Here is a 57,671-nt window from a genome sequence, read left to right as displayed (position 1 = left end):
AGGGAATAATTGCCGTTACAGTATCTAACCAGTTTTTCCATAATAAAGTTCCGTCCGGGTTGAATTGTTTCCACATCAATCCTTGTGTGAATCCTGAGATATACATCGGAACCGCATAGAAAATGATCCCTAATGTTCCCAGCCAGAAGTGCCAGTTGGCCATTTTTTTAGACCATAGTGGTGTTCTCCACATGATCGGTACCAGATAATAGACCACTCCGAATGCCATGAAGCCATTCCATCCCAGAGCACCCAGGTGTACGTGCCCAATTACCCAGTCGGTATAGTGCCCGATTTTATTTAATGATTTTGTTGCTAATAAAGGTCCTTCAAAAGTTGCCATACCATAGCAGGTAACAGCCACCACAAAGAATTTTAGGATAGGATTTTCTCTTACTTTATCCCATGCTCCTCTCAGAGTAAGAAGACCATTCAGCATTCCTCCCCATGACGGGGCGATCAGCATAATGGAGAATCCTGTTCCCACAGCCTGTGCCCATGCCGGTAATGCTGTATATTGCAGGTGGTGAGGCCCGGCCCATAGGTATACAAAGATCAGCGACCAGAAGTGAATAATGGATAATTTGTATGAGAATACCGGTCGCTGAGCTGCTTTTGGCATAAAGTAATACATCAGGCCTAGTACCGGAGTGGTTAATACGAATGCTACCGCATTGTGCCCATACCACCATTGTACCAGTGCATCTTTTACCCCTGAATATACAGAATAAGATTTCCAGCTTGTGAAAGATAACGGAACTTCCAGGTTATTGAAGATGTGAAGCATCGCTACGGCAATCCATGTGGCCATATAGAACCAGATTGCTACATATAAATGCCGTACCCTTCTTTTGGCAATCGTTCCGAACATATTGATTCCGAAGATGACCCATGAGAATGTAATTAAAATATCAATAGGCCACTCATGTTCAGCATATTCTTTAGAAGTATTGATCCCCATCAGGAATGTAATCACTACGGCGATGATCATCAACTGCCATGACCAGAAGTGAATCCATGAAAGCATATCACTGTACATTCTTGTTTTCAGTAATCGCTGCATACTGTAATAAGCACCGCAGAAGAAGGAATTACAGACGAAAGCAAAAATTACGGCACTCGTATGAAGCATTCTGATCCTTCCGAAGCCCATGGCTCCCTGTGTATTGATCAGTCCCTGAATATTACCCGATGCTAAACTTTTAATTGTGGTATCGTCCGTCCCGAATAAAAATTCAGGCAATTCAGGATAAAAAAGCATCAGTGCGGCCGTAAGCCCGAGCAGAAATCCTACAAGTCCGAATGCGATAGTAGCATAGAGGAATGCTCTGACAATAGTATTGTCATAATTAAATTTTTGCGTCTCCATAAATTCCAATAGTGTTTACCGAAGTGATATTTTCTCTGAAAAGAGGCTTATTTTTTTAGCTTTTTCTATGATGAAAATAAATATCATGTAACGTGTATAATGTTTTGCCAAAGGTATTTATTAACTTTGTTAGAGGCTAATAGATAATCTTCTAAAATATACCGAAAACTACTAAAACAGAAACGATGAAAGTATGTGGACAAAATATCAGGAAAATCCGTAGGAGCAAAGATCTTACGCAGGAGTATATGGCTTTTGAAATGGGAATTTCCCAGAAAGCATACTCTGATATTGAGAATTCAAAGGTGAAGATCAACCTGGAGATCCTTACTAAAATTTCAGATATTTTAGACATCAGGCCTTCCGATATCTGCAGCATCTCTCATAAATGCGGGACAGATGATGATTACGAAGACAAATATCAGGGGCTTTTGGAGTACATGAAGAAGAATAATATTGCAGTCCCGAAAGAATTTTTATAAAAGAAAGGAGTTTTCGGTTTTTGGCAAGTCCGGATTACCAATTTGCCCTGTAGAATGTGAATTTCTCTGAAAAGTTTTTATATATTTAGCGACCGAATAATTCATTCAATGAGCAACGAAAAAAATACAGGAGAAAACGAGACTTTAGTTAGAGGATTAACAAATCGACACATCCAATTAATAGCCCTTGGGGGCGCCATAGGAACAGGCTTATTTCTGGGGATAGGGCCTGCCGCAGTACTAGCCGGGCCATCGGTTATTTTAGGGTATGCTTTAGCCGGGATCATCGCCTTTTTTATCATGCGTCAGCTGGGTGAGATGGTGGTACAGGAGCCGGTATCGGGAAGCTTTAGTCATTTTGCCTATAAATATTGGGGAAATTTTCCGGGTTTTGCCTCAGGATGGAATTATTGGATTCTTTATATTCTGGTAAGTATGGCCGAGCTTACGGCTATAGGGCACTATATTCACTTCTGGTGGCCGGAAATACCGCTCTGGGTGTCCAGTTTATTCTTTTTTGTAGTGATTACTGCGCTTAACCTTGCTTCTGTAAAAGTATATGGAGAAACCGAATTCTGGTTTTCCATTATCAAAGTTATAGCAATCATTGCTATGATTGTTTTCGGGGTTTATCTTTTGGTAAGCGGAACCGGAGGAGAAAAAGCAACCATTACCAATTTGTGGAACGATGGCGGATTTTTCCCGAAGGGATTATTCAATAAAACAGAAAACGGATTTTCCGGATTATTTGCAGCAATGGCAATGATTATGTTCTCGTTCGGAGGGCTGGAACTGATCGGGATTACTGCAGCTGAAGCTAAAAATCCGGAGAAAACGATTCCTCAGGCGACCAACCAGGTAATCTACAGGATCCTGATTTTCTATGTGGGTGCTTTGGTGATTTTATTTTCATTAAGTCCTTGGAGAGAGATCACAGAAGGTTCAAGCCCTTTTGTAATGGTTTTTCAGAATCTGAATGGCCTTGAATTCAGCCTTTTTGGTAAGGTGATCCAGTTCAATTCATTGATTGCCAATGTTCTGAATCTGATTGTATTGACTGCTGCTTTATCGGTTTATAACAGTAGTGTTTACAGCAACAGCCGCATGCTTTTCGGATTGGCTCAGCAGGGAAATGCCCCTAAATTCCTGAAAAAACTTAATAAAAATTCAGTTCCTACCAATGCGATTCTTATTTCTTCATGCTTTGCAGGAATCTGTATTATCATCAATAAACTGGTGCCGGAAAAAGCATTTCAATACCTGATGGCACTGGTAGTATCTACATTGATCATCAATTGGCTGATGATATGCTACACGCATCTTAAATTCAAAAAGGCAATTACCCGTGAAGGAATTCAATCCAAATTCCCATCCATATTCTATCCTGTATCCAACTATATCTGTATTGCTTTTCTGGTCCTGATCTTAGGATTAATGAGTATTACAGGAATGGAAATACAGGTGATCCTGATTCCGGTATGGTTAGGCTTCCTGTTTATCATGTATAAACTCTATAAAAAACCTGGATAATACTGTAAAACGACACGAAGATATTTTAAAAGGTGGGGATCATTTGATTCCCATTTTTTTGTGTTGTATTCTGTACATTAGGATTACAAATATTCCGGTATTTTTTACATTGTGTCACCCAGCAGCAGCCTGCAGGAGATCATTTGATATAAGCAGACAGGTAAAAACCGTTAATCTTTAAAGTATCTTATGGAAAGAATGATTCATGCTCATTATTTCTATGAGATACTTTTTATGTATGCCATTTAAATTTCGTTTTTTTTAATGCCTGTTTATGGGAGATTTTGGTGCTTTGATCTATTATTTTTCGTACCTTAGTAAAGGTTGTATTTCAAATTCAGGTGAAAATTATAACCTGTTTGGAATTCCTGCGGACAAGCCGAACACCGCTCTCCAAAGTAGGCAAGACTAAAAAAGACACCTATGGCTAATTTATTTCAGACGCTTACCAACACTGTAAAACATTGGTACATCCCTTTGATTTTCGGAATCCTTTTTCTGATGTGCGGTTTTTACGTATTCAGCGTACCTCTTGCTACCTACGTGACGCTTTCTGTTTTCTTTAGTGTTTCATTTTTATTCTCAGGAATCACAGAAATATTCTTTTCCCTGCAAAACAGCAAATCTTTACAGGGCTGGGGCTGGTTCCTTGTCAGTGGACTGCTGACTACGGCAATCGGGGTTTATCTTATCGCCAATCCTCAGATCTCCATGACCGTACTGCCGTTTGTCATAGGATTTACTTTACTGTTCCGTTCTTTTCAGTTGCTGGGCTTTGCTTTCGATCTGAAGAGTATGAAAATAATGAGCTGGGGAAATGTGGCCCTTGCGAGTGCAGGAGGGATCATTTTTTCTTTATTATTGATATTCAATCCGGTATTCACAGGGATTTCTTTAGTGACGTTGACAGGAGTTTCCTTTATCTTTATGGGAATTGCTTCAATCATGTTGGCTCTGGATCTGCGAAAAGTGAAAAAGATTCCCGGAAAAGTAAGTCAGGAATTAAGAGACAGGCTCAAGTCTATACAGGATGAGATCGACGATCTTAAAAAATAATCATCATTATATGGTAAAAAAGATCTCCGGTAGAGGTCTTTTTTTATTTTCCATGATTTTTGTTGAAGTATATTGTATTTTTATCCCATCATAAATAGGAAAACTGTAAAAGGGCTTTCAATCAAAAAACAATCAATTATGGAAGGTGAAGTTAGTTTAAAGAATATTCTGAAAAATTTAAATCCGTCGCTTAATGAAGGAAAATATGTTTATTGTACAGTCAGTGACATCGATGTAATTCCTATGTCTAAAATTCTTTTTCTGTTTAAAGAAACGGAAAGTGTAACCATTGTGCTTAAAAAAGAAGATGCAGAAGCTTTAAACTTAGTCTTCAGCTATGTCGCTTCATGGATTACTCTGGAGGTTCATTCCTCTTTGGCAGCTGTTGGTTTGACGGCAAAGTTTTCACAAGCTTTAAGTGAAGCAGGAATCAGTTGTAATGTAGTGGCGGCCTATTTTCATGACCATATTTTTGTGGATGAGAAGGATGCTGCAAAAGCTATTGAGGTATTGAATGCACTTAAAGGGTAAAAGGAAGGTATTGCGAAAAACCTGCTATAGAATTATGAAACATAAAATACAAAGATCTATAGAAGAATATAGCCTTAGCAGATGGATATATTCATACTTTATGAAGATGATGATGAAATTTATGATCAGTATGACCTGACAGTGGAACAGGTTCAGAAATTAAAACCTTTTCTTAAAAGCAGCCTCAATGAAGATTTTGATCAATATTTATATCAGTTAGCTTGTTATGATCAATCGGAAGGGGAGGATGAAATTAAGTGATCCTATTTAAATAATTCAATACCATCATGGAAAATAATAATCCGTTTTTAAAAGTTTCAGATATAAAAGACCTTATCAGACATCTGTCTGATGAATTGAATAAACGAGACGATGCAGAAGTGGTTGAATTTGAAGTTGATCTGTACTGGAACATCATGGATGAAGAATTATATAATCCTTATGATGAACCCGGAGGTTTTACAATGGGAAGCCTTACTGAAGATTGGGAGTTCTTACAAAAAGTGGTAATGGGTGAACGCCAGATGATCGATTATGATCTGTATAAGCTAGCATCTATTTTAAAATTTTTAGGAAAGAGCAATATTATTCAAAAAGAATAAAAAACAAAAACCACCCTTAAAAAGAGTGGTTTGTAGTCAAAAGCGAACAAATGGCGAACCCAATAGTTGACGAGCTTGTAGTTTTATCAAAGCTTACATCATAAAAATACATTCGTAATTATGGTATTATTCTAACTGATTTGCCATTATATTCGGTAGCATTTTGAGGTTTTTAAACATGTAAATTTTATAATTATTTATTTTGGTCCTAAGATCTGTATCATATTGTCAGGATCAGTCATTAATTTCCATTCGGGAAAAAGCTAATAAAATTTATCATCTTTTAATTCATTTCTTCTGTTTTTACCTCAATATCAATTTCTTCAAAATCATCAGGAGTTTCCTGAATGGGTTCTTGAAGTTTTATTCCATCAAGATAATAAGTCGTTCCCAAATAGATTTCATCGCCAAAAACAACTCCATCTGTTTTTCTTTTAAAGCATTTCCCAGGATCCGCTTTAATGATATTGTCTGTCTGTTTCATATTTTATTATTATGTTATCGGATAAATTTTTGTGGCAAAATAGCTCCAATTGGTTGCAGCCTTATAAGCAGAAACGCTTGCTGCAGGTACATGAATTTCTACTTTATCAATAATAACCCCGTCAGCAACAAGGTTAGATCCTATTAATATTGGAGGTGTTGTTGCCAAAACTTTTACTATTACTTTTGTAACGCTTGATTGACCTGCAGATGGATTCATAGGCATGCAGTAGTTTTCCAGGTAGTTAATGGAAGCCGGAAGAATAATAGTAACTTCGTTATCTCCCTTAAGAGGCCTTAAATTCAAGCCATACGAATCTATTCTTTCTAAGCTCGTACACCCGGATAAATCAACAAGATTGGAAACAAGCTCTTCAACAGTTTCAAAACCTACATTATTAGTAAGCATACCACTGAAAATTCTTGTGATATAAGGAAGAGTATATTTCCCCGCTCTCGGATACATGTACTGAAATGAATTTGCTGTATAAGTCTTAACATTCTTAAATAAATTAATATCTAAGTATTTTCCAAAAAATGGAGCTGCGCCAAGTTCCTCTAGCTTATCAAAATTTCCGACTACAACAGTATTATACTGAAAGTAAAATGCATTAGAACCTATCTTCTTTATATTGGGAGGAAAAATAATGCTTTCCAATTTATTTGAATTGAATGCTCTGTCTCCGATTGTCTCCACATTCGTGAAAAATCTAAACTCATCAAAACTGTAAGAAAGGTCTCTCGAGGCATTAACAGATGTGTTGAAAGTATCAGCAGGAATATTGATAACAGCTCTTGCTTCCGCAAAACTGAGTTCTCCATCACCGTTGGTATCAAAGACATTTAATAATGTAGCTTTCCTGGTCGCACTCGAAATTTGAATGAAAGTGGCAACATTTGAAAATGTAAATTTAAAGTCTGGCCAATTGGCTTCCATGAAATCTTTATCTTCCTGATATATGGTAGTAAACTTCCAGGTTCCTTCAACTACAGAATGAGGCGTTGTGTTACCCGAATCATCAATCCCCTTGGCATTGATAATTGGGAAAAATAGCTCACTCGAAGGACTACTTCCATTCAGATTATTAACCCTTAATCGACTTACATTTTTTAAATAAAAAACAATATTATTCACATTAATTAAAGGGCAATCTTTGATAACAAGTGTTTTAATTGAACCTGCTGTAAAAGTTAAGTTAGAATTGGTAATAAATTTTTGATTATCTAATATTAAAGTATTTGCTGTACTTGGCAAAATTAAGGAAGCAAGCAAACCGCCTTTTGGCAATAATACTGACGATATTCCTGTTCCTGCAGCAGAAACTCTTTTAATACTTGTACAAGCAGTAAGGTCTATTGACTGTTTTAGATTTGGACAATTCGTTACATCCAACTCTTCCAGAATTGTATTATTACCAATAAACAAGTTTCTCAAATTTTGATTTGAATAACCGGAAATCTGACTTCCGATTCGAAGCCTCGACAAATTCATTGCTTTTGAAACATCTAAAGTACCAAGATACTTTCCTGACAAATCTCCAAGATCTTTAATTGCAGATGCACCATAGATAATAGTTTCTGTGTCGTTAAAAGTAATAGCCGGAGCTTGAACCAAGGATGCAACATTTTTTCGCAATCGTGCCCTATTGATATAAGAACCAAACTTAATTTTCGTATATCCGTCTTTTTGAGCAGTTAGTAAAAAATTAGCATTTGGAGGAACTGCAGGCGTTCCCGCAGGTGTGTAAAGTCTCATCGTAATATAATCAGATGAGAAGGTAGACGTATCATACTTTCCATCCATATATCTGAATCTGTTTAATAACCAATAATTCCTGTGCGATTTTCTTGAACCTTGTGCGGGGTATAAGTAACTTCCGTTCCCGGCAACAACCAAAGGGTCTATATATTTATATTTCGCATCTTCATTAAAAATACTTTCCGCCCATTTGTCAGATTCTAATGTGTTAAAGTAAGTATTGCACTTATCATAACTCAGAATTCCAGAAGTTCTCATTTTCTGATACAAGGCCGTAATTTCAGTATCAAAAGCTACTTCAACCAATTTCCAAAGCTCTGAAAGAGCGCCATTCCAGACAAAACCGCTTCCTACTTGGTCGTGAGCTTCCACCCAATAATCATATACGTTGTGGCCTTCGTTATTAAGACCTAAAACTGTGTCATTGTCATAAAAAATAAGATACCAACGTTTATTTCCTTCAGCGTCCGGATACATCGCAAACATCTGATTTTTAGCACGCTGATCGACCATTGCAAAAAACTCAGTAAAGACATAATAAAACAGTAAAAACTGAATATTAAAATGGTCCGGAGCCTCGGTCTTGAATTTTGCAGGATTATTTTTGCAACTCACAATCCACGTATGTAAAGCTTCAAGATTCGAAGTGTCTTCATTATTTTCCGGATATCTTCCCTCAAAATCATTTTTCCATAAATGCTTACCATTTTCGTCTACACTTTGAAAATCTGTAGCAATAAATAATGTATTATCTGACGTATTGTTTAAGAATTCCCAGCATTCCTGGCCCCCTGTAAAACCTGTCGTTGCTTCATTCGACTTATCATTGTTAAAATTATATTTCCCTAAGAAAATACGCTCAGAATCTGGTGTAGCGCGGTGAAAAATAAGTATCGGAAAACCATCCATTGTCGTCCGGACGTTAGGATCCACTAACTGAGGGGGCACTAAGTAACCTAGCTGATTCAAAGAATCCTGTGCAAGCCTTGCCAAACCAATATTGTGAGAACCGGAAGACTCCATAAAATCCGCTTTAAAAGTAAAAGTCTTTTCAGCTAATGAGTTGTCACGAAGCTTATACCTGGAAGAAACTGATTCACCATTTTTAAAGCCGCCATTAAATTTTATTTTAAAGTTTTTTCGGGGATAATATTGTGATGATGTCCCCTGAACATCAACACTCGCATTTACATAAGAAAACGATTTTGTAGGATCCTGAGCATTTTCATACGCTCCAACAATTGTTTTTTTATCGCCTTTATAAGTTGGCAGATCTCCAACAATGGTTAAGCATGGAATTGATTGTAAACATTTATCGTAGGACAAATTTCCGAATGCATCGTACAGTTTATTTCTCTCGTAAATGTTGACTTTTTCAACCAGGTTATCCATGTCAGCGATGTAATTTGACAACATCTGATCGGCGTTTAGATTATTATTATAAACCCTGATATTATATAGATTAATAGTACAGTCATCGCTTCCAATGGTAATGTTTTGAGGAGCTTGTTGTAAAAAGCTGTCTAATGAATTATACTGATATAGTGAAGATATAATTCCATTGATATACACAAATACCAATCTTTGATCTGCAACCTTTGTAACGACTACACTTACACGGATCCTTTCCTCTTCCTTAAAAAATATGGACGTACCGTCCTGCTCAGAACTGAACGAAAACGAATTTGAGTTAGCAACAAATCCAACATTTCCATTTTTACAAGAAAAAATAGTACTGTCATTGTTTTTTATATCTGAAGTTGAAAATTCAAATTCTAATGTTTTACCGCCTGTTTTAAAATCGTTATCAAATATTTTAAAAGGAATCTCAACCCTTGCATTTCCGCTCACTTTAAGCGCCACAGAACCCTTTGAATCCTGAATCCATCCATTGGTGCTGAAATCAAAATCTGTAAGAGTACATGACAGGTTTTTGTATTTCCACTCGTTTTTGTTAATCTCTGAATTGCTTCTGTTTCGACTGCTTAAAAATAATTCCAGGCCTAACGTTTCGGCTTCAACCTGAATATCAAATGCTGCTACCACTACTGAAGTGTTTTTCGTAACATTGCCACATTTAAAAGTTACAGTGTGCGCACCTGAGTCCGTAAATGTATAGGTGAACTTCTGCAGACTTCTGTTTACTACCAATTCTGAAACCTTCACTCCGTCAACCAAAATCTCAACATCGCTATAATTTGACGATGGTGAATATACCAGATATTCAATCGAAGCGGGAGCATATTGATTAGCAGCAACATTATTTGCTGAAGAAACCAGAGGCGTTAAATTACCTGCAACAACACTGATGATATCTGTAAATAAGTGATTGCTTTCAATGATCTCTCCTGACAAATCAGCGGTCATATACACCTCTAAAATATGAACTCCATGCGGCTGTGCAGGAATTTCATAAAGAAGCTCTTTGTTATTGATTGAAGTAACTACCGGCGGAAGATCTGATCCATTTAATTTGAAATGAATCGTCTTCTCGACATTCCCGGTTGGAATATACCGGAAAATGACTGGCCCCGAATTAATAGTGGTCTTGTCGTATGTAGTACTTAAAGCAAGTGCTATTGTTTGAATATCATATTTTAATTTCCTGTTATTTCCATAACTATCGGTGATGCTGAGCGTTATTGTATTATCTCCCGCCAGAATATATGACGTGATATCTATCTCATTGACTCCCTGATTAATGCTTTTGTTAAATAGAATCGTATTTCCTTTTAAAATACTCGCAGTTCCTCCGCCGGTCTCACTACCATCAATGCTGTCGATGGATGACCACGAGAAAACTATTCTAACTTCACTTCCAAATGATCTTACGAACGATGCAGGTATTTCAGATTTGGCACGGAAAACAATTCCATTGGTTCCTCCGTTTCCCCCACCACCGGTTCCATATTCACTTTCTGACTTTTCTCCTGAAGCTGAATAGGCAATCTGTTTAATGATTTTTCCATCTTCATTTTTAATGAAGAACATCACGGGATAAATGAAGTTATCTGCAACTTCTTTATCTGATCTTTCATAATTTGTAAAATAAATTCTTCCTGTATATCTCATTTTAATCTTCTTGTGTTAAATCAATAAAACCATCTGTTCCACCTCCAGGCATATTAACCTCCAGAACAGACCAAACAGAACCGTCAAAGGAAATTATTCCGAAATTTTCAACCTTAACTCCTGAAGCATTTTCGTAGACTCCGCTCCCTGCCCAAAACCATTTTGCTGATCCAGGCTTAACAATAATATTATCCGTAGGCCTTAAAATTCCTCCAAAGGAAGAATTTGCTCCCGAACCTTTAAGCAATTCTATCTGCTCCTGAAGTATATTTACAATTTCCTCGATTTGCACCTTTGTATAGACATTTCCGGTCTCTTCACCATCGTCTATAGTGGCTGCTGGTCTGATCTTTAATTTTTCTTTCCATTCTTCTACATTTCTGGCAGTAAGATTGGATGCATTAAGTTTTGCGAGCACTAAATCGTGTGCGCTTTCATCTTGCAGATGATTTGTAAAAGTTGTGCTGGATACCGTTTTTTGAAAAGTTTCATTTAAACCCGTAACCTCATCCATCTTGATATTTTCATCTAAATGACGGAATGAAGAAAAGGTCTGCTGAAACTGATGCTCTGTGGGTATATCACCCTTTTCAAACCAGCTGAATATTGTTTTTAATGGTACTTTCATTAGTATTGAAAATTAGTTTTTATAAAATTGATGTTTGAGGGAAAGTCTATTCCTGGTAGGACTTATTGTAGTGAAATAGAATTCTGTTTCTTTTGAGGAATTATTGATTTTTGCCCCTCTTTTATCGTGCTGTCAATGAGTGGATTATAAATGTGACTATAACTTAGAAAACATATATTTTCGCAATGTTTTTGTGATTTTATTTTAAATCAACTACATTCTTTTACATTTTTTCTATACTGTTTTCTGGGTATATTTTTTTGAATCCAATGATCATTCACATTCTTTAGAGTGCAAATTTCATTGTTTTTTTGTCCTTATAAAAGTTTTTTGGCCTCGCTATTCTGTACTTGCAGTAACAAGTATTTTTAACCGAAATAAGACAGTGTGAATGAATAATCAATTCATCAAAATAATATCTTATATGAGTACCGTAAATGAACTGTGAATATTGTAATCGAAGCTATACATTTTTATTGGGAAGTGATTTGAAATCAGGAACCAGATTTGAGTTTGATCATTTTTTGATAATGCCAAGTTTTATAATTTGCTACCTGGTTGCCATCGGATGATAACATTCATCCATTTATAGAAGGATTTTCAGAAGACATATTTTTTCTATAGCTCCAGAAATATTGATTTCGTGAATGGTAAAAATAGTGCTTATAGGATTAAATAAGAAAACCAATTGAGTACTTTATATCGAACCCCGCAAGTTAACTCAATAGCACATATCTTTCCAGATTAATAATGAGTTAGAAGGCATAAAAAAAGAGAAATGATTAAAATGATCATTTCTCTTTGAACGTAGACTCACAGGGATTCGAACCCCAGATGACTGAACCAAAATCAGTAGTGTTACCGCTACACCATGAGTCTGTTTGTTTTAGTGGTGCAAATTTACAGCTTTTTTCTTTATATACAAGAACTTTTTGAAAATTTTTTTAAATTTACTGTAGATTTTATTCACGGAAAATATGCTGATAGACTTCAATAATCTCAATATTAATCAATTATCCTTTCACACGGAATTTGAAAAAAAAGTGGAAACTTTTCTAAAAGAATGGGGCTCTGACGGGGCAATGGTAAAAGTTCAGACCTCAGGATCTACAGGAACTCCTAAAATTTTTGAGATTGAAAAAAAGAAAATGATCAATTCTGCAGTGATGACCTGCAACTTTTTAGGATTACAGGAAGGTGATACTGCATTACTGTGTCTGCCGGTAGAATATATTTCCGGAAAAATGATGATCGTCCGTTCCATCGAGAGGAAGTTAAAATTAATCATTACAGAACCTTCCTTAAGGCCTTTGGAAAATGTAACGGAAGAAGTAAGCTTTTGCGCAATGACCCCGCTTCAGGTAGAGAATTCACTGGATAAACTTCATCTAATAAAAAATCTGATCATTGGAGGGGCAGCCACTTCAGAAAGTTTGAAACATAAAATTCGTGAGAGGAATTTAATTCATTCAAACCGTATTTTTGAAACTTACGGAATGTCAGAAACTTTATCTCATATTGGGCTGAAGAAGTTGATGCCTGTGCACGAGGATTATTTTACGGTTTTTGAAAATGTAAGCATTGCTCTGGATGAAAGAGGCTGTCTGAAAATTTACGCACCCAATGTGAATGATGAAATGCTGCAAACGAATGATTTAGTTGAAATTAAAAATGATAAGCAGTTTAAATTTCTGGGACGAATAGACAATGTTATTAACTCCGGTGGAGCGAAAATTTTTCCGGAAGCCCTTGAAACACTGGTTAAAAGGGAAATTTCCAATGAAGCCGTATTTATAGGAGTGCCGGATGAAAGTTTGGGCCAGAAATTGATGTTGGTTATTGAAGGAAATGAATCTGAAGAAATAAAAGATAAAATTTCAACAATACCTTTTGAGAAAAAATTTCACAACCCGAAAGAAATTATTTTCATCAAAGAAATTCCGAGGACTCCCAACGGAAAAGTAAACAGACTGGCATTATACAAAAATATAACAGCAGATTGATAGCGCTTTATTGGACATCTTAAAATAAAACAATGAAAAACTTTTCAAAAGAACTCAGCTTCAAAACCTCCCGCAGCAGTGGGGCAGGCGGGCAAAACGTCAACAAAGTGGAGACGGCTGTTACCGTACTTTGGAAAGTAGATGTCTCCGAATTTTTTAATGAAGATGAAAAAATACTGATTCAGAATAAACTGAAAAACAGAATCAATGCTGAAGGCTATTTATTCATGACGGTTTCAGAAAGCAGAACCCAGCTGATGAATAAAAACAAAGCCATTGAAAAAATAATCGAAACTGTTAATAAAGCCTTGATTATTCCTAAAAAAAGAACAGCAACAAAACCTTCAAAAGCACAGAAACAGAAAAGATTAGACAGTAAGAAAAAACTTTCTGACAAAAAAGAAAACAGACGTTTCAGATTTTAACCTGTTTCCTGTCCTGAAAATCTTATTTTTGCGGAAAATTTTTAAACCATGATAAAAAAACTGATCCTGCTAGGATTTATTTCGAGTTCTTTATTTTCATTTGCTCAGAAAGTAACCATCAGTCCTGCTGTAGGATATGCGTGGAGAGTGGCTGAAACAGCATCCGGTCTTTCAATGGAAGAAAGAAATTACGTTAAAGGATTGAAAAGCGGAGTTCATTTTGAAATTGCAGCGTATTACAATCTGAAGAATATCGGAATTGGAGCAAAGTTTTCCAATTATAATGCGTCAAGCAGCGGAACATTAAGGGGATATGCGAATGGACAAACTGTTTCTGTACCTGTCAGTATAAAAGATAATATCACTTTCTTTGGGCCTTCAGTGATGTTTTCCAATTATACCAAACCTACAAAGCATAAATTTGCTGCTGATGTATCCATTGGGGTAATTTCGTATACAACCAAAACAGGGTATATTAAAGGAACAGGCTCCAATCTGGGTCTTGAAGCAGGGATCGGGTACCAATACGAGGTTTCCAAAAATTTCCTGATTGGACCTAAATTTGGTTTTACTGCAGGAACACTTAATAAAATGGAAGTAAACGGCCGTACAATGGATCTTGCAAATGATCAGAAAGAAGGTCTTACAAGGGTTTCTTTAAGTGCAGCGGCTGCATTCCGTTTTTAAGTCTTATATTTGTAAGAATTAAAAAAAACATCTCATAATGACAGCAACAATCTTTTTATCAGCAGCATGCCGACGATCAGGATTGTTGCTGTCATTACTTTATTTACACAGAGATTCTTTTCTGAAAAGTTCTAAGGACTTTATCAATTAAGCCCTGTCAGGATCCAAGGCAGGGGATTTTCCGGATTTTTATTTATTTTTTGTAGTATTCCTATGGAAGGCAGATGTATTCTGTTTTCTACATTGGGTCATCGGGAATTGCTGCGCTTTAATTGTAAAATTGAAAAAAAATGTCACCACATATTATTGTCACTACCGGAATTTATGATGCTATAAAAGATACACTCAGAAGGAAAAAAGTGAGCATTGGAGAAGAAAAAAGACTGACTGAAGAACTCAGAAAAGCAAAGCAGGTTCTGAGAAGAGATCTCCCTGCTGATATTGTAACGGTTGACAGAAAAGTAACCTTAAAGGATCATACATTGAATTTTGAGCATGAGTATATTTTTGTACCGTCTACCAAAGAAAAGATTAAGAAGAATAAGCACTCCATCCTTTCTGATATTGCCCTTGCAGTAGTAGGATATAAAGTTGGAGATATTATCGAATGGCCTTTCAGAGACGGGGAAAGGAAAATTGAAATTCTGAAGGTAGAAGCCTGGGAAGGATAAAAACATGTCATATAGGTTGAATTTACAAAGAAAACGTGGTCCATTTTTGGGCTGCGTTTTCTGTTTCTTGACGGGAGTCCTTTGCTGGAAAACGCTAAGGCGTAATTTTTATATACTAAATCCTTTGCAGGAAATCTTTGATTTCTTGCGCCTTAAAAATAGATGCAACCTTATAAAGACCTTGGCGCCCTTGCGTTTGAACAAAAAAGCATAAAGATCAAAAACATATTCCTGCCGGTTGATTTAACAAATGATAAAAAAGAACCTCTGTATGAGACTTTCTCAATGTGTGTTAGCTGCATTCCGTTTTTAAGTTTTATCTTTGCAAAAATTAAAAAAATGAGCAAACCGATAACTGAATTCATAGAAAAGTATTACCTGCACTTCAACGCAGCTGCATTGGTAGATGCTTCTAAAGGATATGTTGCCCACCTTAAAGATGGCGGAAAAATGATGATCACTTTGGCAGGAGCAATGTCTACCGCTGAATTAGGAAAAATTCTTGCAGAAATGATCCGTCAGGGGAAAGTTGATTTTATCTCTTGTACAGGGGCCAACCTTGAAGAAGACCTGATGAACCTTGTGGCACACTCTCACTATGAAAGAGTTCCTCATTACAGAGATCTTACAGCTCAGGATGAGTGGGATCTTTTGGAAAGAGGTCTGAACAGGGTTACAGATACATGTATCCCTGAAGAAGAGGCCTTCAGAAGATTACAGAAACATATTGTTGAGATCTGGAAAGATGCTGAAGCGAAAGGAGAAAGATATTTCCCTCACGAATTCATGTATAAAATGATCCTTTCAGGAGTATTGGAGCAGTATTATGAAATTCCTAGAGAAAACTCATGGATGATTGCTGCTGCAGAAGCTAATTTACCAATCGTAGTTCCGGGATGGGAAGATTCTACCATGGGTAATATTTTCGCTTCTTACTGCATCAAAGGAGAGCTTAAGGCAACTACAATGAAATCAGGAATCGAATATATGACTTACCTTGCAGACTGGTATACTAAAAACTCAGGAGGTAAAGGTGTTGGGTTCTTCCAGATTGGTGGAGGTATCGCAGGAGATTTCCCTATTTGTGTAGTGCCAATGCTGTATCAGGATATGGAAATGCATGATATTCCTTTCTGGTCTTATTTCTGCCAGATTTCTGATTCTACTACATCTTACGGTTCATACTCAGGAGCAGTTCCAAATGAGAAAATCACTTGGGGTAAATTAGATATCACTACACCGAAGTTTATCGTTGAAAGTGATGCAACGATCTGTGCACCATTGATGTTCTCTTATATTCTTGAGAATTCTTAATAAATAAAACTCTTTACGAGATTATAATATAGCGCTTCCGTTTTTGGGAGCGTTTTTTATTTTCAAAGTTTGATTTTTCAGATTTTTCACAGAGTGAGTTTACTGCTTGCCGAAGATCTATAGTGGGCAAGCCAAAATATTCTTATGACTTAAAATAGATTACCTGGAACCTCTGTAAATTCGGTATCTGTTGGAAAATAAAATCAATCCAGAGAGTTCACCAGCACAAAATAACGGTACGCCAGAATTCCTTTTTCTATTTTTGTTAGCTTATTGGGATCCTTCTTACTCAGCTTTGGAAGGATTTTCTTATTGATTGCATTCAGTAACCTGAAAAATGATTTTTTCATATCTTTATGTTTTAATCAAACATCATTGAGCTGGTAAGAATTCAAAAATGATGCAAAAAACGAATGAAGTGTAAAACTCAGGATCTGAAAAACAAAAATTATGGACGAAATTTTCAAACAGCAGGTATACGAAGTAACCCGGCTTATCCCTAAAGGAAGGGTTTCTACCTACGGAGCAATAGCGAAAGCAGTAGGCTATCCTAATCATTCCCGTCATGTTGGAAAAGCAATGGGTGGCTGCCCGAAAGATGTTCCTGCCCACCGGGTGATCTCCAGTTCGGGGGTATTGTCTGTTCCGGAATTTGAGCCTAAGCTGCAAGCCGAAGGAATTACTATCGAAAATCTGAGAATTAAAAACTTCAAAAAACTGTTCTGGGATCCGATGAGTGAGTTATGATTATATTTTTTAATCATCAGATGAATGAAACCATAAACTTCATCTTTGACAAAGTCACCTGTTCTTAGCTTTCTGCAATAAAGGATTCAACTCACAATTATTCGTGAGGAAAAACAGAACGAATTTCAACCATTAAGAAAAATGAAGATTGGCTTTACGTTTTATAAAAAAAATATCACTCATACCTTGACATGAGTGATACAAATATTTTCACAGTCTAAAACTGTCTTGTTATTTCCTGGCCTTTGAAGGAGTCTGAGAATTTTTCAATTCCTCTTTCAGCCTTTCGTTCTCTTCCTTTAATAAAGCAATATAGTTTTGTAGGTTTTCAATAATTGCTCCCGGAATATTATCATAGTTATTCTGAGTCGTGATTAATCCTGCAGAAGTTGACTTATCATTAAATACCGGATGATCATTATTAACAACTACTGCCGCTGTCTCTTCTTCATAAATATCTTCAACCGGAACTTCAAAGAAACGGGCCAGTTTATCCCATTCATCCTGAACGATTCTTACATCACCACTTTCTTTTCGGCTGTAGTTGGATACATCCGTTGCTATATAATCAGCTACCTGCTGCTGAGTATAGCCTTTTTGCTTTCTGATGAGACGTAATTTTTCTTTTTGCATGACCTACATTTTATACAAAAATGGCAAAAATAGAGAATGTATACAACAGAAAACAGAAAAAATATACAGTAAAGTAAGAAAGGCTAATAAGAAGGAATGAAAAGGTTTATAATATAAATTATATCCAGACAGATAGTTAATGATTTTACGAGCGGAATGTTGTAAAAACACAAAGACTCAAGATTTTCCATTCAGAAATATACATAAATATGCATGTGTCTAATGTGGTTTGAAAAATTAATTGTATCGAAGATAAGATCCTTGCTCCTTTGTGCTTTTCCAAGACTTACACAATAAAAAAAAGACTGCTTCAGAATGAAACAGTCTTAAGTAAATTATTTTTCAAGTTGCTTATAGCTTCTCTGTATAAAATCGGTCAGGTCTTTTCCTTTCAGCAGATTCTGTGAAAGTTTGGCAAGATCCAGAGCATATTTGATTAAACTTTCTTTTTCTTCAGCATTCTCAGTTTTTAAAATCTGATTAGAAAGCTCACTATTGGAGTTTACCACAAGATTGTACATCTCCGGGAAACCTCCCATTCCGAACATGCCGCCTCCGCCTGTAGCCTGCATTTCTTTCATTCTTCGCATAAACTCAGGTTGTGTGATCGTGAATGGAGCATCATTGCTGTCCAGATCTTCGAGCTGTACTGTGAATTTTGAATCCTGAATGGCTTCTTCCACATCCTTTTTCAATGACTCTTTTTCTGTTTCATTCAATTTTGAAATGATAGGTTCATCTTTTTTGATCAGGTTGTTGATGTGGTCGGCATCTACTCTTGCAAAAGAGATATTTTCCTTTGATGTTTCCAGTTTCTGGATTACGTGTGGAGCGATAGGAGAGTCTAATAACAGAACTTCATATCCTTTATCCTTTGCAGCCTGAATATAGCTGTGCTGTTCATCAGCGTTGGTAGCATATAAAACAACCAATTTATTGTCTTTATCCGTTTGCGCAGGTTTGATTTTGTCAACCAGTTCGTCCCAAAGGAAGTACTTGCCGTCTGTAGTAGGGTATAGAGTGAATTTGTCTGATTTTTCAGCAAATTTTTCCTCTGTAACGATTCCGTATTCAATGACCACTTTAATGTCATTCCATTTTTTCTCATAATCTTCACGGTTTTCGTTGATCAGGGAAGCCATTTTATCGGCAACCTTTTTCGTGATATAGGATGAAATTTTCTTTACGGCACCGTCTGCCTGAAGATAAGAACGGGAAACGTTCAATGGAATATCCGGAGAGTCAATTACCCCTCTCAGAAGCATCAGGAAGTCAGGAACGATTCCTTTTACCTCATCCGTTACGAATACCTGGTTTTGGTACAGCTGAATTTTATCCTTATCAATATTTAAGTTGTTGCTCAGCTTAGGGAAGAACAGGATTCCGGTAAGGTTGAAAGGATAATCCACATTCAGGTGGATGTTGAATAGAGGTTCTTCAAACTGCATTGGATACAGTTCGTGATAGAACTTCATATAATCTTCATTCGTCAGTTCGCTTGGAGCAATGGTCCATGCCGGCACCGGATTATTGATGATATTGTCTACTTCCTCCGTTTCAGCTACTGCATCTTCAGGAGCGTCTTCCGGTAATGGCAGGGTATGGGTTTTTGTCCCGAATTTGATCGGAACAGGCATGAATTTATTGTATTTTAATAACAGGTCACGGATTCTTCCTTCTTCCAGAAACTCTACCGAATCTTCTGCAATGTGAAGGATGATTTCTGTACCTCTATCGGTTTTATCAGTCGTTTCTTCAAGGGTAAATTCCGGGCTTCCGTCACAGATCCAACGTACGGCAGGTTCGTCTTTATAAGACTTTGTAAGGATTTCCACTTTTTCAGCGACCATAAATGCCGAGTAGAATCCAAGACCGAAGTGTCCGATAATTCCAGAATCTTTTGCTGAATCTTTATATTTTTCTAAGAATTCTTCCGCTCCGGAGAACGCCACCTGGTTGATATACTTTTCAACTTCCTCACCGGTCATACCAATACCCTGGTCGATGATACGAAGTGTTTTTTGCTCTTTGTCAATTTTTACTTCAAGTTTCGGATTGCCATATTCAACCTTTGCTTCGCCGATACTTGTTAAATGTTTTAATTTCAACGTAGCATCGGTAGCATTGGAGATCAATTCTCTTAAGAATATTTCGTGGTCACTGTAAAGAAACTTTTTGATAAGCGGGAAAATGTTTTCCACAGATACATTAATATTTCCTTTAGTCATCATATTTTAGATTTTTAATTTTCAATTCTTTCTCAAAAAAAATACCATCGGGAAGAATGTGACAGAATGACATTTTTCTGATGGGGAAACAAGGATATGATGTGGTTTTGTCGAAGAAATATCATATTTTTAATCCTTAAAAATTTTTACTACAATGAAGTTGAAATGTACAGTTTTTATTCTGCTCATCATAACCTGCTGGATGTATGGACAGAAAAAGCCTTTAGATCATTCTGTCTATGACAGCTGGCAAAATATAGGCACGAGAAAAATTTCCAATGACGGAAAATGGATTGCCTATTCTGTGGATGCACAGGAGGGAAATGACAACCTTTTTTTATATTCGGTTAAAAATAAAACCTCCAAGACGTTTCCAAGAGCTACAAAAGTAAATTTTACGAACGATTCGAGATTTGCTGTTTTTCAAATCCGCCCGCAGTATAAAGATATAAAAGCAGTAAAGGATAAAAAGCTTAAAAAAAGTAAATTAACAAAAGACAGTCTTGCAATTGTTGATTTTTTGAGTGGTCACACAGAGAAAATTCCTGATGTGAAAACATTTAAAATTCCTGAGAAAGCAGGTTCTTATGTAGCTTATCTTCTGGAAAATACAAAAGATAAATCCTCAGATGACGCTTCTGATAAAGAAAACGGCGAGGAAAATAAGGATGAAGATAAAAACGTAAAACCATTGCAGCTGGTAGTACGAAATCTTTTGGACGGGAAAAGTACAACGTATGATAATGTAGTGCGCTATGAGTTCAGTAAAAATGGGAAGCAACTCGTTTTTGTAACCAAAAAGCCGGAAGAAAAGCCGAACAAGGATAAGAAGGAAGGAAAAGATTCCGGTGACGAAAAACCTGCGGATAAAAAAGATACGGATAAATCAAAGCCGAAAAAATATGCGTTACAAACTGTGCAGGTGGTTGATCTGCAAAAAGGTAATGTAAATAAGATTTCGGAAATGGAAGGCGATTATTCACAATTGTCTTTTGATGACGAAGGAAACCAACTGGCATTTGTAGGAACTTCTTCTGCTCAGAATGACCTGGTAAAACTGTATAAGCTGTATTACTTTGATTTTAAGGGAAATAAGAAGGAAATGATTACCAATGAAAATACCCAAATGAAAAAAGACTGGGTAATTTCTGAAAACCGTTTACCTTTATTCAGCAAAAACGGCAAACAACTGTATTTTGGCGTTGCTCCGAAACCAGTTGCAAAAGATACAGCAATGATTGCCAATGACCATGCTGTTGTAGATATCTGGAACTACAGGGATGATTACCTGCAGACAGTACAGCTAAAAGAATTGAAAAATGACCTGAAAAAATCTTATGCTGCTGTCATGCAGACTGAAAAACCGGATTTTTTTAGAAATATTGATGGTGAGGATCTGGATACCTTACGACTGGTAAATGAAGGGAATGCTGAATTTGCTTTGGGGATTACCAGTTTGAACAACCGTATTTCTTCACAATGGGAAGGGGCTACAAAGAAAACCTATTTCCTTATTGATCACAAAACAGGAGAAAGAACAGAAATTATTAAAAACCTGAATGGAGCCGTTGCTGTATCTCCACTGGGTAAATTTGTAGTGATTTTTGACAGAGAAAAAGGACAGTGGCTGAGCTATAATGTGAAAACCAAACAAACGTTACCTTTACATACAGGCTTACCTGTTTCTTTTGTTGATGAAGAATTTGATATGCCGGATTTCCCCAATTCATATGGTATCGCATCCTGGACAGATAAAGATGAATCTGTGATTATAAAAGACCGCTACGACCTTTGGGAATTCTTTCTGAACGGCTCAAAAAAACCAAGAAATATTACCAATGGATTCGGGCGTAAGCATAAAATAACATTTGATACATACGAGCTGGATAAAGATATTAAAAGCCTGAACCGGAAATCTTCTATCTATTTATCAGCATTTGATAATACCTCCAAGGCAAACGGAATTTTCAGAACTTCGATTCAGTCGGACTCTGATCCCGTGAAAATTCAGATGGAAAATGTCTGGGGATACAGAAGTCTTCAAAAAGCGAAAAATGCAGAGGAATATATTGTGGTAAAAGAGTCTTACACCGATTCGCCCAATATTTTTGCAACCTCTGATTTCTCCCAACAGCAAAAGCTGAGTAATACGAATCCGCAGCAACAGCAATATAATTGGGGAACTGACGAATTGGTACACTGGACAACGCCAAAAGGAAATTCTTCTACAGGAATTTTGTACAAACCGGAAGATTTTGATCCGAACAAAAAATATCCTATGATTGTCTATTTCTATGAAAAGCTTTCGGATAATCTGAACCGCTATGTAGCTCCGGCACCCACACCTTCAAGATTGAATATTTCTTATTTCGTGAGCAATGGATATCTGGTTTTCACCCCTGATATTTCCTATACAGATGGTCTTCCGGGAGAATCTGCAATGGAATACATCAATTCGGGAGTTGAAAATCTAAAGAAGAATGCCTGGGTAGATGGCACCAAAATAGGAATTCAGGGACAAAGCTGGGGCGGTTACCAGGTAGCCTATCTCATCGCTCATACCAATATGTATGCAGCTGCCTGGAGTGGTGCACCTGTTGTCAATATGACTTCCGCATACGGAGGAATCCGTTGGACTTCAGGAATGAACAGACAGTTCCAGTATGAAAAATCACAGAGCAGACTGGGAAAAAACTTATGGGAAGCTCCGGAACTTTATATTAAAAACTCACCGCTTTTTACCATTGATAAAGTAAAAACTCCGGTAGTGATTATGAGTAACGATAAAGATGGAGCAGTGCCATGGTATCAGGGAATTGAAATGTTTACCGCATTGCGCCGTCTCGGAAAGCCCGTATGGCTACTGAATTACAACGGTGATGATCACAACCTCATGAAACGCCAGAACAGAAAGGATATTCAAATTCGTGAGCAGCAGTTTTTTGACTACTATCTCAAAGGTGCTAAAGCTCCGGTCTGGATGACAAAAGGTGTTCCAGCCACCCAAAAAGGAAAGAATTGGGGATTTGAGCTGACAGATGATAAACCTGACTAAATTAAAACCCCGGCGGAGCCAAAGGCTCCGCCGGGGTTTTAATTTATATATTTTCTAAAAACACACGACGCAAATAAACTGACACAATGGCATTTTTTTTATGATGGGCCTGTTGATCACTTTTATTATATTTACCGCCAATTATAATAAACAGTATGGGAATCTTTGATTTTTTTAAGAAAAAAAACAACAGACAGGAAAATGTCAGTACTCCGGTTCAGGAAATTGAAATGCCGGAGGAAAAAATAGCGGAGGAGACAGCAGAGGAAGTGGCAGAAGTGACACCGGAAATAAAGCAGGAAATCTCTTCACAGCCACAGTTGGTAGAAGAGCAGCCGGTGAATGAAGAGTACGAAAAAATCAAAAGGTATAATGATTATATCGTGTATTCTATTGCGTTGCAGCTGAGAGGAGAGTATACCCCTATTTCTGCTTTTGAGAAAGACAATGGTGAAATAGAAGGTTTTGTTTATATGGTAACTGAAGATGCTTACGCCCTTCCGGTACATGAGGCCATCAGCAAAATGGAAGAAAAATTTGAAAACGAACTTCAGGAAGGGAAGATCAGGTCTTATATGATTTTATATCACTCGCAGTTTGATCACAATGATAACCATAATCCTGCAACTCAGGAGGGAGAGTTCAAAGCGATTTCACTTTCTTACCATTTCAAAGATACTGATAAAGCAAAAACAGGATTACCTTATATTTTTGAAAACGGAACGATTACTTATAAAGGTTTTGCAGAATTTTCACACGAGGAAAATAATGGAATCATGAATCATCAGTTGATTGATGGGAAAGAATATTTTACCAATACAGAAGGAATTGCAGCTCCTGAAACTACTAACGAAGCCGGAATCATTGTAAGAAAATCCAATGTACATAACCTGATCAATACCTGGAGCGGAATTTTTGGTCACGAAAATTTCCAGACTAAAGATTACGGTCAATATCTGACGAATGTTTTGATGCAGTCTACAGTGGCTGACCCGCTGGGAGAGGGTAAAAGCAAAACGGAATTTGAAGACGTAAGATTTAAACCTGTTGTTACAGATGAGCTTAGCACCATTATGCCGGAAGTGAAAACCGATTATACTTTGGATTTTGAAACAAGGTCTGTCCGTGAATGGGAAAACGCCCTGAACTTACAGGCAATTGTAGCAGGTCCTGCCAGAAATACTTTCGGAATCTGGTTCTTTGCCACCGATTATCCTGAAAACAGGAATACCTATCTGACGCAGCCGCATCTGAATGTAAATATCAGTGGGATTGTTTTAATACTGGATGCTCATGAAGGTACTGATTTGCCTGACGGAACAAAGATGAGTGAAGAGTTTACTACCTATGTGCCAAGCCAGACTCTTCCTAATTATGCATGTTTTGATTTCATTGCTAAAGTGGTAGACTTCAAGGAGACGGAATTGCTTGAAGACGGAAGCATTAAGGGATATATCCTGAAGTTGAAACTGATCACGCATGAAGAAGCTGAAGACTTCTTTACCATCGATGCTTTTGTCAATAAAGAGAACATGAGATTTGAAAATCTTACAAAAGGGATGAAAGTTACGGGAGCATTACAGCTTCAAGGCAAGATTGCGAATTAATACAATATACATTAGAGTAAAAGAGTCTGAGTTTTCAGGCTCTTTTTTATTTTCCGGATATATCAGGTAATGAAGTTTTAAAGTTTTTTATTTAACGTAAAGAGGCATGGATTCGAATGTCCTATTGTAAAGGAGCAAAGAGAAGCAACTTTGTCGCTGCTTAAAAAAAATCAATGAAATTGATTCCTTCTTTGCTTGCTTATAATATTACAGTGTTCATGTGAATCCTTGCGTTTGAAAAATAAAACATGTGATTTAAAAATAGCATTTCCACAAATTAACGTGAAAAAGAATGACGTATTAATGGCAAAACAAAAAAAAGGCAATCCGAAGACTGCCTTTCTGTATTTTTTTGAAAAACTTATTTGTTGTTTTTCATTTCCTCTTTGATTTTGTTTTCCAATTCCTCAGCAAGTTCAGGATTGTCTTTTAAAACATCTTTTACAGCATCACGTCCCTGACCTAATTTAGATTCTTCATAGCTGAACCAGGAACCGCTCTTCTTCACAATTCCCATATCAACCGCTGTATCAAGAATTTCTCCTACTTTAGAAACACCTTCACCATACATGATGTCGAATTCTGCCTGCTTGAAAGGTGGAGCTACTTTGTTTTTCACAATCTTCACTTTCACACGGCTACCGATCGCTTCATCACCCTGCTTGATCGGTGCACTTGCTTTTCTGATATCGATTCTTACCGAAGCGTAGAATTTAAGAGCATTACCTCCGGTAGTGGTTTCAGGATTACCGAACATTACTCCGATCTTCTCTCTCAACTGGTTGATGAAGATTACCGTACATTTTGTTCTTGAAATGGTAGCTGTAAGTTTTCTTAATGCCTGAGACATCAATCTTGCATGAAGACCCATTTTGGAATCTCCCATTTCACCTTCAATTTCCGCTTTTGGTGTAAGAGCCGCTACAGAGTCAATCACTACGATATCGATGGCTCCTGAACGGATCAGGTTATCAGCGATCTCCAGAGCCTGCTCACCGTTGTCCGGCTGAGAAATAATAAGGTTTTCAAGATCGATTCCTAATTTCGCTGCATACGTTCTGTCGAAAGCGTGCTCAGCATCAATAAATGCAGCAATACCGCCGGCTTTCTGAGCTTCAGCAATAGCGTGAAGGGTCAAAGTTGTTTTACCTGAAGATTCAGGTCCATATATTTCAATGATTCTTCCTTTTGGATATCCGCCAATACCTAATGCGATATCTAATCCTAAAGAACCTGAAGGAATTACTTCTACCGTATTGTCTATAGATTCATCACCTAAAGTCATTACAGTTCCCTTTCCATATGTTTTATCTAGCTTGTCAAGCACTAATGCGAGTGCTTTTTTCTTATCATCAATGTTACTCATCTCTATTAAAATAATTTCTCAAAAATACATAATTTCTCAATCAAAAACTAATATTATTTATCCCTGAAACGGGTTTTTAGAGTTAAAAAATAATAAAATTTTAAGACTGATCTTATTCATAACGAAGGAGATGAAAAATGGGGTATTGAGAAATATTGAAAAAATAAATTTAAGTTGAAAGTAATGTTTGAAAAAGGGTTTTATCCATCCAATTTAAAAAAATACTTATCTTAAAACATTATTTTTTAAGATCATCTTATGGACAGAAAATTAAAACTATTCCTGATCAGATCCTTTGCGGTATTAGCAGTGATACATCTGGCTTACTTTATTTACGGCTATGTAAAGTTTAAAGGTATTGGGGACATTAATATTTATACAGAATTTTACAGGTTCAAATTTTACGATGATGTCTCCATTTCTCATGTTTTCGTATCAGGCCTTTTTCTGTTTTTCTTCGTTATTTTTCTCCTTAGAAATCATTCCCGAAAGAGATATGAACTTTCAAAAAAATTGGGAATAGGGATGGCACTTCTACTGATATCCTTTCTGTCCCTGACTTTTTTCATCAGTTACAGTTTTGGGTTCAATGCAAAATTACGGACCGAATTGCCTGAAAAGGATCTTAATAAAGATAAAACCCTGCTGAATATCTTACAGCCCTTTTTATACAATTATACTTCCTACAGCTCAGAGAAGCTGTTTAATCCCAAAAATATTTTATATCCCAAACCTTACCCTGTAATTGAAGTAAGAGATACGGTGTATTACGAGCCGGATCATAATAAGGATTATTTCTCAACAGAATCCAGATACTACAGTATTGATACCCTGAAAATGCTGAGTGCAGATCATAAAAAAATGAGCAATAAAGCAAAATCGGTGCTCGACATTCTTGGGCTTGATGCCGGAGAACTGGAAAAAAGGATTATTTCTAAAAAGGAAATAGGAGACAGTACCGAAATTATATTTCAGGGAATAGAAGTACATCCTGAATATGATGAGAAAATGTGTATTTTTCTTGAAAACAATCTTTTGTTCTCCCCATTGCATAAAGTTCCTGAGCGGCAGCAACAGTATCAGAATGCAGTCAAAAGATATAATTTACTTTATACATACAGTCAGGATTCATTACTTTCTTCTTTTCAGAAACTGGATGTCCTTTTAAAAAAGTATCATATAGAAACACAGATCGTTCCGAAAGATCTGACTAAAGATGTCTTTTATTACCGTGATCATAAAGATGAACCACTGAATGCGATCCGTAATACTTATGAAAGAAATGATTTAAAAGATAAATTCAGAACCCTCGACCGTTTGTTTTACAAGCCGGATTATCTTCATCCTTCTATCAGAGAAATCTTTATCAGCGTTGTCATTGGGGTTTGGCTTATTTTATTTTTACTGTATCTGATCTGGAATTTCAGGAACCGGAAACTTTCTGTGGATTAGATTGTTTCCGGCTTTTTTGTTTCTTTGAAAAATGGCATTTTAATGAAAATTTGAATTTTTTGTGATGTTCAGATAGTCTTTCAATACCTTCATCTGGTCCTTATTTCCTCTTTTTATTCTGGCATCCCGGCTTACGAATGTGTCATAGATTTTGTTGAAAAGTATTTTTGATTTTGGGAACAGTGTCTTGTAGGGAACTTCCGGAATTTGCAGTCTTTTGCAAACTTCCTCATCCAGCAGAAACCAGGTACAGCAGATGTGCAGATACCGTAAATTTTTTCTTTGGAGCTCAAATTTTAAGATAGGATTTTCCAGGGATTCATCCAGTAAAGAGTGGGCGAGGAGTACAGAATCCTTATCCGCCGGCGGCTGAACGGATGTCCACAAATAAAAATATTCCGTAGCCTGTTTTTTATCATCGGGAAGAAGTTGTTCCGGGATTCCCAGCAGATAACCTACATATTTCCACAGGTGGAAAATTCCTTGCTCTTCTTCATCAGATAGGGTATTTCCAAGTTTGAGAAGGCTGTGAAGAAAAACAAGACTGAAACCGATGTAAGTAGCCATCATATCCCATGAATTGATGGGTTCTCCCCAGTTCTCCGTATCCCATTCTTTATAATATTTTTTGATGGAAAGTCTTGCATAGGAGTGAATCAGGCGGGTTTTTATAGCAAATTCATATCCTTTTGCATGAATGTTCAGGGCGTCATACCGGGTAGCATTTACCCAGAAATCCAGCGTTTCAGAAAGACGTTTTACCGCTCCTTTTTTTAAGGCTTCCGTAGCAATAAGCGGTTTATTGAGGTAGGCATAATCATAACCACCGATCAGGCAGTAGTCTCTTAAGGAGATCAGTGAATCGAGATTGCCTCTCATACAGAGTTCAGCACCGCTTTTGAGAAGATTGTAATCAAGCCAGTCCGGTACTTTTTGAGTCTGTGCGAAAAGTTTTTTTACACTTTCAGGAACGTGATCTGTCTCAGAAACTCCATTTCTGATATAACCTTCTATTTCCCTTGAAGCTTCATGAAATTTTTTAGTAAGATAAACATCCTTTACAACCTGATCACCCGTTTCATCAACATGGTAAAAGAAAGAAGCGAACTTCTCAAAGTCTTTAAAACTAACTTCAGCCCCGGAAAGCTCAATCAGCTGTTTTCCATTGCCTTGTTCCCAAAAATTTCTGAAATGTGGAGAATCTTTAAACCTTGGTTGTATCATTGTTCATTCCTTTACCTATAAAAATACAAGTTTTGCACCGAAGTTTTATGGTGAGATTTGTCATTTGGAATATACTTCAATCCTCTTGTTGCTGAAAAATACTACAAAAGGGTAATTTTTTTGCTTTCCAATAAATGCAATCTTTGATACAAATTAATAGCACTCAAACCGAAAATTCATTAATCTAAAAACAAATAATCATGAAAACAAAAATTTTATTACTGCTGCTGCTCGGGTGGGTGGGAGTGATTTTAGGGCAAAAAAAAGCTAAAGTAATTAGAATAGACTTATCTAAAGATAAAGAAATACCAAGTATATTGGAAAAAAATACATATGTTGAGTTTTTATTAAAAGGTGTAAATGTTTTTAAAGTTTCAGGATTTTCTACTACTAAAGTTGAAAATGTGGAATTTGAACCACCACAGTGGTTTTTAAATAATATAAAGTCAGCAAATCCAGATATAGCAGAGGTTATAGTTGTCAATTCGGCTGTGATGGCAGTCTTTGATAATGGAAATAAAAAAAGTAGAACAGAAGAATATGAAAATTTGTATAATAGTGTACACGATGATTTGAAATCTTTTTTTCAAAGTTATCAATTAGTAAGGTCACAAATGTTGCTAGATGATGAACTTAATTTTGTTGTTTCTGATTCGATTTTTATTGATTCAATTGCTGTAGTTGAAAGTTCTAAAAAAATATACTTTTCTCATTTTTCTCACTTTGATCCAACCATTGAAGATTATAAGAAAATTGAATCGAATTTGGAGTCCTTATCTTTAGCTTATTCTCAACTTACTAAAGATTACGAAAAATTTGTTGGTTTAACTAAACAATTAAATCTAAGTAATTTTTATAATAAAGATTTTTTATTAGCATCTGAAATTTATAAAAATGTTTCGTTAAATACTGATAAAATATCTTTAAAAGCAAATAATGGAATTTCCTTTTACAAGAGAATTATAACAACAAACTTTAACATCATTTTGCCTGCTCAACAATTGACTGAGGATGTAAATATTATTACTCCACAACTTAAGAATAATAAGGGGAAGGTAGTGTATTCTTATTCTCCAATTAAATTTACTACTTCTGGGGGTTGGAAGATCAATTTCAGTGCTGGTTATTTTCTGAGCTTTATAGGTAATGATAATTATACTTCTTATACAAACTCTCTTGGAAACAAAGAAATAGCAAAGGGAAATACAGATAGGATCACAAATGCATTAGGTGGTTTAATACATGTTTATCATAATGATCCAGAAACTTTGGTTCAACCAGGTTTTTCTTTTGGGATCAGTTTAGCAGATAATGCCAGTGCAGGTTTTTATGGTGGAGCTTCTTTATTTTTTTTAGAAAAAAATAGATTAATTACAACTTTTGGTTATTCATTTATAAAAGTTAAAAGAATAAATAAATCAAATTTATCAGCTCTTGCAGACTCGGATAGATATGCATTTATTAATGTTGCAGATACCGAAATACGATATGATAATATTTATAAGGGAGCATGGTTTTTTGGAGTGACTTATAATTTGAGTAATAGTGAAAAAAAATAATATTAATACAAAAAAACCTTCCCATCAGGAAGGTTTTATATTACTCATTGCTTATCGCTCATTACCGATTACAAAGAAGCAGCATGTACAAGCATATCTACTAACTTGTTAGAGTAACCCATTTCGTTATCATACCAAGAAACAAGTTTCACGAAGTTAGGAGAAAGCATGATACCTGCATCTTTGTCGAAGATAGAAGTTCTCTTATCTCCTACGAAGTCCTGAGATACTACTGCATCTTCAGTATATCCTAGAATACCTTTCAATTCACCTTCAGAAGCTTCTTTGATAGCAGCACAGATCTCATCGTAAGAAGTAGCTTTTTCTAATCTTACCGTAAGGTCAACTACAGAAACGTCTACAGTAGGTACTCTGAAAGACATACCTGTTAATTTTCCGTTTAATGAAGGGATTACTTTTCCTACTGCTTTAGCAGCACCTGTAGAAGAAGGGATGATGTTGTTCAGAGCAGCTCTACCACCTCTCCAGTCTTTCATTGAAGGACCGTCAACCGTTTTCTGAGTAGCTGTTGTAGCGTGTACAGTTGTCATTAAACCTTCTACGATTCCGAATTTATCGTGAATTACTTTAGCTAAAGGAGCTAAACAGTTGGTAGTACAAGAAGCGTTTGATAAAATTTTGATATCATCAGTAAGTTCCTTGTGGTTTACTCCCATTACGAACATTGGAGTATCATCTTTAGAAGGAGCAGAAAGGATTACTTTCTTGGCACCGGCGTTGATGTGAGCCTGAGCAGAATCTTTAGATAAGAAAAGACCTGTAGATTCTACGATATAATCAGCACCGATTTCGTCCCACTTAAGGTTGTTAGGATCTTTTTCAGCAGTTACTCTGATTTTTTTTCCGTTTACTACAAGATCATTTCCTTCTACAGAAACTTCACCTGGGAAAATACCGTGTACAGAGTCATATTTTAACATGTAAGCCATGTATTCTGCATTGATAAGGTCATTGATTCCTACAACTTCAATGTTGTCTCTTTCAGTCATTGCTCTGAAAACAAGACGTCCAATTCTACCAAAACCGTTGATACCTACTTTGATTGTTGACATAATAGTTTGTTTTTATTAGATTTATAAAAATAATTAGATTGCTAAAATTTCTGAGATCAACATCAGATCTTTGTTGATTTCATTATGTTTTTTAATAGCTTCCTCGATAGGCGTGTATACCACATCGTTGGAACGCATTCCTGCCATCACATTGCTTTGCCCTTCCATCAATCCTACTACTGCACCATATCCCAGTCTGCTTGCAAGCACTCTGTCTGCACAGCTCGGCGAACCTCCTCTCTGCATGTGTCCTAAAACGGCTACACGAATATCATAGTCAGGGAATGTCTGTTTGGTCTTTTCGGCAAGCTCATAAACGTTGGCTAATTTTTCGCCTTCAGCTACCACTACAATGCTGGATGCTTTTCCTGTTTTTTCAGCTTTTCTGAAGTTGGTAAAAAGATCATCCATGCTGTCTTTTTTCTCAGGAATAAGAATATCCAGAGCACCTGTAGCCAAACCACTGTTTAAAGCAATAAACCCTGCATCACGACCCATTACTTCCACAAAGAAAACCCTGTTGTGGGAAGTTGCCGTATCACGGATCTTATCAATTGCCTCCATGGCGGTATTCAATGCCGTATCATACCCGATGGTATTATCAGTTCCGAAAATATCATTATCGATCGTTCCCGGGATACCGATCACGCGGATACCGAATTCTTCATTGAAGATCTTGGCTCCGGTAAAAGTTCCGTCTCCACCGATGCATACCAATCCGTCGATTCCGAGTTTTACACAATTGTCATACGCTTTCTGACGGCCTTCTGCTGTTCTGAATTCAGCGGATCTGGCAGACTTTAGAATCGTTCCACCCTGGTTGATTATATTTTTTACGGAACGGGCTCCCATTTTCAGGAAATCGTTGTTGATAAGGCCATTGTAGCCTTCTCTCACTCCGTAACATTCGATATTATAGTAATTGGCGGTTCTTACTACCGCTCTTAATGCAGCATTCATACCCGGAGAGTCGCCTCCTGAAGTAAGAACTGCAATCTTTTTTACAGCACTCTCTTTCATCTAGTAAAAAATTTCGAACACAAATTTACAAAAACAAGTTCAGATTATCGTAGTAACTTTTCAATAGTTTTGAATATAAAGTATTAAAAGCTTCTGAAGTTTGTAGGTTTAAAAATATAACGTGCCGTTTTGGTTTCCGGAGCATTGACGTCAAGCTCATACCATGGCGAAATATTCTGGTGAAAAGGATTGGACAGCAAATGAATAGACTGGGCCGGAGTAAAACCTTCACCCAATAAAAATAATTTCTTTCCTTCTTTATTGCTGCACACACCGGCAACAAAAACAACATGTCCCGGACTTCCCGGAGTAATCAGGATATCACCTGTCTTTAAATCTGGGTTTTTCAGTACAGGCTGAGTTTCCTTATTAAGGGAAATTGTTCCTGCATAATTGAAGATGAGGTCCAGATAATTCCTGAAATTCAGATAGGAATCATCAAAACCGGCCGTTTTTCTGAAACTCACTGAATTTCCGCTGACAAAAGCCCTGGTCCCGTTTTTATAATCATTCCATCTCAGAAGATCACCACTGGTAAAGTGAAACTGAATCTCGTCATACCTTTTCATTGTATACAGATATTCTGCTCTTAATCGGATAACAGCGTCCGCACATTGCTGAAGATCTTTATTTCCTGTATCAATGTCAAACACGGCTTCATGAAGATGTTGGGTAGAAACAGGAGCGCCGTCATATCTTAAAATCTGGCTGCCGTAAGGTTTCAATTTAAAATTTTCAATAAAATATCCGAAAGAATTCTGTTTTTCATCCTGCCATTCATAGCCTTCAGGAGTTGAAAATCGTTCTTTTACAGTGTTCTTTTCTTTATTGATAGGGACGGAACTTTTAGGTGTTAAATCCGTTGTTTCCTGAGAAATATTATTTTTTGGAGCCTTATCATGGCCGCAACTCCATAAAACAATGGTCATCACTATTCCCGGAATAATTTTTTTCATATTCATCTGATTCGCTTACCAATATGGTGTTTTTTGTTGGATATTGAAACATTGAAGATAAGCTTTTTGTAGGAAAGCGCAAAGGTTTATAAGGATTGGAAATATTTTAAGACACAGAATATTGCGGCTTCGCTCGATATTAAGATTTCAGCAACTCTATTTCTATGTTCCTATGTTGTTAAAAAACTAACCAAATATGAACATAGGTTTTCATAGATTTAAATATGCAGTATACAATTTATTGAAGAATAAAATAAAGCATCATCTATAAAAAATAATTTACGTCTTTGCATTTCCAACAAATACATCAGTATCTCATCCAAAATTTTCCTTCAATAGAAATACAGAAATCTGTTAAACTTTTGTATTATCGTCTTCAGGAATCAGAAGTTTTCCCCAATCATTCAGCAGCCAGAGAATCTGAACCAGTTTGTCTCCAAGCTCTGTAAGGGTATATTCAACCCTTGGGGGCAATTCATTGAAAGACTGTTTGGTCAGAATGCCGTCATCAACCATTTCCGTGAGTTGTTGGTTGAGCACTCTACGATCTACCTTGGCAATTCCCCTCAAAAATTCACTTGGACGTTTTTTCCCTTCATTGATCTGCCATACGATGGGAATTTTCCATTTTCCACTGATGGTATTAACGGCGATTTCCAACGGACAGATTTTATTTTCTTCAGCTATTCCCTTTGTTTCCATAAAATTGACTTTTTTATCCCTATGGGTGAAAAATATGCGTTATTGCTTATGTGTAGCGGCTTTTAGACCTTTGTAAAAATAATAAAATTAAAAACATGAACACATTGGCCAAACAGATTGAACAGCTGAATCAGGAACTTTCATCGCAGCTTCCACAGGAGGTTATAAATGCATTTGGAAAGTCTGTTGACGATTTAAAAACAAAAAATATGGAAGACAGATGCATTCAGCCCGGTGAGAAGATGCCTGAATTTATACTGCCCAATGCAACAGGTAAAATGATTGATTCCAATGATATTCTGAAGAAAGGAAAAATGATACTGGCCTTTTACAGAGGCAGCTGGTGCCCTTACTGCAATCTGGAATTAAAATTTCTGCAGGATAACCTTTCCCGTATAAAAGATAAAAACGCTGTTTTAATCGCTGTTTCTCCACAGACTCCGGATCATTCTCTGAGTATGGCGGAAAAGAATAAGCTTGGGTTTGAAGTATTGTCTGATCAGAATAATGATTTCGCTAAAAAATTAGGAATTGTTTTTCAATTGCAGGATTTTGTACTGCCTTATTACCGTAATTTAGGAATCAACCTTTCTGAGTTTAATAATAATGATGAAAACTTACTTCCTGTTCCGGCAGTTTTCGTAGTGGATCAGGACAGGAGGGTTATATTTAAATATTTAGATGTAAATTACATGAACAGAGTAGATGTGGAAGAACTAATACAGGCGTTATGACAGAAAAGCGAAAAGGAGCCCGCTCCATTAAAGATATTCCCGCAGATATTTTAGAACAGTTGAACCGGGGAGAAATAGAAACAGCAAATCTTACGGAATGGCTGGCAGTAGATCAGAAACTTTTACTGGCAAACTTATTAAGACAAAATAATCGTTCAGAATATCTTCAGCCTGTACTGAAAAAGGTTGAACAGTTGAAAAAACAGACCGTCAATACAGTTAACGAAGCTATAGGAACAGGATTATTAGATCTTGCAGTGGCCAATGAGGATGATGAATTCCTGTCAGAACTTTTAATACATCAGGCAGATCTGGTACGGTGCTGGGCTGCTTATACTATTGGAAGAAATGACAGATTGGATTTAAAAGACAAATTCAAAAGAATACAACCGTTCGCTGCAGACCCTCATTTTGGAGTGCGGGAAATCTGTTGGATGACCATGCGGCCGGATATTTCAAAAAACCTGACTGACAGTATCACTATTTTATCAGAGTGGACGAGCCACAAAAATGAAAATATCAGACGCTTTGCCAGTGAATCTACCAGGCCGAGAGGCGTGTGGTGTGAGCATATTCAGGAATTGAAGCAAAATCCGGGGCTGGGACTGGAAATTTTAGAGCCTTTACGGTCAGATCCGGCCCGCTATGTACAGGACAGCGTTGGCAACTGGCTGAATGATGTCGGCAAGTCGCAGCCTGAGTTTGTAGTGGAAGTTTGTGATGAATGGCTGCGGGAGAGTCCAACCAAAGAAACTCAATATATTGTTAAAAAGGCACTTCGGACAATCCGGAAATAAAATGATCCACAGGCCGGAAAATACCTCTGAAAATTAAAATCTGCGTAATCTCCGGAATCTGCGAGAGAGAAAGAAAGGTTTATTCTTAGAACTTTTCTGTCATTATTATGATGTATCAAAAAAGTTATCCACAATATGATATTTCTGAATAGAATTACATTGCAGGTTTCTGATCCTTAAATACTTAAGAAAACTCTTTAAAACAGACATTTTTGCAATAGTCTAAGGTGAAAAAAGTTATCCACAATATGGGATTCTTAAGTTTTATACATGCTGGATTATTGATATCCAGTATCTTAGGTAAATCCTTTAGAATCGAAGGTTTTGCAGCATAGCAATCCAAAAAAGTTATCCACAAAGTCAGAAATGATAGCTGCAGGCTAAATTTAAAATTCAACGCTTTGAATATGGAAATACCACCCGGATTTTTGAAAAGCTTAGATTTCCATCCTAAACATCTGTGTAATCTGCCGAATGTGTGGTTTGAAAAAGTTATCCACAATATGGAATTGTGCCCTAATCATCATTGTATCTTTCATAAATTCAATACATTCTGAAATCCTTCAGGAAAGGACATTGATGTGAATTTGCTTAATAAGGGCATTTGAAAAAGTTATCCACAATATCAGAATATGAATTCATTCTGTCTGCTGTTTCATCCGGATTAAAAACTCTCTTCCAAAAGGTATCTGTGTGAATCTGAGATTGGAAAAAGTTATCCACAATATGAGAATGTCAATTGAAGCTTTCTCTATCTGTCACAGAACTAGTTGATTAATAAAAATAGCTGTCAGAGGGTATTTGAAAAGGTCATAATCATACATTTGAAGTGAAAAGTTATCCACAATATGGAATCCGGATTGAATCTTTAGATCGGAGGGAAATGTATCTAGCATTTCTCTGTCAGGTATTTCCAGTATCTTTTCGGAACATGCTGAATATGCAGTTTCATATTCTTTCTTTCAAGGATATTGGTTTTTGTAAAATACCGCTGCCAAAGTGTTTGATAATTTTTTTCCTCATCATGGAACTTCTGCTGATACTGGTGGAAATCCAGCTTTTCATCCGGATAAAAGAAATCACAGCTTTCGAGATCATATAAAATACCGTAATTTCTTCTCAGATCATAAATCATCCATTTCTGGTCCTGATAACGGTCTTTGAAATGTTTTCTGATTAAAGGGATAACATTGAAATCAGGATCTATTTTTGAGAAAAAAACACCGTCCTGCATTTTTTCGAAGCGGACAAATGCGGTCATTCTGTGACTTTCACGTCCTACGGATTTACAGATTTTTGAAATTTTTAAAATGTCAGGATCTGCAAAATTTTCAAGAATATTTTCACCCTGATGCTTTACAGATTGCTTTACGGCAGATAAAATTAAATGTTCCATTTCCCGGTCTTCGGATAAAAAAACTTTTAAAAGTTGATGAATACCCTGTTTTCCGATACTCTGCTCTAATTTATTGAGTACCCGTTCAGATTTGGTATTTTGCGTGATAACTTCGTGAATCTCTGCAAATATATTTTCCTGATGATATTTTTCTCTGCTCACAATTTCCACCTCCTGATACCGGTATTCAAAAACTTCAAATACCGCTGTAAAAAGGCCGTCAAAACTTCCGTCGTAGAGTAAGGTTGTTATCATTAAGTCTATAAAAATATCAATGTCGTTGATGTCGGATTAAAACAGGCTCAGCTGCTGGGAAAACTGGTTGTGGAACTTGGAAGAACTACCACCAACAATTAATTTTCTGAAATTCTTATCTGTTAAATACCGCAGATAGGCATTACCGGCATTAAAATCAATAAAATATTTTGCCCGGTTTACGGCTGCACCCAATTTTTTCAAATGATCCATCGTTAAAATCTGAAAACGCCTGGCACTTACAATTTTCTGGGCTGTTTTTACCCCAATTCCCGGAATCCTCAGAATCATCTGATAATCTGCAGTCTGAAGACTGACAGGAAACTGATCTAAATGTCGTAATGCCCAGCTTAATTTAGGATCCACTTCCAGATCAAGGAAAGGAACATTCGGGTCTAAAATCTCTTCTGCTTTAAAACCGTAAAACCGCATCAGCCAATCCGACTGATACAACCTGTTTTCCCTAAGCATAGGAACCTCAGTCGTTAAAGAAGGAAGTCTTTTATCTTCCAGAACAGGGACATAGCCGGAATAATACACTCTTTTCAGGTTGAAATTTTTATAAAAATGATCCGCCACTTTGATGATCTGTAAGTCATTTTCATTGGTGGCTCCCACGATCATCTGGGTAGATTGGCCTGCCGGAGCAAATTTGGGAACTTTCTTTAAAATCTTTTTTTCATCCTGATACTGGCTGATCCCTTTCTGAATATATCGCATCGGGCTGAGCATATCCTGTCTGTTTTTCTCAGGAGCCAGCAATTTTAACCCGCTTTCGGTAGGAATTTCAAGATTTACAGATAACCTGTCCGCATATAAAGCAGCTTCCTGCATCAGTTCATCACTCGCCCCGGGAATAGATTTCAAATGAATATAACCATTGAAGTTTTCTTCCAGCCGGAGTTTTTTGGCCACCCTTACCAGACGTTCCATGGTTGTATCTGCATTTTTGAAAATACCGGAGCTCAGAAATAATCCTTCAATATAATTCCTGCGGTAAAAATTAATGGTAAGATCTACCACTTCTTCCACGGTAAAAGCAGCCCTTTTAATATCATTCGAACTTCTGGAAACACAATAGGCACAATCGTAAATACAGTGATTGGTCAATAGAATCTTAAGCAATGACACACACCTTCCGTCTTCTGTATACGTATGGCATATCCCGCTTGCAGAGCTGTCTCCTAAAGCACCTTTTTTGTTTTTTCTCGTCCCTCCGCTGGAAGAACAGGAAACATCGTATTTCGCAGCGTCAGCAAGGATTTCAAGTTTTTCTTTAAGACGGTCAAAATTCATATCAATAACGTTTTGATACAATTTGTATCGGTGTTGTTTTAAATATTGTTCAAATTTAGTTCCAAAATTGATAAATGTCAACCTTTTTTCATAGAAGTTATCAACAAAAAACAGCCTCAAAATCATTATATTTACGGCTCATTAAAGTTTATATTATGAATCATAAACCAATCGAAGGTTTTTCCAAGCTGCCAAAGCAGGGGAAAATCGACTGGCTCGTAAACGAATATCTTGAAGGAAATCAGGAATACCAAAATATATTAAAACAGTATTGGAACGAAGACGCAGATCTTCAGAAACTTCATGAAGAGTTTTCTGAGAATACGATCTCCAATTTTTATATGCCTTACGGAATTGCTCCGAACTTTCTGATCGACGGAAAACTATTGGCTCTTCCAATGGCTGTTGAAGAAAGTTCAGTAGTGGCAGCCGCCTCCAAAGCTGCGAAATTCTGGATCGATAAAGGTGGTTTTAAAACAACCATTATCAATACAGAAAAGCTGGGGCATACCCATTTTATTTTTAATGTAGAACCTCACAAATTATTACATTTCTTTAATTTCAGTTTAAAGAAAAAATTATTTGAAACCACAGAAGATATCACCGCCAATATGAGAAAGCGTGGTGGTGGTATTTTAAACATCAGCCTGATTGATAAAACTGCTGAAATGCCGAATTATTATCAGCTGAAGGCAAGCTTCGATACGGTAGATTCAATGGGAGCCAACTTTATCAATTCATGTCTTGAGCAGTTTGGGAAAACACTGAGACAGGAAGTGGCCACCAGCGAAGATTTCACACAGGAAGAAAAGAATTCATTGCAGATCGTGATGAATATCCTTTCCAATTTTACACCGGATTGTATTGTGAGAGCTGAGGTTTCGTGTAAAATGGAAGATTTAAAAGACGACAGCGGAATTTCTCCTGAAGAATTTGCTTCTAAATTCAAACAGGCAGTTACCATTGCTGAGATAGAACCTTACCGTGCAACCACTCATAATAAAGGGGTAATGAATGGAGTAGATGCGGTAGTCATTGCTACCGGAAACGACTTCAGGGCAACAGAAGCCTGTGCTCACGCTTATGCTGCAAGAGACGGACAGTACAGATCATTGACGCATTGTACAACAGACAACGGGATTTTCAGATTCTGGATCGATCTTCCTATTTCAGTGGGAGTTGTAGGAGGCCTGACGAATCTTCATCCTCTGGTAAAATTCTCTCTGGCATTATTAGGAAAACCTTCTGCGCAGGAACTGATGAGTATTCTTGCCGTTTCAGGGCTGGCCCAGAACTTTGGAGCATTACGTTCTTTAGTTACTACAGGAATTCAGAAAGGACATATGAAAATGCACCTGTTGAATATCCTAAACCAACTGGGAGCCACAGAAGAAGAGAAACAGCACTTTGTGACTTATTTTAAAGATAAGACGGTAAGCCATCATGAGGTGATCAATGAGTTTAACAGAATGAGAGGAAACTGATGCTACAGATTATCCTGCCCATTATATTCCTGCTGTTCGGATTCTTTTTAAAGAAAACGAACCATGAAGGCTTCAGAAGTTCCAAGAGATTTGCCAATATGTTTATTATATTAGGGATTTCCACATTGGTAGCGAAGTTTATTTTAATGTATCTAAAATCAAAATAGTGAAAAAGAGTATCCTGTTCTTCCTGTTGATTTCCGGGTTAGGTTTTTCACAAAAGAAAAATTTAAAAATAAGTGATTTGCAGCCAAAAACAGAGAGTTTTGTTTTTCCTGTTATTTCTTATCCGGCTAATTCCAGAGTTGAGAACAAGATCAATCTTTTTCTTCAGGTAAGCGAATTGGAATATATTCCGGGATCAGAAGGCAGTCCTTCTGCGAAGGTGAGTGCAGGCAGTACTTCGTATGCAAACTATGTGTATTTCTACGATTGGAAAAAGCTCGAGACACCCGAAAATATTCTAAGTATCAGTATTGACGGGGAGGCTTCAGGAGCTTATCCCGAAGAATTTTCAGACTGGAAAAATTTTGATCTGAGGACGGGGAACTGTATCAATGCTGAAGACTTGTTTCAGGCAGATGCGGTTAAAACAATTAATACTCTTATCCAGAAAAAGATCAGAAAAAGAATCAATAATTTTCTTGTTAAGCTGAAAGCTCAAAAAAGTACTTCAGAAGATCATCTGGAACAGATTGGTTTGTACGAAGGATGTTTCACAGATTATACCCTGAACGGCATCAGATACTTCTTTGGAAAAGATAAATTGACTTTTGTGGCAGGCAGGTGCTCCAATCATGCTATGCGGGCATTGGATGATCTGGGAAGTCACAAACTTGAGCTTACCTATAAAGAACTGGAAAAGTACTGGAGTCCTTATGCGAAAAATCTGATTTCAGGTTCTGAAAATGTAGGCAAGACAGGTCCCGGGAACAAACTATTCAAAGGGAAAATTGACGGAAAATATCCTGTAACGGTTTTAATCAACGAAATCAATGAGGATGATTCCTTTTCAGCCACGTACTGGTATGATAAGAACAGGAAACAGATCAACTGGAGAGGAGAATTTGTTCATGACCATTTTTCCATCACAGAAGATGACTATCATAGCGAAGAATTGAAACAATGGATACCAAGAGCCTTGGTGGAAGCTGATCTGAAGGGAAATAAGATCATCGGAACCTGGCAGGATTATAAAACAAAGAAATATTTAACCCTAGAATTAGAAGAGTTATAAAATGAAAACAATTACATTAGTTTTTGGAGCAGTTTACGGAATGATATCCGTGATCCTGGGTGCATTCGGTGCACACGCTTTAAAGAAAATATTAGCTGTGGAAAGGCTGGAAAGTTTTGAGACAGGAGTAAGATATCAGATGTATGCAGCTTTTTTCCTGCTGATCATCGGATATATCTTAAAATTTGAAACGTCTGCTGAAAAATGGACCTCCATCTTGATGATTGCAGGAACATTTTTATTCTCAGTGAGCATCTATTTTCTGAGCATGCAGGATTATCTGGGGATGAACCTTAAGTTCTTAGGACCTATTACTCCGCTTGGAGGCCTGATGATGATCTTAAGCTGGGGAATGCTTATTCTTTATTTTGCCAAAAATAAAATATAAGAATGAAAATCAACAGAAGAAGACGGTTAATACGAACATTCAATCTTTTAGATCAGCCTATCAGATTCAATCCGTTTGTATTCAGCCGTACTTTTTTTATGTGGGCCGTGACAGGTCTTGTGGGCGGTGTGATTGCCGGCGGATACTGGATCGTTCTGGAACATTTTACAGAGTTTCTGGCTCACTTTCAGGGGTGGCAGGTTATTCCTGTCATGGCCATTTGTGGTCTGCTTGCAGGATTGGTGATCCATTTCATTGGTGATCCGGGAGAAATTCACCTGATCGTCAACAACATCAGATTCAATAAAGGAAAACTGGATCCGAAGAATAATCCTTCCATGATATTGTCATCACTTTTCTGTGTGGCCTCAGGAGGAAGTCTGGGACCGGAAGCTCCTTTGGTGCAGGTAACAGGGTCTACAGGTACCTGGCTGGGGAAAATTTTCAGACTGAAAGGAGAGGAGCTGCGTTCTTTAAGCATTGCCGGGATGGCATCCGGTTTTACAGCACTGTTCGGAGCACCTCTGGGAGGAAGTCTTTTTTCGCTTGAAATTCTGCATCATAAGCATGCGGTAGAATATTACAGGGCCATTATTCCTGCTTTGGTAGCAAGCTGCTTCAGCTATCTGATGTTTGCTTTGATCATTCATTTGGGAATCGGGGCAACCTGGGATCTGAAAGCCTACCATTATACAGGCGTCTATGATTTCCTATACGCTTCGTTATTTGGAATTGTAGGTACTTTCTTCGGATGGATCTTCATTTTTGTCGTGAAATTTTTTAAAAAAGTTTTTGAATACAGAAAATTTCCGATCTACATCAAAACGTTTGTAGGAGGAATTATCTTAGGCATTATTGCTTATAATTTTCCCATTACAAGATATTTCGGTCATCATGAGATCAACCAGTTGATCGGAGGAAACTTCGGACTGAATTTTTTAATTCTGGTATTGATCTTTAAAATCCTGGCCATTGCGATTACCGTAACTTCAGGATGGAGGGGAGGTTTTATCATTCCTCTGTTTTTCGTTGGAACTACGTTAGGACTGATTATTCATCATCTGTTTCCGGCAGTTGATACCACTTTGGCTATTGTAAGCTGTATGGCTGCCATCAATGCCTGTGTGACGAGAACCCCGATGAGTACAACGATTATCTTAGGAACACTTACAGGATTTACCTATTTTGTTCCGATATTATTTGCCAGTCTTACCGGATATTTCCTGGCTCCGAAAATTCCGTTCATCGGATCACAATCGGAGAAACTGGAAGAAGAATAATGAAGTATAAGCTCGCACTGTTATAATGAAAAATTTTCCTTCATCCATTTCAGCTTATTATAACTTTTCAGGAATTTTGTCTTAACGGAAATAAATTTTTCCTGGGCTTCAATCATTTTATTTTCCCTTGAGTTAATAAGGAAAAGAGAACTTTCCCCGTTGCTGTGTTTCGTTTCTTCGGCATACAGGAGTTTCTGATAATTGATAAGGTTTTTTTCCGAAAGATCAATTTGGGCGCGATAATTCAGTATTTCATTTTTATAGGTTTCAATTTTTGTGTCCAGTTCTCTTTTTTTGAGCTTTGTGTCCAGCAGGTTCTGGCTGATTTTAATCTTAGCCATCTGGTAATTGGCTCTGGCTTCTCTTTGGAAGACCGGAACCTCCAGCTTTAAACCATATTGGAAGTTCTGATCAAAAAGAGGCAGATAATCTACCCGGTAATTTTCTTTATTAAAAAAATTGTAGGTAAAATCAAGCTTGGGAAGGAAGCTTTGCCATTTCAGTTTTCGTTCGCTTTCAAGGATATTGTTTTTCTGATTGTAATACACTATTGATAAGTGGTTGCTGATTTCCCTGCTTCTGAATTCCTGCAAAAGAAACTCAAAATCTGAAAAAGCATTATGTTCCGAAAGTTGGTCCGAAGGATAAATGGGCTGTGAAATCTCATATAATTCCTGTCCGTCTTTCCATAAAAATACCTGAAGCTGCTGTGTACTTTTCACAAAACTGAGATAAGCTTCTCTCTGCTGAAGCTCAAAATTCTGTAACTGTGACGCAACTTCAACAGTATCTATTGCAGCCTTTTCTCCAAATTCAAAAGATTTTTTGGTAAGCTGCAACCGGTTTTTGTTGATATCAACAATTTTCGATTTAAGCTTATAAATTTCATAATGCTGTACCCATTCCCAATAGATGTTTTCCGCTTCCAGAAGAAGGTCATTGGTGAGAACGGTCTGTTCGGCTTCGGTCATTTTCTGTGCAAATTTTGCCTGATCCAGTACAGCTCTCCGATGATCATACAGCAGATTTTTTGCCAGAGGAACCGTGATTCCCCATTGGTAAAGTCCACCCTTTGTATCGCTGGAATTCAGTTTTTCACCATCCAGATCATTGTAGCTTCCCGTTACTTCTATTCCATACCAGGTTGGAATTCCCAATTCAATATTTTTCTGCTCATAATATCTTGTTCCGTCAATATTTTTTTTACCCATTTTTCCGCCAAGAACAGGATCAAAACTTCCTCTTGCTTTTATAATTTCATTGGCTGCAATTTTATTCTGCAGCTGATATTTTACAGCAAGTGGATGATAATTTTTTACAACGGAAATAAATTCAAGAGCCGAGATCTTAAGTGAATCCTGAGCAGAACCGTAATGGAAAAAAAATAAGAATATGATTAAAAAAAAATTACTTTGCCTTTTCATCTTTTCCAGATTTTTCATTTTTTACTTCATAATAATCCGGTGGAAAACCATTAATATTTCGCCATAGTTCATACCATACCGGCACATCGTTCAGAATGGCAATTCCCTGTACTCCGGTCCCCATTTTGATCTTTGGCGGCCATTTTTTTTCGTTTTTATCTTCAATCACCAATGCTTTGAAAAGCCCGTTCACACTGATATTACTTTCTACAGCAATCACTTTTCCGGCAAACGTTCCGTAGCTGGAGTTAGGCCATCCGGAAAATACAATGGCAGGAAAACCGTCAAAAGTACACATCACCCGCTGCCCTTCTTTGATAAGAGGAAGGTCCACCGGTTTGATATAGATTTCCACTGCATGATCCACATCGGTGGGAACAATCGTTCCTATATTTTCACCATCTTTAAGAATTTCCCCGATCCCGGCTTTGTTAAGCTGAACAATCTGCCCGTCCTGAGAAGCGATAATGAAATACAGACCCTGTCTGGCCTTATAATTGGCCACCTGGTTTTCAAGCTTAGCAATATCGCCGTCACTCCCTTCAATCTGTCCCATACTTTGGAAACGCTCTCCTTCAGTTTTACTCAGTTTTTCAGTATAATCCTGGATTACAGTGTTTTGCTCAATATGGGTGTTGAGAATTTCCTGACGTGTCTGGGCTACCTTATTTTCATAAGATGTTTTTTTGGCAACGGCATTTTGGTAAGAAATACTTCTCTGCTGGAACTGGGTAAGAGAAACCAGCCCTTCATCATACATTTTTTTCTGCCTTGCAAACTGATTTTCAGAGAGCTGCAACTCATTTTTAACAGCTTCAAGCTCAGCTTCTTCTCCGGTAAGTTTATTGTTAAGTTGGCTTATCTTTATTTTTAACTGGTTTAGTTTCAGGTCTCTCGCAGAATTTAAAGCCTGAAGCTGGTTTTTTGCTGTGGCTGCCTTTGCTTCATAATAGTTACGGACTCCCTTTTTGGCATTGACCTGTTCCTGGGTTCTCTGTACTAATAGCGGATCTAAATAATCATCTTTTATTTCTGAAAGATGAAGTAAAGTATCCCCCTTTTTCACGTAATCTCCGTTTTTTACATTCCATTTGGTAATCCGTCCGGGAATAGGAGAGTTCAGCTGTTGGGGACGCTGCTCCTGATAAAGCGAGCTGACATTACCCTTTACTTTTATATTTTGGGTCCAGGGAAGAAATAAAGTGATGATTCCCCCTATAAGAATGAAGAAAAACCACTTTTTCACTCTAGGTTTTTTGTGAATATGATAAATATTGTCGAATGACTGTAGTTTCATTTTGCTAAAAAATTATGATAGAATTTTTAAAGTATTGTCTTCGATATGAAGATGCTGATCAGCAATCTGCAGTAAGTTTTCATCCTGCGAAACAATGATAACCGTTGTTTTCTCTTTTTTCATTTGCAGGTATCTTATGATTCTTTCCTGATATTCCTGTTGAAGACCGGCAAAAGGATTTTCTAAAATGATGAGTCTTTTTTCTCCCAACAGCGTTCTGAGTAATAATATTTTTTTCCTGGAACTGAAAGTCACCTCAGAATCTGTCTCGCTGATTTCTGTAAAAAATCCACTGCTGAAAACGCTTGAAATATTTTCAATTCCAATCTGTTCAGAAAGTTCAAGGATGTCTTCTGTAGTACTTTCGGTATTACCCAGAAGAATATTTTCTTTCACGGTTCCCTGGATTATTTTCATATCCTCAAGATAAAGACCTATTGAGTTCCGGAGTTTCTGTTTATCAATATTCTGTAAAGGAATCTTATCAAAAAGGATTGTTCCTGAGCTGGGTTCGAAAAATCCGGTTATCATATTCAGTAAGAGTGATTTTCCGGTTCCCAGCTTTCCGGTCAGGATGGTAATGCTGTTTTCTTTTATCTTAAAATTAAGGTGAGAAAGAATAGGGGTTGTTTCATTGAAGGAAAAACTAACATCTTTAAACTCAATTTCAAAACCTTTTCCTTTTTGAGAAAGGATAATTTCTCCGTTCTGTTCTTCTTTCAGATCTGTAATTTTAGAAAGTTTGGCATAAGCAGCGATCAGATCATAATAGCTTTCAAGACTGATGATAAGCTTTTCTACAGCTGCCATAATACTTAAAACCACAATCTCAGTTGCGATAAATGCTCCGATATTAAGTTTCTGACTGATTAACAGATAAGTTCCGATGGCAAGCATTGCCAGCGTGATAATAACTTTAAAGGCAATAATCGTTTTGTATTGAAAAACAAGAACCTTAAAGTGGCTTGTTCTGTGGTCCAGATATTCCACTACACGATCATCTGTCCCTTTCAGATGGGCCCCGCTGTCAGCGTGCAATTTAAATGTTTTTACAGAACCGGCAATATCCTCAATCCATGCTGCAGTATCATATTTTCTGTTGCTTTCTTCAATACTTGATTTAATCCCGCTTTCCATCGTATATCTGAAAATAATGATCACGCAGATGACAACCAGGGCACCGAATGCCAAAAACCATGGATGGTAGAAGGAAAGGAGCAGAATACCGAAGAAGATCTGGATAAGCGCTGTAGGAATTTCCAGTAAAATTTTAGAGACACCTTTCTGAAGATTCTGGATATCAAAAAACCTGTTCATAAGCTCCGGAAGGTAATATTTCCTGGTATGGGAGAGATGTATTTTGGGTATTTTATCTGCAATTGCGATAGAGAATTCTACATAAATTTTTTGTTGTATTTTTTCAATGATCTCAATCACTTTTAGCCTGAAATAGCCTACGAGCCATGTTCCCATCACTACGAAAAAAATAAGAATATAAATGGACGTTGCCATTGTAGCCCCCATCACAAAACTTACGATAGACTGTATTCCCAAAGGAATGCTCAGTGATACGAGTCCGTTAAGAATAGCATAAAAATAAATGTTGGTAACATCTTTTTTTTCTTTTGTAATGTAGCGGATAAGCCTTTTCCCCTGCTCATTGGCCGTTATTTCCATTTTTTCTTATTTAGTAAGTTTAAAGGTTATACTTTTTTGTGACTGTATGGTGGTAAAGAAATCGTTGAATTTCTGAAATGCTGAATGACTCCGTTTTATGAACTGCAAAGATAAAATATGAGAGTGGGGAGTACTCTTATTGCAGATTAGAATGTGATTAAAATGTGATTAGAATATGAACTGCTCTTCATACTCCTGCATAGCTTTTCGGCCTTATGCCGCCATTTGGAGTGATGAATGGGATAAAGATTCATAGAAAACTTACTGAATGCGTTAAAAGTTCCACAAATTTCTTTTTAACCTTATTCATTTTTAGTAAATTTGTCAACCTTTAAATATTAAAATAAAATAATAAAAATAATATGAATCTTCACGAGTATCAATCAAAAGAGATTTTATCAAAGTATGGAGTAGCTATCCAACGTGGTTTCGTTGCAAACAATGTAGATGAAGCTGTAGCTGCTGCTGAAAAACTAACTGCTGAAACTGGCGCTCAAGGGTGGGTAGTAAAAGCTCAGATCCACGCAGGTGGTCGTGGTAAAGGTGGTGGTGTAAAGTTCTCTCCAAACATGGATAAGCTTAAAGAAAACGCTCAGAACATCATCGGAATGCAGTTGGTAACTCCACAAACTTCTGCTGAGGGTAAAAAAGTAAATTCTGTTTTGGTTGCAGAGGATGTATATTATCCAGGTGAAACAGAAACTAAAGAATTTTATGTTTCTATTCTTTTAGACAGAGCTGAAGGTAAAAATACAGTTGTATATTCTACTGAAGGAGGTATGGATATTGAGCACGTTGCTGAAGTGACTCCTCATTTGATCCACAAAGAAATCATTGATCCTGCTTTAGGTCTTCAGGGTTTCCAGGCCAGAAAAATTGCTTTCAACCTAGGTCTTGAAGGGAATGCTTTCAAAGAATTTACAAAGTTCATCACTTCTTTATATAACGCTTACGTTGGTATCGATGCATCTCTTTTCGAAATCAACCCGGTGTTGAAAACTTCTGATAACAAAATTATCGCTGTAGATGCTAAAGTAACTTTGGATGACAACTCATTGTTCCGTCACAAAGACTTAGCTGAGCTTAGAGATACAAGAGAAGAAGATCCAATGGATGTAGAAGCTGGTGAAGCTGGTCTTAACTTCGTAAAACTAGACGGTAACGTAGCTTGTATGGTAAACGGAGCAGGTCTTGCAATGGCAACTATGGATATCATCAAATTATCCGGTGGTAACCCGGCTAACTTCCTTGACGTAGGTGGTACTGCTGACGCTCAGAGAGTACAGACTGCTTTCGGAATCATCTTAAGAGATCCAAACGTAAAAGCAATCCTTATCAACATCTTCGGAGGTATCGTAAGATGTGACAGAGTGGCTCAGGGTGTTGTAGATGCTTACAAAGCTATGGGTAGCCTTCCGGTTCCATTGATCGTAAGATTACAGGGAACCAACGCTGTAGAAGCTAAAAAATTAATTGACGAGTCTGGTCTTCCGGTTCACTCTGCAATTACTTTAGAAGAAGCTGCAAACAAAGTAAAAGAAGTTTTAGCGTAATCTAAAATTTTCAGATAAAACAGAAGCCACTTCATTTTTGGAGTGGCTTTTTTGTTGGAAAGTTTCAGTGAAAATAATTTGATCACAGATTCGGCAGATGTTTACGGAAGATCTGCCGAATCTGCAAAATCAGCGGCATAAAAGCGGATTACACTTTCGCTTTATTAATAGAAATTTTAGATAAAATTAAAACCGTTTCTTCTTTGGAACGGTTTTTTAATGCATGTACAAAACTTTATTCATGAAAAACTTACACATTCCGGAACCGTGCTCTGAAAATTGGGAATCAATGTCCCCAAAGGAAAAAGGCAGATTCTGTTCTGTCTGCAATAAATGTGTCATTGATTTTACACAAAAAAATCCCCTGGAGATCAGGCAGATCATAGATGAGAAGAGAAGCACAGACGTACAGGTTTGTGGTAGATTCTATGATTATCAGTTAAATACTTCTGACGTATCCAAAAGAATAGAATCCCGCTTTTTAAAATATATTCCTGCAGGTTTCCGGAATAGCAGAATGGTACTGGGTATATTTTCTTTTCTTCTGTTTCTGACAGGCTGTTCAAAACCTAAACCCGAAGTGTATGCAACAACCGGTGTGGTTGTTGAAATAGAAGAAGATTCTCCTACGGCCCATAAAAGCCGGATTGCAGACAATGACAGTATTGGTAAAATCCCCCGGAAAAATCATACTGCGGACAAAGAAAAATTTAAAAAAGAAGCAGACGAATAGATCTGTTTGTACAGAATATGTCTAAATGCAGCCGGGTAAAGAACTATTTTCAGGAAAACCCTATGTATCCTAAAAATATAGATACATAGGGTAATATTTTTATTATTTATAATCTGTGGGAACTCCGTTACTTATCATGATTCTCCAATGAGGCGGAATCTGCATTTGTAATACTGATACTTGTTGGGGTTACCAGCTGGATATTGTCCGTATCAAAACGCTCTTTGATATTGAGATAGGCTTTACTTTTGGTCTGAGCAAGATTGGCTCCTACTTTGATCCAGAATTTAACCTGGAGATTAAAGGATCCCTGCTTCAGGTCTGTAAAAATAACTTCGGCAGTATCGAGCTTATCCACATTATCAAGGTCTTTAATCACTTCCAGAATTCCCTTTTGTGCCTTGCTGATATCTTCATCCGCAGGGATTTCAAAATTTAAAATAATTCTCCGTTGTGGAGAAGCTGTAATATTATAGAACGGAGCGTTGAAAACAACCTGATTCGGGATATAGGCTTTTTTACCATCGTCCGTAAGGATTTTTGTTGTCAGAAAGCCAATTTCCTGAACCGTTCCCGAGTGAGTTCCAATGGTAATATAATCGCCTACTTTGAAGGCTTTATCAATTCCGATGAGCATTCCTGAAAATATACTGGATACCAGATCTTTTAAAGCTACCCCGGCAATCACCCCGGCCACTCCCAAACTTCCGATGAATTTCCATAGAAAACCACTGAAACCCATAATTTCTAAAGAAATAAAAGTTCCCATGAGCATGATCAGAAAACGGAATACACCGATTAAAGTAACCAGGGAGCTTTCTTTCTGGCTTTTCGGAAAGAATTTATGAAAGAGTTTTACGGCAGCAATACTCAGGTATTTACTGGAAAGAAGAAAAAATGTAAAGACTAAAATTCCGACAATCAGCTTCGGAGTAAGTTCGGCAAAGGTTACATACCAGTTTTCGAGGACTTTATAAACAACGTCAATATAACTGATTCCGGTTTTCTGCATGAATTTTTTTTTGATTAAAGATATAAATTTTCATCAAAAAATTTGCCAGTTCCAAAAAGTCTACTAAATTTGTAGACTATAAAAGCGTTATATTATGTCAATCAAACTAGGAGATACAGCACCCAACTTTCAGGCAGAGTCATCGGCAGGAGATATTAATTTCTATCATTATCTGGGAGATTCCTGGGGAATTCTGTTTTCCCATCCTGCAGATTATACTCCGGTATGCACTACGGAACTGGGATATACTGCAAAACTACAGTCTGAGTTTGATGCCAGAAACACGAAAGTGATTGCTTTAAGTGTAGATGGGGTAGAAGACCATCAAAACTGGGTGAAAGACATTAATGAAACCCAGAAGACGGAGGTCCGCTTTCCTATTATTGCAGACAAGGACAGAAAAGTTTCAGAATTGTATGACTTTATCCATCCCAATGCTTCGGCTACAGCTACAGTGCGTTCCCTGCTGATTATTGATCCGGCAAAAAAGGTCAGACTGATCATTACTTACCCTGCATCTACAGGAAGAAATTTTGATGAGATCTTACGGGTTCTGGATTCCTTACAGCTGGTGGATCAGCATCAGGTTGCCACACCTGTCAATTGGAAAGATGGTGAAGATGTTATTGTACCGCCCTCCATTTCTACTGAAGATGCCAGAAAAATATTCCCTAAAGGAGTGAGAGAAATAAAGCCGTATTTAAGATATACGCCTCAACCGAATACATGATTTATTTGATTTTTTATAGTTTAGTTTTAATTTGTACGAAAAGCGCCCCGGAAATAAATTTCCCGGGGCGCTTTCATTTTTTTATAAGTAGTTCAGTGATTACTTAACGTCGTTGATGATTTGTTTTGCTTTAGACGTTGGAAGATAAATCTGGAAACCTAAACCAAAAGTAATTTTGTTGGTATATCCACCGCTTCCGAATCCAGCGTTTGCGTCATATTTTACTAAACCTTCCAAACCAATGTTTGGAGTAATGAAGTAAGAATAACCAGGTCCGAAACCGAAGTTAAGTCCGTTAGAAGAAGAACCTCCTTTAGAGATTGATGTTCCTCCGATACCCACATTACCTTCAAAGAACCATCTTCCGTGGTGTAGTAAGTTGTTTACTCCCTGCTCTCCCGGGTTAAGATAGTAACGTCCTAATGCCCCTACGTTATACGTAAAAGTAGTTGGCGCATCTTTAGCTCCTTTGAAACCTAAATCTACATAACCTCCTAATGCAACGTTATCTTCAATAAAATAAGCTCCCTTCGGCTGAATATTAAAATCATAGCCACCTCCCTTGTTTAATCCGAAGTTGGCACCCGCAAGGTTACCCCCTACCATCCAATTACCTTTCTGAATCTGAGCATTGGCAGTTGCTGTTAAACCTGCTACAGCTAATATCCCTGTTAAAATAAGTTTTTTCATAATTTATTATTTTAATAATTAAATGTTTATTATTCACGAATTATAGAAAAAACAATAAATGTGCCAGAATCTTAATTTTAGACAATTTTTCTAAATTAATGTTAAGAATATGAGTGATATACAATTTAACTTTTTAACATTATCTCTAAGAATTCCATAATGATAAATAAGGAAAAAAAGACGATCAAAAGTTTGAAAGTGATATTGTTTCTATTCTGTTACTTCATTAAAATGAGAAATTTGAATAAAAATGTATTCAACTGAAAACGTCACATCGCTTTTTTTTACATTTTAATCTGTTAAATAAGCAAAAGAATTACCGAGATGATCAGCCCGGCAATCGTAAACCTGATTCCACGTTTAAAAGCTTTGGTTTTAGGATTGAACATCCAGAAACTTGAAACAACAAAGAAAAATAAAGCAACTCCAAAAAATACACTTAGCGGCGCAATGGCATCTTTAGACTGTGATTTGTGTAGAGAAACCATCTTGTCCAGTACAAACGGCAGTTCCATTTTTGAATATTTGGCTACTCCCGTTGCTGAATCATACGTGCCTTTTTTAAAATGAAGAAGGGTGCCTTCGGTTTTTTCTACTTCAAGCCCTTTCATCTTCAATTCTTTTTTCAGCTCTTTTTCCGAAAGATTGGCAGATAAAGTCTTTTCATACTTTTTCTCACTCTTTAGAAAATCGGTGTCTCTGTAGACCAAAATAATTCCACTTACTGCATACACTGCCATGATCCCGGCAAGGAAATACCCCAGATAACGGTGGGTTACTCTCATGAAACTTCTTGTGTCTTTGATCTTATCCATATCGTTTTTTTGTTTTGTTTTTAAATTTCAAAAGTGGAAGCTGCAAAAATGCAATTTCCACTTTTAATAAGTCGTGATTATATTTTAACTTTTACAGCTTGTAAGTCAGCGTAAAATAATAATTTCTCGGTGTAATCGGATTCACTGAATAATTCTCGTGAACATTGTAGTTGACCACATCAAACAGGTTCCCCACCTTTCCCTGGATAGAGAATTTCTTCCATTCGTAACCTACAGATACCATTACGGTAGTGTAATCTTTTAATGCAAATGATCTACTGATTCCATTTCTTGCGCCTAAGCCAGTAGAACCATTTTTAGTGTCATTCCATCCAGCTAATCTATCCCCGATGAAGTAAGCTCCTGCGCCTACTTTCAAGCCTTTTGCAAAACGCGTGAATTTATAAAATACAGAAGCGTTGGCTGTTGTAGCTGGTGTTCTTACCAATCTCTGTTTTTCAACATATCCAAAACCATCTGGTGTGTCAAGATATACAGAATTGTTGTAAGAGAATCCTCCAATAATTGATAAGTTTTCTGTCGGATTTCCTGTAATATCCAACTCAACACCACGGCTTCTCATTTTTCCTGCAAATTCTTTATAGAATGAATCTGAATTTGCCTGACCATTGGCTAGCTGAGGTGCAGTTTGGTAATAGTTATTGTAAACAATTTGATATACTGTTAAGTTTACAGCTAAAGCATTATTCCAAAAATTCTTTTTTACTCCTGCTTCATATTGATCAATAGTGGTAGGCTTTAATGCTTGCTCATAAATGTCTTTTCCTGTATTTTGAGCGAAAGAATTGGTGTAGGTTGCAAATACAGAAAGGTTATCATTTGGCATATATACTAAACCTGCTTTTGGTGAAAATGCTCTGTCTGATATAGCTGTATTTTTTTGATCAACATCTCCAAGGTCGTTTGAAAATGTATTTTTAGTATTGGTCATTGTTTCTAAATAAGACCATCTTAACCCAGCAATTACTTTAAGCTGTTTGGTAAGGCTTATGAAATCCTGAATATAAATACCAAATCTTTGCGTAGGAATTTTTGTTCTGTCTTTTAAGGAAGCGTCAGGCATTTTTCCACTGGCCCAACTTGACGGATCATCTAAATAAAGGTTATTATTAGTGGCAGAGGTATTGCCATTTGTTCCATAAATAGTTGGATTGGTGTAAGTATAGTTATTTTGGATACCATAGTCTCCATCAGTACCAATTAAAACCTTATGATTGATGTTTCCAGTATTGAACTCTCCATTAATATTAACTTGTAATGAAGTGTAATTTTGTTCGTTAAATGTTTTATTTAAAGGTCTTTGCCAGAAAAGGCGGTTTGAGTTCTTTTCATATCCCCATTGTACTCTTTCTGTAGAATAATAGTCCTTTGTATAGTTCTGATAAGAAGCTACAGCATTTAATGACCATTTTTCAGTAAACTGGTGATTAAAAGTTATGTTGGTAGAAACTTGTTCTACATTTTGATATTGCCAGTCAGCTCCTAAGAAAGCATTTTTAGGGAGTAGGTCATTGATTTTATAACTTCCGTCAGGATTGATAATGGATCCAAGACCAAAATCCGGAGTAAAATTATTCTTAAGATAATCTGCTTCCACGATCAATTGCGATTTTGGGCTTAAATTAAATAAGAATGAAGGATTGAAATAGTATTTCTCTGATTCTACAACATCTCTGAAACTTTCAGCATACTCATAAGCTCCATTTACTCTGAATGCAATATTCTTAGATAAAGGACCATAAATGTCAACAGTAGGTTTGTAAGAGTTCCAGCTTCCCCCATTTAATCCTATACTCCCACCAAAATTGAATTTCGGCTTCTTCGTAATCATATTGATAACACCACCAGCTGCTGTATTACCAAAAAGCATAGCATTCGCTCCCTTTAAAACTTCTACTCTTTCCAGCCCACTTACTTCAGGGAAAACACCACTGTTTACTCTTGCTCCGTTCTTGAAGATGTTATCATTACCTAAAATGAAACCACGCCCTCCAAAACTATCCTGAGAATTTCCTCTTGAGGAAGTAACATACATTCCGTTTACATTCTGCAGAACATCGCTAAGCTGTTTTGCCTGCTGTTGCTCAATGATTTCGTGAGTAACAATAGCAATAGGCTGTGGATTTTCCATTACCGTCAGATTAGACTTTGTAGAAAGTGGTCTTGCCTGGTTGGGGTTACCGGTCTTATGAAGATTAATATCCTCAATAGTCTGGGTTCTGATGGTATCAGCTTCAGCATTTTTAAGCTGTGAACTCACTGTAATAGCGGTAAATAGGAGCCCCAAAGAAAGTAGTTGTCTTTTCATTTTATTTTTATGTAGAACAGTTTTAAATAAGGCGCAAATGTAAGTATTTGTTTAGAATAGTTAAAAATAATTTTATGATTTTTGTCATATCCTTCACATGCAAAAAATGATTCGTTTCTATGCAATCAATAGGTGTGATCCGCTTTTTTTATGAATATATTTGTAAAAAATAAAAGAATATGCAATTGGTAAAAGCAGGGCTTTGTGCCTTTGGGATGAGTGGAAAAGTGTTTCATGCTCCTTTTCTAAAGGAACATCCGGGATTTTTTCTTTCCGGCATAGTAGAGAGAAGTAAAGAAGAATCTAAAGATAAATATCCGGAAGCAACCATCTATCGTTCCGTAGAAGAAATGCTGGAGAAGGCAGATGTTGAACTGGTGATTATCAACACTCCGGTGCAGACCCATTATGAATATGCCAGAAAAGCACTGGAAGCAGGAAAAAATATCATTGTTGAAAAACCTTTTACAGTCAATGTTTCAGAAGCTGAAGAACTGGTGAAACTGGCTGAAGATAAAGGATTATTCTTAAGCGTATATCAGAACAGAAGGTTTGACCGTGATTTTTTGAAGGTGAAAGAGATCCTCTCTTCGGATAAGCTGGGGAATATTAAAGAAGCTGAAATCCGTTTTGACAGATTCCGGACTGAGCCAAGCGGGAAACAGCATAAAGAAAGCCCGGATCAGATGGGCTCAGGCTCACTTCACGATCTCGGAGCACATCTCGTAGACCAGGCAATACAGTATTTCGGATATCCTGAAAAGCTTTTTGCTGATGTCTTCTCTATGAAAGGGTCTGAGTTTGCAAATGATTATTTTGAGATCCTGCTGTTCTATAAAAATGATCTTAGAGTACGGTTAAAATCATCGGTATTTACCAAAGAAGACCATCACGCCTATAAAATTCATGGTGACAGGGGAACATTCCTTCAGGAGAGAACCGATAATCAGGAAAATGAACTGGTAAGCGGAGCGATTCCTGTCTACGGTAAAGAATGGGCACAGCCCTTGAAAGAACCTGATGGGATCGTCAACTTTTTAAATGAAAAAGGAGAAACTGAAAGAATGGAGACTTCCAGTGAAGCCGGAAATTATATGGATTATTACCAACAGATCTATGAGCACATTGTTTTCGGATATCCTTTACCTTCTCCCGGAAAAGAGGTAATCCTGAATATGAAAATCATCGACGCCTCCCTGGAAAGTTCAGAAGAAGAAAGGGTGGTGGTGCTGTAGATGATTATCAGTGAGCTATGAGTGAGTTAAGGGTTTTAGGATGAAGAATAAAAACCCCTGAATTCATTCATAGCTCATGTTTTTTTATAATAATTCCTGAAGCTCAAGCCATCTCATCTCCTGGTTTTCGAGTGTTTCAGAAACTGTTTCCAGTTCAGAAGATAGCTTAGCTATTTTTTCGTAATCTGTTTCATTGTTAAGCTGATCCAGGATTTTTGCACGCTGTTCTTCCAATTCAGGCATTTCTTTTTCAATCGTTTCCAGTTCTCTCTGTTCCTTAAAGGTAAGTTTCCTTTTAGAATGGGACGATGAAGCGTTTACGGTAGCTGCAGGGGTTTCTTTTACCGGTTCTGGCTTTGCCGTTGTATTTTTTTCTAAAGATTCTTCCCGGCTTTTGGCTTCCCTGTATTCTGAGAAATTTCCTACAAAATCTTTTATTTTTCCGTTTCCTTCAAAAGCCAGCACATGGTCTACAATCCTGTCCATAAAATAACGGTCGTGGGAAACGATGATCAGAGATCCCTGGAATTGTTGAAGGAAGTTTTCCAGGACCGTCAGGGTCGGAAGATCCAGGTCGTTCGTAGGCTCATCAAAAATCAGGAAGTTAGGATTCTGGTATAAAATATACATCAGGTGAAGCCTTCTTTTTTCACCTCCCGAAAGTTTGGAAATAGGAGAGTATTGCGTCTGGTCGTCAAATAAGAATAATCTCAGGAACTGTGATGCGGAAAGACTTCTTCCGTTAGCCAGAGGATAATGCTCTGCAATTTCTTTAATGAAATCAATCACACGCTCGTCTTCCTTATAAGTAAGTCCCTTTTGGGCAAAATACCCGAAAGAAATAGTTTCTCCCGTTTCTATTTCCCCTTTGTCTGCTTTTTCAAATCCCTGAATAATATTTAATAAAGTAGATTTTCCAGCCCCGTTTTTCCCGATGATTCCTACCTTCTCACCACGCTGAAACTGATAACTGAAGTCTTTTAAAAGAACCTTATCCCCGAAACTTTTATCAATATGTTTCAGTTCAAGAATTTTATTTCCCAGACGTTTCATTTCAAAATCCAGTTCCAGGCCT

General features: G+C 37.0%; 50 protein-coding genes and 1 tRNA gene (2 of these 51 running past the window's edge). 27 read left to right on the top strand and 24 right to left on the bottom strand.

The genetic code is table 11. The annotated features are described in order from the left end of the window. Positions 1–1,369, bottom strand: partial view of a cytochrome-c oxidase, cbb3-type subunit I gene (gene ccoN, locus BBI00_RS13475; RefSeq protein WP_065399743.1) — the 5' portion only. It extends 911 nt beyond the left edge of the window; 1,369 of the gene's 2,280 nt are visible here — the first part of the coding sequence; its start codon is at positions 1,367–1,369; the stop codon falls past the left edge of the window. Positions 1,370–1,554: 185 nt separating this feature from the next. Between ccoN and BBI00_RS13470 the strand changes: the two genes are divergently transcribed. The 6 genes from BBI00_RS13470 to BBI00_RS13445 all read left to right on the top strand — a co-directional run bounded on the left by BBI00_RS13470 (position 1,555) and on the right by BBI00_RS13445 (position 5,570). Next, positions 1,555–1,851, top strand: coding sequence for a helix-turn-helix domain-containing protein (locus BBI00_RS13470; protein ID WP_065399246.1), 297 nt, complete (start codon positions 1,555–1,557; stop codon positions 1,849–1,851). 108 nt (positions 1,852–1,959) lie between these two features. Next, on the top strand, positions 1,960–3,381 hold the full coding sequence (locus tag BBI00_RS13465; protein WP_065399245.1) for an amino acid permease: 1,422 nt from the start codon (positions 1,960–1,962) through the stop codon (positions 3,379–3,381). Between the two features lie 423 nt (positions 3,382–3,804). Beyond that, the gene (locus BBI00_RS13460) at positions 3,805–4,437 is read left to right on the top strand and encodes an HdeD family acid-resistance protein (RefSeq protein WP_065399244.1); all 633 of its coding nucleotides are present in this window, start codon (positions 3,805–3,807) and stop codon (positions 4,435–4,437) included. A 138-nt stretch (positions 4,438–4,575) separates the two neighbouring features. Beyond that, a complete protein-coding gene (locus BBI00_RS13455) occupies positions 4,576–4,968 on the top strand; it encodes an ACT domain-containing protein (protein WP_065399742.1) in 393 nt (130 codons plus the stop codon). 81 nt (positions 4,969–5,049) lie between these two features. Further along, entirely contained in the window at positions 5,050–5,229 is a 180-nt protein-coding gene (locus BBI00_RS13450; protein ID WP_065399243.1) for a DUF7683 domain-containing protein, read from the top strand. A gap of 26 nt (positions 5,230–5,255) precedes the next feature. Then, positions 5,256–5,570, top strand: coding sequence for a hypothetical protein (locus BBI00_RS13445; protein ID WP_065399242.1), 315 nt, complete (start codon positions 5,256–5,258; stop codon positions 5,568–5,570). A 283-nt stretch (positions 5,571–5,853) separates the two neighbouring features. Here the strand turns inward: BBI00_RS13445 and BBI00_RS13440 are convergent, their stop codons facing one another. The 4 genes from BBI00_RS13440 to BBI00_RS13425 form a co-directional block, all read right to left on the bottom strand. Next, entirely contained in the window at positions 5,854–6,054 is a 201-nt protein-coding gene (locus tag BBI00_RS13440; protein ID WP_065399241.1) for a hypothetical protein, read from the bottom strand. Positions 6,055–6,063: 9 nt separating this feature from the next. Then, positions 6,064–10,884: a leucine-rich repeat protein gene (locus BBI00_RS23080; protein WP_065399240.1), complete on the bottom strand. Its 4,821-nt coding sequence runs from the start codon at positions 10,882–10,884 to the stop codon at positions 6,064–6,066. 1 nt (position 10,885) lies between these two features. Next, on the bottom strand, positions 10,886–11,512 hold the full coding sequence (locus BBI00_RS13430; RefSeq protein WP_065399239.1) for a hypothetical protein: 627 nt from the start codon (positions 11,510–11,512) through the stop codon (positions 10,886–10,888). Positions 11,513–12,320: 808 nt separating this feature from the next. Continuing rightward, positions 12,321–12,391 (bottom strand) — tRNA-Gln (locus BBI00_RS13425). A 98-nt stretch (positions 12,392–12,489) separates the two neighbouring features. Between BBI00_RS13425 and BBI00_RS13420 the strand changes: the two genes are divergently transcribed. From BBI00_RS13420 to BBI00_RS13400, 5 genes are all read left to right on the top strand, one after another. Beyond that, positions 12,490–13,515, top strand: a complete 1,026-nt coding sequence (locus BBI00_RS13420) for an AMP-binding protein (RefSeq protein ID WP_065399238.1) — start codon at positions 12,490–12,492, stop codon at positions 13,513–13,515. A gap of 32 nt (positions 13,516–13,547) precedes the next feature. Continuing rightward, entirely contained in the window at positions 13,548–13,940 is a 393-nt protein-coding gene (gene arfB, locus BBI00_RS13415; RefSeq protein ID WP_065399237.1) for an alternative ribosome rescue aminoacyl-tRNA hydrolase ArfB, read from the top strand. Between the two features lie 48 nt (positions 13,941–13,988). After that, positions 13,989–14,627: a hypothetical protein gene (locus BBI00_RS13410; protein WP_065399236.1), complete on the top strand. Its 639-nt coding sequence runs from the start codon at positions 13,989–13,991 to the stop codon at positions 14,625–14,627. A 290-nt stretch (positions 14,628–14,917) separates the two neighbouring features. Continuing rightward, positions 14,918–15,298, top strand: coding sequence for a GreA/GreB family elongation factor (locus tag BBI00_RS13405; RefSeq protein ID WP_065399235.1), 381 nt, complete (start codon positions 14,918–14,920; stop codon positions 15,296–15,298). Positions 15,299–15,637: 339 nt separating this feature from the next. Further along, a complete protein-coding gene (locus tag BBI00_RS13400; protein ID WP_040997240.1) occupies positions 15,638–16,612 on the top strand; it encodes a deoxyhypusine synthase family protein in 975 nt (324 codons plus the stop codon). Positions 16,613–16,815: 203 nt separating this feature from the next. On the opposite strand, the gene BBI00_RS23355 is transcribed toward BBI00_RS13400, so the two are convergent. Beyond that, positions 16,816–16,962 carry a hypothetical protein gene (locus tag BBI00_RS23355; protein ID WP_165602523.1) on the bottom strand — a complete coding sequence of 49 codons (147 nt, stop codon included), beginning with the start codon at positions 16,960–16,962 and terminating at the stop codon, positions 16,816–16,818. A 100-nt stretch (positions 16,963–17,062) separates the two neighbouring features. Here BBI00_RS23355 and BBI00_RS13395 point away from each other — a divergent pair, with 100 nt between their 5' ends. Beyond that, a complete protein-coding gene (locus tag BBI00_RS13395; protein WP_065399234.1) occupies positions 17,063–17,359 on the top strand; it encodes an MGMT family protein in 297 nt (98 codons plus the stop codon). Between the two features lie 231 nt (positions 17,360–17,590). Here the strand turns inward: BBI00_RS13395 and BBI00_RS13390 are convergent, their stop codons facing one another. Both BBI00_RS13390 and htpG read right to left on the bottom strand, forming a co-directional pair. Next, complete coding sequence (locus BBI00_RS13390; RefSeq protein ID WP_065399233.1) at positions 17,591–17,992, bottom strand: helix-turn-helix transcriptional regulator; 402 nt, start codon at positions 17,990–17,992, stop codon at positions 17,591–17,593. A gap of 335 nt (positions 17,993–18,327) precedes the next feature. Continuing rightward, positions 18,328–20,220: a molecular chaperone HtpG gene (gene htpG, locus BBI00_RS13385; protein WP_065399741.1), complete on the bottom strand. Its 1,893-nt coding sequence runs from the start codon at positions 20,218–20,220 to the stop codon at positions 18,328–18,330. 154 nt (positions 20,221–20,374) lie between these two features. Between htpG and BBI00_RS13380 the strand changes: the two genes are divergently transcribed. Together BBI00_RS13380 and BBI00_RS13375 are read left to right on the top strand one after the other, a co-directional pair. Beyond that, positions 20,375–23,275 (top strand): S9 family peptidase, encoded by a 2,901-nt coding sequence (locus tag BBI00_RS13380; RefSeq protein ID WP_065399232.1) that lies wholly within the window; start codon positions 20,375–20,377, stop codon positions 23,273–23,275. A 155-nt stretch (positions 23,276–23,430) separates the two neighbouring features. Further along, positions 23,431–24,882 carry a hypothetical protein gene (locus BBI00_RS13375; protein ID WP_065399231.1) on the top strand — a complete coding sequence of 484 codons (1,452 nt, stop codon included), beginning with the start codon at positions 23,431–23,433 and terminating at the stop codon, positions 24,880–24,882. 361 nt (positions 24,883–25,243) lie between these two features. On the opposite strand, the gene recA is transcribed toward BBI00_RS13375, so the two are convergent. Then, positions 25,244–26,248, bottom strand: a complete 1,005-nt coding sequence (gene recA / locus BBI00_RS13370; protein ID WP_047097753.1) for a recombinase RecA — start codon at positions 26,246–26,248, stop codon at positions 25,244–25,246. Between the two features lie 258 nt (positions 26,249–26,506). Here recA and BBI00_RS13365 point away from each other — a divergent pair, with 258 nt between their 5' ends. Continuing rightward, on the top strand, positions 26,507–27,700 hold the full coding sequence (locus BBI00_RS13365) for a hypothetical protein (protein WP_065399230.1): 1,194 nt from the start codon (positions 26,507–26,509) through the stop codon (positions 27,698–27,700). Positions 27,701–27,739: 39 nt separating this feature from the next. Here BBI00_RS13365 and BBI00_RS13360 read toward each other — a convergent pair whose 3' ends face one another. After that, positions 27,740–28,924 (bottom strand): oxygenase MpaB family protein, encoded by a 1,185-nt coding sequence (locus tag BBI00_RS13360; protein WP_065399229.1) that lies wholly within the window; start codon positions 28,922–28,924, stop codon positions 27,740–27,742. Between the two features lie 200 nt (positions 28,925–29,124). Between BBI00_RS13360 and BBI00_RS13355 the strand changes: the two genes are divergently transcribed. Beyond that, positions 29,125–30,483 (top strand): hypothetical protein, encoded by a 1,359-nt coding sequence (locus tag BBI00_RS13355; protein ID WP_065399228.1) that lies wholly within the window; start codon positions 29,125–29,127, stop codon positions 30,481–30,483. 68 nt (positions 30,484–30,551) lie between these two features. On the opposite strand, the gene gap is transcribed toward BBI00_RS13355, so the two are convergent. From gap to BBI00_RS13335, 4 genes are all read right to left on the bottom strand, one after another. Beyond that, the gene (gene gap, locus BBI00_RS13350; protein WP_065399227.1) at positions 30,552–31,556 is read right to left on the bottom strand and encodes a type I glyceraldehyde-3-phosphate dehydrogenase; all 1,005 of its coding nucleotides are present in this window, start codon (positions 31,554–31,556) and stop codon (positions 30,552–30,554) included. A gap of 33 nt (positions 31,557–31,589) precedes the next feature. Further along, entirely contained in the window at positions 31,590–32,576 is a 987-nt protein-coding gene (gene pfkA / locus BBI00_RS13345; RefSeq protein WP_065399226.1) for a 6-phosphofructokinase, read from the bottom strand. Between the two features lie 83 nt (positions 32,577–32,659). After that, positions 32,660–33,532, bottom strand: coding sequence for a DUF4846 domain-containing protein (locus BBI00_RS13340; RefSeq protein WP_065399225.1), 873 nt, complete (start codon positions 33,530–33,532; stop codon positions 32,660–32,662). A gap of 354 nt (positions 33,533–33,886) precedes the next feature. Continuing rightward, entirely contained in the window at positions 33,887–34,234 is a 348-nt protein-coding gene (locus BBI00_RS13335) for a winged helix-turn-helix transcriptional regulator (RefSeq protein WP_065399224.1), read from the bottom strand. A gap of 95 nt (positions 34,235–34,329) precedes the next feature. Here BBI00_RS13335 and BBI00_RS13330 point away from each other — a divergent pair, with 95 nt between their 5' ends. Next, positions 34,330–34,968 (top strand): peroxiredoxin-like family protein, encoded by a 639-nt coding sequence (locus BBI00_RS13330; protein ID WP_065399223.1) that lies wholly within the window; start codon positions 34,330–34,332, stop codon positions 34,966–34,968. Then, positions 34,965–35,765: a DNA alkylation repair protein gene (locus BBI00_RS13325; RefSeq protein WP_065399222.1), complete on the top strand. Its 801-nt coding sequence runs from the start codon at positions 34,965–34,967 to the stop codon at positions 35,763–35,765. Before BBI00_RS13330 ends, BBI00_RS13325 begins: the two co-directional genes overlap by 4 nt. Positions 35,766–36,654: 889 nt before the next feature. Here the strand turns inward: BBI00_RS13325 and BBI00_RS13320 are convergent. Further along, on the bottom strand, positions 36,655–37,416 hold the full coding sequence (locus BBI00_RS13320) for a TIGR03915 family putative DNA repair protein (RefSeq protein WP_317040169.1): 762 nt from the start codon (positions 37,414–37,416) through the stop codon (positions 36,655–36,657). A 36-nt stretch (positions 37,417–37,452) separates the two neighbouring features. Further along, a complete protein-coding gene (locus BBI00_RS13315) occupies positions 37,453–38,712 on the bottom strand; it encodes a putative DNA modification/repair radical SAM protein (RefSeq protein WP_065399739.1) in 1,260 nt (419 codons plus the stop codon). A 155-nt stretch (positions 38,713–38,867) separates the two neighbouring features. Between BBI00_RS13315 and BBI00_RS13310 the strand changes: the two genes are divergently transcribed. Genes BBI00_RS13310 through BBI00_RS13295 form a run of 5 tightly spaced genes read left to right on the top strand, consistent with a single transcriptional unit; the run spans position 38,868 to position 43,101 of the window. Beyond that, a complete protein-coding gene (locus BBI00_RS13310) occupies positions 38,868–40,196 on the top strand; it encodes a hydroxymethylglutaryl-CoA reductase, degradative (protein ID WP_065399221.1) in 1,329 nt (442 codons plus the stop codon). After that, entirely contained in the window at positions 40,196–40,363 is a 168-nt protein-coding gene (locus BBI00_RS23350; protein ID WP_165602522.1) for a hypothetical protein, read from the top strand. Before BBI00_RS13310 ends, BBI00_RS23350 begins: the two co-directional genes overlap by 1 nt. Continuing rightward, the gene (locus tag BBI00_RS13305) at positions 40,363–41,433 is read left to right on the top strand and encodes a hypothetical protein (protein WP_065399220.1); all 1,071 of its coding nucleotides are present in this window, start codon (positions 40,363–40,365) and stop codon (positions 41,431–41,433) included. The genes BBI00_RS23350 and BBI00_RS13305 overlap by 1 nt, the downstream gene beginning before the upstream one ends. A 1-nt stretch (position 41,434) precedes the next feature. After that, complete coding sequence (locus BBI00_RS13300; RefSeq protein ID WP_065399219.1) at positions 41,435–41,821, top strand: DUF423 domain-containing protein; 387 nt, start codon at positions 41,435–41,437, stop codon at positions 41,819–41,821. 2 nt (positions 41,822–41,823) lie between these two features. After that, positions 41,824–43,101 (top strand): chloride channel protein, encoded by a 1,278-nt coding sequence (locus BBI00_RS13295; RefSeq protein WP_065399218.1) that lies wholly within the window; start codon positions 41,824–41,826, stop codon positions 43,099–43,101. Positions 43,102–43,121: 20 nt separating this feature from the next. On the opposite strand, the gene BBI00_RS13290 is transcribed toward BBI00_RS13295, so the two are convergent. Genes BBI00_RS13290 through BBI00_RS13280 form a run of 3 tightly spaced genes read right to left on the bottom strand, consistent with a single transcriptional unit; the run spans position 43,122 to position 47,499 of the window. Beyond that, entirely contained in the window at positions 43,122–44,543 is a 1,422-nt protein-coding gene (locus BBI00_RS13290) for a TolC family protein (protein WP_083988502.1), read from the bottom strand. Next, complete coding sequence (locus BBI00_RS13285) at positions 44,509–45,822, bottom strand: HlyD family secretion protein (protein ID WP_065399217.1); 1,314 nt, start codon at positions 45,820–45,822, stop codon at positions 44,509–44,511. The genes BBI00_RS13290 and BBI00_RS13285 overlap by 35 nt, the downstream gene beginning before the upstream one ends. A gap of 12 nt (positions 45,823–45,834) precedes the next feature. Then, positions 45,835–47,499 (bottom strand): peptidase domain-containing ABC transporter, encoded by a 1,665-nt coding sequence (locus tag BBI00_RS13280; RefSeq protein WP_065399216.1) that lies wholly within the window; start codon positions 47,497–47,499, stop codon positions 45,835–45,837. Positions 47,500–47,861: 362 nt separating this feature from the next. Here BBI00_RS13280 and sucC point away from each other — a divergent pair, with 362 nt between their 5' ends. Next, positions 47,862–49,052, top strand: coding sequence for an ADP-forming succinate--CoA ligase subunit beta (gene sucC / locus BBI00_RS13275; RefSeq protein ID WP_065399215.1), 1,191 nt, complete (start codon positions 47,862–47,864; stop codon positions 49,050–49,052). A gap of 241 nt (positions 49,053–49,293) precedes the next feature. Continuing rightward, positions 49,294–49,785: a hypothetical protein gene (locus tag BBI00_RS13270; protein ID WP_123902272.1), complete on the top strand. Its 492-nt coding sequence runs from the start codon at positions 49,294–49,296 to the stop codon at positions 49,783–49,785. A 127-nt stretch (positions 49,786–49,912) separates the two neighbouring features. Here the strand turns inward: BBI00_RS13270 and BBI00_RS13265 are convergent, their stop codons facing one another. Then, positions 49,913–50,797 carry a mechanosensitive ion channel family protein gene (locus BBI00_RS13265; protein ID WP_065399213.1) on the bottom strand — a complete coding sequence of 295 codons (885 nt, stop codon included), beginning with the start codon at positions 50,795–50,797 and terminating at the stop codon, positions 49,913–49,915. Positions 50,798–50,891: 94 nt separating this feature from the next. On the opposite strand from BBI00_RS13265, the gene BBI00_RS13260 reads away from it, so the two are divergent. Next, positions 50,892–51,527 (top strand): peroxiredoxin, encoded by a 636-nt coding sequence (locus tag BBI00_RS13260; protein ID WP_065399212.1) that lies wholly within the window; start codon positions 50,892–50,894, stop codon positions 51,525–51,527. A gap of 99 nt (positions 51,528–51,626) precedes the next feature. Here BBI00_RS13260 and BBI00_RS13255 read toward each other — a convergent pair whose 3' ends face one another. The 3 genes from BBI00_RS13255 to BBI00_RS13245 form a co-directional block, all read right to left on the bottom strand. Further along, positions 51,627–52,217, bottom strand: a complete 591-nt coding sequence (locus tag BBI00_RS13255; RefSeq protein WP_065399211.1) for an outer membrane beta-barrel protein — start codon at positions 52,215–52,217, stop codon at positions 51,627–51,629. 299 nt (positions 52,218–52,516) lie between these two features. After that, positions 52,517–53,032, bottom strand: coding sequence for a hypothetical protein (locus tag BBI00_RS13250; protein ID WP_065399210.1), 516 nt, complete (start codon positions 53,030–53,032; stop codon positions 52,517–52,519). 91 nt (positions 53,033–53,123) lie between these two features. Further along, entirely contained in the window at positions 53,124–55,361 is a 2,238-nt protein-coding gene (locus BBI00_RS13245; protein ID WP_065399209.1) for a TonB-dependent siderophore receptor, read from the bottom strand. A gap of 179 nt (positions 55,362–55,540) precedes the next feature. On the opposite strand from BBI00_RS13245, the gene BBI00_RS13240 reads away from it, so the two are divergent. After that, positions 55,541–56,596, top strand: a complete 1,056-nt coding sequence (locus tag BBI00_RS13240; RefSeq protein ID WP_065399208.1) for a Gfo/Idh/MocA family oxidoreductase — start codon at positions 55,541–55,543, stop codon at positions 56,594–56,596. An 84-nt stretch (positions 56,597–56,680) separates the two neighbouring features. Here the strand turns inward: BBI00_RS13240 and BBI00_RS13235 are convergent, their stop codons facing one another. After that, positions 56,681–57,671 carry the 3' portion of an ABC-F family ATP-binding cassette domain-containing protein gene (locus BBI00_RS13235; RefSeq protein WP_065399207.1) on the bottom strand. The gene runs 902 nt beyond the window's last position, so only the last 991 of its 1,893 coding nucleotides appear in the window; the start codon falls outside the window, past its right edge — the gene reads right to left on this strand; the stop codon is at positions 56,681–56,683.

Source organism: Chryseobacterium arthrosphaerae (assembly GCF_001684965.1).
Taxonomy (GTDB): Bacteria; Bacteroidota; Bacteroidia; order Flavobacteriales; family Weeksellaceae; genus Chryseobacterium; species Chryseobacterium arthrosphaerae.
Note: the sequence above shows the minus strand (reverse complement) of the source record. Positions and strands in the feature narration are given on the sequence as shown.

What these genes read in the sequence shown, in the direction of transcription:
- BBI00_RS13470 (WP_065399246.1), top strand. Translation starts at nt 1,555, where the DNA reads ATGAAAGTATGTGGACAAAATATCAGGAAAATCCGTAGGAGCAAAGAT.
- BBI00_RS13465 (WP_065399245.1), top strand. Translation starts at nt 1,960, where the DNA reads ATGAGCAACGAAAAAAATACAGGAGAAAACGAGACTTTAGTTAGAGGA.
- BBI00_RS13460 (WP_065399244.1), top strand. Translation starts at nt 3,805, where the DNA reads ATGGCTAATTTATTTCAGACGCTTACCAACACTGTAAAACATTGGTAC.
- BBI00_RS13455 (WP_065399742.1), top strand. Translation starts at nt 4,576, where the DNA reads ATGGAAGGTGAAGTTAGTTTAAAGAATATTCTGAAAAATTTAAATCCG.
- BBI00_RS13450 (WP_065399243.1), top strand. Translation starts at nt 5,050, where the DNA reads ATGGATATATTCATACTTTATGAAGATGATGATGAAATTTATGATCAG.
- BBI00_RS13445 (WP_065399242.1), top strand. Translation starts at nt 5,256, where the DNA reads ATGGAAAATAATAATCCGTTTTTAAAAGTTTCAGATATAAAAGACCTT.
- BBI00_RS13440 (WP_065399241.1), bottom strand. Translation starts at nt 6,054, where the DNA reads ATGAAACAGACAGACAATATCATTAAAGCGGATCCTGGGAAATGCTTT.
- BBI00_RS23080 (WP_065399240.1), bottom strand. Translation starts at nt 10,884, where the DNA reads ATGAGATATACAGGAAGAATTTATTTTACAAATTATGAAAGATCAGAT.
- BBI00_RS13430 (WP_065399239.1), bottom strand. Translation starts at nt 11,512, where the DNA reads ATGAAAGTACCATTAAAAACAATATTCAGCTGGTTTGAAAAGGGTGAT.
- BBI00_RS13420 (WP_065399238.1), top strand. Translation starts at nt 12,490, where the DNA reads ATGCTGATAGACTTCAATAATCTCAATATTAATCAATTATCCTTTCAC.
- arfB (WP_065399237.1), top strand. Translation starts at nt 13,548, where the DNA reads ATGAAAAACTTTTCAAAAGAACTCAGCTTCAAAACCTCCCGCAGCAGT.
- BBI00_RS13410 (WP_065399236.1), top strand. Translation starts at nt 13,989, where the DNA reads ATGATAAAAAAACTGATCCTGCTAGGATTTATTTCGAGTTCTTTATTT.
- BBI00_RS13405 (WP_065399235.1), top strand. Translation starts at nt 14,918, where the DNA reads ATGTCACCACATATTATTGTCACTACCGGAATTTATGATGCTATAAAA.
- BBI00_RS13400 (WP_040997240.1), top strand. Translation starts at nt 15,638, where the DNA reads ATGAGCAAACCGATAACTGAATTCATAGAAAAGTATTACCTGCACTTC.
- BBI00_RS23355 (WP_165602523.1), bottom strand. Translation starts at nt 16,962, where the DNA reads ATGAAAAAATCATTTTTCAGGTTACTGAATGCAATCAATAAGAAAATC.
- BBI00_RS13395 (WP_065399234.1), top strand. Translation starts at nt 17,063, where the DNA reads ATGGACGAAATTTTCAAACAGCAGGTATACGAAGTAACCCGGCTTATC.
- BBI00_RS13390 (WP_065399233.1), bottom strand. Translation starts at nt 17,992, where the DNA reads ATGCAAAAAGAAAAATTACGTCTCATCAGAAAGCAAAAAGGCTATACT.
- htpG (WP_065399741.1), bottom strand. Translation starts at nt 20,220, where the DNA reads ATGACTAAAGGAAATATTAATGTATCTGTGGAAAACATTTTCCCGCTT.
- BBI00_RS13380 (WP_065399232.1), top strand. Translation starts at nt 20,375, where the DNA reads ATGAAGTTGAAATGTACAGTTTTTATTCTGCTCATCATAACCTGCTGG.
- BBI00_RS13375 (WP_065399231.1), top strand. Translation starts at nt 23,431, where the DNA reads ATGGGAATCTTTGATTTTTTTAAGAAAAAAAACAACAGACAGGAAAAT.
- recA (WP_047097753.1), bottom strand. Translation starts at nt 26,248, where the DNA reads ATGAGTAACATTGATGATAAGAAAAAAGCACTCGCATTAGTGCTTGAC.
- BBI00_RS13365 (WP_065399230.1), top strand. Translation starts at nt 26,507, where the DNA reads ATGGACAGAAAATTAAAACTATTCCTGATCAGATCCTTTGCGGTATTA.
- BBI00_RS13360 (WP_065399229.1), bottom strand. Translation starts at nt 28,924, where the DNA reads ATGATACAACCAAGGTTTAAAGATTCTCCACATTTCAGAAATTTTTGG.
- BBI00_RS13355 (WP_065399228.1), top strand. Translation starts at nt 29,125, where the DNA reads ATGAAAACAAAAATTTTATTACTGCTGCTGCTCGGGTGGGTGGGAGTG.
- gap (WP_065399227.1), bottom strand. Translation starts at nt 31,556, where the DNA reads ATGTCAACAATCAAAGTAGGTATCAACGGTTTTGGTAGAATTGGACGT.
- pfkA (WP_065399226.1), bottom strand. Translation starts at nt 32,576, where the DNA reads ATGAAAGAGAGTGCTGTAAAAAAGATTGCAGTTCTTACTTCAGGAGGC.
- BBI00_RS13340 (WP_065399225.1), bottom strand. Translation starts at nt 33,532, where the DNA reads ATGAAAAAAATTATTCCGGGAATAGTGATGACCATTGTTTTATGGAGT.
- BBI00_RS13335 (WP_065399224.1), bottom strand. Translation starts at nt 34,234, where the DNA reads ATGGAAACAAAGGGAATAGCTGAAGAAAATAAAATCTGTCCGTTGGAA.
- BBI00_RS13330 (WP_065399223.1), top strand. Translation starts at nt 34,330, where the DNA reads ATGAACACATTGGCCAAACAGATTGAACAGCTGAATCAGGAACTTTCA.
- BBI00_RS13325 (WP_065399222.1), top strand. Translation starts at nt 34,965, where the DNA reads ATGACAGAAAAGCGAAAAGGAGCCCGCTCCATTAAAGATATTCCCGCA.
- BBI00_RS13320 (WP_317040169.1), bottom strand. Translation starts at nt 37,416, where the DNA reads ATGATAACAACCTTACTCTACGACGGAAGTTTTGACGGCCTTTTTACA.
- BBI00_RS13315 (WP_065399739.1), bottom strand. Translation starts at nt 38,712, where the DNA reads ATGAATTTTGACCGTCTTAAAGAAAAACTTGAAATCCTTGCTGACGCT.
- BBI00_RS13310 (WP_065399221.1), top strand. Translation starts at nt 38,868, where the DNA reads ATGAATCATAAACCAATCGAAGGTTTTTCCAAGCTGCCAAAGCAGGGG.
- BBI00_RS23350 (WP_165602522.1), top strand. Translation starts at nt 40,196, where the DNA reads ATGCTACAGATTATCCTGCCCATTATATTCCTGCTGTTCGGATTCTTT.
- BBI00_RS13300 (WP_065399219.1), top strand. Translation starts at nt 41,435, where the DNA reads ATGAAAACAATTACATTAGTTTTTGGAGCAGTTTACGGAATGATATCC.
- BBI00_RS13295 (WP_065399218.1), top strand. Translation starts at nt 41,824, where the DNA reads ATGAAAATCAACAGAAGAAGACGGTTAATACGAACATTCAATCTTTTA.
- BBI00_RS13290 (WP_083988502.1), bottom strand. Translation starts at nt 44,543, where the DNA reads ATGAAAAATCTGGAAAAGATGAAAAGGCAAAGTAATTTTTTTTTAATC.
- BBI00_RS13285 (WP_065399217.1), bottom strand. Translation starts at nt 45,822, where the DNA reads ATGAAACTACAGTCATTCGACAATATTTATCATATTCACAAAAAACCT.
- BBI00_RS13280 (WP_065399216.1), bottom strand. Translation starts at nt 47,499, where the DNA reads ATGGAAATAACGGCCAATGAGCAGGGGAAAAGGCTTATCCGCTACATT.
- sucC (WP_065399215.1), top strand. Translation starts at nt 47,862, where the DNA reads ATGAATCTTCACGAGTATCAATCAAAAGAGATTTTATCAAAGTATGGA.
- BBI00_RS13270 (WP_123902272.1), top strand. Translation starts at nt 49,294, where the DNA reads ATGAAAAACTTACACATTCCGGAACCGTGCTCTGAAAATTGGGAATCA.
- BBI00_RS13265 (WP_065399213.1), bottom strand. Translation starts at nt 50,797, where the DNA reads ATGCAGAAAACCGGAATCAGTTATATTGACGTTGTTTATAAAGTCCTC.
- BBI00_RS13260 (WP_065399212.1), top strand. Translation starts at nt 50,892, where the DNA reads ATGTCAATCAAACTAGGAGATACAGCACCCAACTTTCAGGCAGAGTCA.
- BBI00_RS13255 (WP_065399211.1), bottom strand. Translation starts at nt 52,217, where the DNA reads ATGAAAAAACTTATTTTAACAGGGATATTAGCTGTAGCAGGTTTAACA.
- BBI00_RS13250 (WP_065399210.1), bottom strand. Translation starts at nt 53,032, where the DNA reads ATGGATAAGATCAAAGACACAAGAAGTTTCATGAGAGTAACCCACCGT.
- BBI00_RS13245 (WP_065399209.1), bottom strand. Translation starts at nt 55,361, where the DNA reads ATGAAAAGACAACTACTTTCTTTGGGGCTCCTATTTACCGCTATTACA.
- BBI00_RS13240 (WP_065399208.1), top strand. Translation starts at nt 55,541, where the DNA reads ATGCAATTGGTAAAAGCAGGGCTTTGTGCCTTTGGGATGAGTGGAAAA.